General features: G+C 71.6%; 43 protein-coding genes and 2 pseudogenes (2 of these 45 running past the window's edge). 30 read left to right on the top strand and 15 right to left on the bottom strand.

The features are described 5' to 3' along the window. Positions 1 to 452, bottom strand: partial view of a TetR/AcrR family transcriptional regulator gene (locus tag ACFY12_RS10540; protein WP_390715373.1) — the 5' portion only. The gene continues 274 nt to the left of window position 1, outside the view; the window shows 452 of its 726 coding nt (coding positions 1–452); the start codon lies at positions 450 to 452; the stop codon falls past the left edge of the window. 152 nt (positions 453 to 604) lie between these two features. Between ACFY12_RS10540 and ACFY12_RS10545 the strand changes: the two genes are divergently transcribed. Both ACFY12_RS10545 and ACFY12_RS10550 read left to right on the top strand, forming a co-directional pair. After that, positions 605 to 2,059: a serine hydrolase domain-containing protein gene (locus ACFY12_RS10545; protein WP_390715374.1), complete on the top strand. Its 1,455-nt coding sequence runs from the start codon at positions 605 to 607 to the stop codon at positions 2,057 to 2,059. 71 nt (positions 2,060 to 2,130) lie between these two features. After that, positions 2,131 to 2,313: pseudogene (locus ACFY12_RS10550) on the top strand (transposase); the annotation flags it as partial. A 194-nt stretch (positions 2,314 to 2,507) separates the two neighbouring features. Here ACFY12_RS10550 and ACFY12_RS10555 read toward each other — a convergent pair. Continuing rightward, entirely contained in the window at positions 2,508 to 3,227 is a 720-nt protein-coding gene (locus tag ACFY12_RS10555) for an SDR family oxidoreductase (RefSeq protein WP_390715375.1), read from the bottom strand. Between the two features lie 132 nt (positions 3,228 to 3,359). On the opposite strand from ACFY12_RS10555, the gene ACFY12_RS10560 reads away from it, so the two are divergent. Beyond that, the gene (locus ACFY12_RS10560; RefSeq protein ID WP_390715376.1) at positions 3,360 to 4,223 is read left to right on the top strand and encodes a LysR family transcriptional regulator; all 864 of its coding nucleotides are present in this window, start codon (positions 3,360 to 3,362) and stop codon (positions 4,221 to 4,223) included. Positions 4,224 to 4,396: 173 nt separating this feature from the next. On the opposite strand, the gene ACFY12_RS10565 is transcribed toward ACFY12_RS10560, so the two are convergent. Then, positions 4,397 to 4,576 carry a hypothetical protein gene (locus tag ACFY12_RS10565; protein WP_390715377.1) on the bottom strand — a complete coding sequence of 60 codons (180 nt, stop codon included), beginning with the start codon at positions 4,574 to 4,576 and terminating at the stop codon, positions 4,397 to 4,399. A 139-nt stretch (positions 4,577 to 4,715) separates the two neighbouring features. Here ACFY12_RS10565 and ACFY12_RS10570 point away from each other — a divergent pair, with 139 nt between their 5' ends. The 10 genes from ACFY12_RS10570 (at position 4,716) to ACFY12_RS10615 (ending at position 27,344) form a co-directional block, all read left to right on the top strand. After that, positions 4,716 to 12,371, top strand: a complete 7,656-nt coding sequence (locus ACFY12_RS10570; protein WP_390715378.1) for an amino acid adenylation domain-containing protein — start codon at positions 4,716 to 4,718, stop codon at positions 12,369 to 12,371. Continuing rightward, positions 12,368 to 18,022 (top strand): amino acid adenylation domain-containing protein, encoded by a 5,655-nt coding sequence (locus ACFY12_RS10575; protein ID WP_390715379.1) that lies wholly within the window; start codon positions 12,368 to 12,370, stop codon positions 18,020 to 18,022. The genes ACFY12_RS10570 and ACFY12_RS10575 overlap by 4 nt, the downstream gene beginning before the upstream one ends. Next, entirely contained in the window at positions 18,019 to 19,161 is a 1,143-nt protein-coding gene (locus ACFY12_RS10580; protein ID WP_390715380.1) for a saccharopine dehydrogenase NADP-binding domain-containing protein, read from the top strand. Before ACFY12_RS10575 ends, ACFY12_RS10580 begins: the two co-directional genes overlap by 4 nt. Next, positions 19,158 to 20,195 carry a Gfo/Idh/MocA family oxidoreductase gene (locus ACFY12_RS10585; RefSeq protein ID WP_390715381.1) on the top strand — a complete coding sequence of 346 codons (1,038 nt, stop codon included), beginning with the start codon at positions 19,158 to 19,160 and terminating at the stop codon, positions 20,193 to 20,195. The genes ACFY12_RS10580 and ACFY12_RS10585 overlap by 4 nt, the downstream gene beginning before the upstream one ends. Then, entirely contained in the window at positions 20,192 to 20,974 is a 783-nt protein-coding gene (locus ACFY12_RS10590) for a thioesterase II family protein (RefSeq protein ID WP_390715382.1), read from the top strand. Before ACFY12_RS10585 ends, ACFY12_RS10590 begins: the two co-directional genes overlap by 4 nt. After that, a complete protein-coding gene (locus ACFY12_RS10595; protein WP_390715383.1) occupies positions 20,971 to 22,731 on the top strand; it encodes an ABC transporter ATP-binding protein in 1,761 nt (586 codons plus the stop codon). The genes ACFY12_RS10590 and ACFY12_RS10595 overlap by 4 nt, the downstream gene beginning before the upstream one ends. Continuing rightward, entirely contained in the window at positions 22,728 to 24,539 is a 1,812-nt protein-coding gene (locus ACFY12_RS10600; RefSeq protein WP_390715384.1) for an ABC transporter ATP-binding protein, read from the top strand. The genes ACFY12_RS10595 and ACFY12_RS10600 overlap by 4 nt, the downstream gene beginning before the upstream one ends. A gap of 85 nt (positions 24,540 to 24,624) precedes the next feature. Next, entirely contained in the window at positions 24,625 to 25,203 is a 579-nt protein-coding gene (locus tag ACFY12_RS10605) for an MptD family putative ECF transporter S component (protein WP_390715385.1), read from the top strand. Then, the gene (locus ACFY12_RS10610) at positions 25,196 to 25,891 is read left to right on the top strand and encodes an energy-coupling factor transporter transmembrane component T (RefSeq protein WP_390715386.1); all 696 of its coding nucleotides are present in this window, start codon (positions 25,196 to 25,198) and stop codon (positions 25,889 to 25,891) included. Before ACFY12_RS10605 ends, ACFY12_RS10610 begins: the two co-directional genes overlap by 8 nt. A 55-nt stretch (positions 25,892 to 25,946) precedes the next feature. Beyond that, positions 25,947 to 27,344 (top strand): ABC transporter ATP-binding protein, encoded by a 1,398-nt coding sequence (locus ACFY12_RS10615; protein WP_390715387.1) that lies wholly within the window; start codon positions 25,947 to 25,949, stop codon positions 27,342 to 27,344. A 290-nt stretch (positions 27,345 to 27,634) separates the two neighbouring features. Here ACFY12_RS10615 and ACFY12_RS10620 read toward each other — a convergent pair. Continuing rightward, positions 27,635 to 27,784, bottom strand: a pseudogene (locus tag ACFY12_RS10620) (IS5/IS1182 family transposase); the annotation flags it as partial. Between the two features lie 66 nt (positions 27,785 to 27,850). Between ACFY12_RS10620 and ACFY12_RS10625 the strand changes: the two are divergent. The 6 genes from ACFY12_RS10625 (at position 27,851) to ACFY12_RS10650 (ending at position 33,056) form a co-directional block, all read left to right on the top strand. Then, positions 27,851 to 28,480 carry a TetR/AcrR family transcriptional regulator gene (locus tag ACFY12_RS10625; RefSeq protein WP_390715388.1) on the top strand — a complete coding sequence of 210 codons (630 nt, stop codon included), beginning with the start codon at positions 27,851 to 27,853 and terminating at the stop codon, positions 28,478 to 28,480. Further along, positions 28,477 to 29,187, top strand: a complete 711-nt coding sequence (locus tag ACFY12_RS10630) for a VC0807 family protein (protein WP_390715389.1) — start codon at positions 28,477 to 28,479, stop codon at positions 29,185 to 29,187. Before ACFY12_RS10625 ends, ACFY12_RS10630 begins: the two co-directional genes overlap by 4 nt. A gap of 654 nt (positions 29,188 to 29,841) precedes the next feature. Then, positions 29,842 to 30,051 carry an SDR family oxidoreductase gene (locus ACFY12_RS10635; RefSeq protein ID WP_390715390.1) on the top strand — a complete coding sequence of 70 codons (210 nt, stop codon included), beginning with the start codon at positions 29,842 to 29,844 and terminating at the stop codon, positions 30,049 to 30,051. A gap of 80 nt (positions 30,052 to 30,131) precedes the next feature. Next, positions 30,132 to 30,662 (top strand): DinB family protein, encoded by a 531-nt coding sequence (locus ACFY12_RS10640; protein ID WP_390715391.1) that lies wholly within the window; start codon positions 30,132 to 30,134, stop codon positions 30,660 to 30,662. Positions 30,663 to 31,066: 404 nt separating this feature from the next. Then, on the top strand, positions 31,067 to 32,500 hold the full coding sequence (locus ACFY12_RS10645) for an MBL fold metallo-hydrolase RNA specificity domain-containing protein (RefSeq protein ID WP_390715392.1): 1,434 nt from the start codon (positions 31,067 to 31,069) through the stop codon (positions 32,498 to 32,500). Between the two features lie 97 nt (positions 32,501 to 32,597). Then, a complete protein-coding gene (locus ACFY12_RS10650) occupies positions 32,598 to 33,056 on the top strand; it encodes a pyridoxamine 5'-phosphate oxidase family protein (protein WP_390715393.1) in 459 nt (152 codons plus the stop codon). Here ACFY12_RS10650 and ACFY12_RS10655 read toward each other — a convergent pair. Then, positions 33,050 to 34,795, bottom strand: coding sequence for a GAF domain-containing protein (locus ACFY12_RS10655; RefSeq protein ID WP_390715394.1), 1,746 nt, complete (start codon positions 34,793 to 34,795; stop codon positions 33,050 to 33,052). The two genes, ACFY12_RS10650 and ACFY12_RS10655, sit on opposite strands and share 7 nt — an antisense overlap. Positions 34,796 to 35,059: 264 nt before the next feature. Between ACFY12_RS10655 and ACFY12_RS10660 the strand changes: the two genes are divergently transcribed. The 11 genes from ACFY12_RS10660 to ACFY12_RS10710 all read left to right on the top strand — a co-directional run bounded on the left by ACFY12_RS10660 (position 35,060) and on the right by ACFY12_RS10710 (position 49,906). Further along, entirely contained in the window at positions 35,060 to 35,788 is a 729-nt protein-coding gene (locus ACFY12_RS10660) for a response regulator (protein WP_390715395.1), read from the top strand. Positions 35,789 to 35,892: 104 nt separating this feature from the next. After that, positions 35,893 to 37,686 (top strand): acetate--CoA ligase, encoded by a 1,794-nt coding sequence (gene acsA / locus ACFY12_RS10665; RefSeq protein ID WP_390715396.1) that lies wholly within the window; start codon positions 35,893 to 35,895, stop codon positions 37,684 to 37,686. Between the two features lie 89 nt (positions 37,687 to 37,775). Beyond that, positions 37,776 to 38,711 (top strand): pyruvate dehydrogenase (acetyl-transferring) E1 component subunit alpha, encoded by a 936-nt coding sequence (pdhA, locus tag ACFY12_RS10670; RefSeq protein WP_390715704.1) that lies wholly within the window; start codon positions 37,776 to 37,778, stop codon positions 38,709 to 38,711. A 2-nt stretch (positions 38,712 to 38,713) separates the two neighbouring features. Further along, entirely contained in the window at positions 38,714 to 39,709 is a 996-nt protein-coding gene (locus tag ACFY12_RS10675; RefSeq protein WP_390715397.1) for an alpha-ketoacid dehydrogenase subunit beta, read from the top strand. 2 nt (positions 39,710 to 39,711) lie between these two features. Beyond that, positions 39,712 to 41,067, top strand: coding sequence for a 2-oxo acid dehydrogenase subunit E2 (locus tag ACFY12_RS10680; RefSeq protein ID WP_390715398.1), 1,356 nt, complete (start codon positions 39,712 to 39,714; stop codon positions 41,065 to 41,067). Further along, positions 41,064 to 41,309: an acyl carrier protein gene (locus tag ACFY12_RS10685; RefSeq protein ID WP_390715399.1), complete on the top strand. Its 246-nt coding sequence runs from the start codon at positions 41,064 to 41,066 to the stop codon at positions 41,307 to 41,309. The genes ACFY12_RS10680 and ACFY12_RS10685 overlap by 4 nt, the downstream gene beginning before the upstream one ends. Positions 41,310 to 41,396: 87 nt before the next feature. Next, positions 41,397 to 43,082, top strand: a complete 1,686-nt coding sequence (locus ACFY12_RS10690) for an NAD(P)H-dependent oxidoreductase subunit E (protein ID WP_390715400.1) — start codon at positions 41,397 to 41,399, stop codon at positions 43,080 to 43,082. Further along, entirely contained in the window at positions 43,079 to 45,769 is a 2,691-nt protein-coding gene (gene fdhF / locus ACFY12_RS10695; protein ID WP_390715401.1) for a formate dehydrogenase subunit alpha, read from the top strand. Before ACFY12_RS10690 ends, fdhF begins: the two co-directional genes overlap by 4 nt. Beyond that, a complete protein-coding gene (locus ACFY12_RS10700) occupies positions 45,766 to 48,597 on the top strand; it encodes a cation-translocating P-type ATPase (protein WP_390715402.1) in 2,832 nt (943 codons plus the stop codon). Before fdhF ends, ACFY12_RS10700 begins: the two co-directional genes overlap by 4 nt. Further along, positions 48,594 to 49,253: a potassium channel family protein gene (locus tag ACFY12_RS10705; RefSeq protein ID WP_390715403.1), complete on the top strand. Its 660-nt coding sequence runs from the start codon at positions 48,594 to 48,596 to the stop codon at positions 49,251 to 49,253. The genes ACFY12_RS10700 and ACFY12_RS10705 overlap by 4 nt, the downstream gene beginning before the upstream one ends. Next, positions 49,250 to 49,906, top strand: a complete 657-nt coding sequence (locus ACFY12_RS10710; RefSeq protein WP_390715404.1) for a potassium channel family protein — start codon at positions 49,250 to 49,252, stop codon at positions 49,904 to 49,906. The genes ACFY12_RS10705 and ACFY12_RS10710 overlap by 4 nt, the downstream gene beginning before the upstream one ends. Before the next feature lie 33 nt (positions 49,907 to 49,939). Here the strand turns inward: ACFY12_RS10710 and ACFY12_RS10715 are convergent, their stop codons facing one another. The 10 genes from ACFY12_RS10715 to ACFY12_RS10760 all read right to left on the bottom strand — a co-directional run. Further along, positions 49,940 to 50,356: a CBS domain-containing protein gene (locus ACFY12_RS10715; RefSeq protein WP_390715405.1), complete on the bottom strand. Its 417-nt coding sequence runs from the start codon at positions 50,354 to 50,356 to the stop codon at positions 49,940 to 49,942. Between the two features lie 255 nt (positions 50,357 to 50,611). Continuing rightward, positions 50,612 to 51,487 (bottom strand): universal stress protein, encoded by an 876-nt coding sequence (locus ACFY12_RS10720; protein WP_390715406.1) that lies wholly within the window; start codon positions 51,485 to 51,487, stop codon positions 50,612 to 50,614. Positions 51,488 to 51,522: 35 nt separating this feature from the next. Next, a complete protein-coding gene (locus ACFY12_RS10725) occupies positions 51,523 to 51,903 on the bottom strand; it encodes an Hsp20/alpha crystallin family protein (RefSeq protein WP_390715407.1) in 381 nt (126 codons plus the stop codon). 141 nt (positions 51,904 to 52,044) lie between these two features. After that, positions 52,045 to 52,686 carry a V-type ATP synthase subunit D gene (locus ACFY12_RS10730; RefSeq protein ID WP_390715408.1) on the bottom strand — a complete coding sequence of 214 codons (642 nt, stop codon included), beginning with the start codon at positions 52,684 to 52,686 and terminating at the stop codon, positions 52,045 to 52,047. Then, a complete protein-coding gene (locus tag ACFY12_RS10735) occupies positions 52,683 to 54,125 on the bottom strand; it encodes a V-type ATP synthase subunit B (RefSeq protein WP_390715409.1) in 1,443 nt (480 codons plus the stop codon). Before ACFY12_RS10735 ends, ACFY12_RS10730 begins: the two co-directional genes overlap by 4 nt. A gap of 61 nt (positions 54,126 to 54,186) precedes the next feature. After that, positions 54,187 to 55,986 carry a V-type ATP synthase subunit A gene (locus ACFY12_RS10740; RefSeq protein ID WP_390715410.1) on the bottom strand — a complete coding sequence of 600 codons (1,800 nt, stop codon included), beginning with the start codon at positions 55,984 to 55,986 and terminating at the stop codon, positions 54,187 to 54,189. After that, positions 55,974 to 56,501 (bottom strand): hypothetical protein, encoded by a 528-nt coding sequence (locus ACFY12_RS10745; protein ID WP_390715411.1) that lies wholly within the window; start codon positions 56,499 to 56,501, stop codon positions 55,974 to 55,976. Before ACFY12_RS10745 ends, ACFY12_RS10740 begins: the two co-directional genes overlap by 13 nt. Further along, positions 56,498 to 56,722 (bottom strand): hypothetical protein, encoded by a 225-nt coding sequence (locus ACFY12_RS10750; protein ID WP_390715412.1) that lies wholly within the window; start codon positions 56,720 to 56,722, stop codon positions 56,498 to 56,500. Before ACFY12_RS10750 ends, ACFY12_RS10745 begins: the two co-directional genes overlap by 4 nt. Next, positions 56,719 to 57,141, bottom strand: coding sequence for an ATP synthase subunit C (locus ACFY12_RS10755; RefSeq protein ID WP_390715413.1), 423 nt, complete (start codon positions 57,139 to 57,141; stop codon positions 56,719 to 56,721). The genes ACFY12_RS10750 and ACFY12_RS10755 overlap by 4 nt, the downstream gene beginning before the upstream one ends. Further along, positions 57,138 to 57,671, bottom strand: partial view of a V-type ATPase 116kDa subunit family protein gene (locus ACFY12_RS10760; protein ID WP_390715414.1) — the final stretch only. Its footprint extends 930 nt past the window's final position; 534 of the gene's 1,464 nt are visible here — the last part of the coding sequence; its start codon lies off the right edge, out of view; it ends in the stop codon at positions 57,138 to 57,140. The genes ACFY12_RS10755 and ACFY12_RS10760 overlap by 4 nt, the downstream gene beginning before the upstream one ends.

The following is a 57,671-nucleotide window of genomic DNA, read 5'->3' on the forward strand; positions in this document are numbered from 1 at the left end:
ATCTCGTCCGCGGGGAAGCCCGCCGCCTCGAACTGCGCGAGCAGCGCCGACGACATCCGCATGGCGTTCGGGCCGATGTGGACGAGGCCGACCTGGCCCAGTTCGGGGGCGATCCATGGGTGGCGCAGGGTCATCGCCCGCAGTTCGGTGGCGGTGCGGGTGACGGCCGCGCGCCACCGGGTCCCGTCGACGGCGGTCGGTACGTCCGGTTCGCCGTAGACGTCGTCCACGACCAGCTCGATCAGTTCGTCCTTGTTGGCCACGTGCCGGTACAGGGAGGTGGCCGCCGTACCCAGGCGGGTGCCGAGCTTGCGCATGCTGAGCTCCTCGACGCCCTCCGCGTCCAGCAGGCGGATCGCTTCGGCGACGATCTGCTCGCGGGTCAGGTGTTCCCGCTGCCGGGGGCGCGGCCGGGTCCACACCGAGGCGGTCGGCTTCTCGTCGGCTGGCATGCGGCCCTCGTCTCTGCTCGTCCCACGTCCATCGTCCCCACCACGTTAGCGCACGCTGTACGCACCTTGCGTACAGCGTTACGCCATGCGTACAGTGTTCGCATCGAGAGAGCGTCGTACGCACCAGTCGTACGCAACAGATGGGGGCTGACATGTCGAAGAACGTGAGCTGGGACGCGCAGGGCAACTGGGAAGCCAAGGGCGACTGGGGGACCAGGGACTCGGCGGGCAAGAAGCTGGACCTCGTCCACTGGCAGAACCGCCTCGACGCACTGCGCGCCAAGCACCACGTCCCGGCCGCGTCCCTCGCGGTCCTTGTGGACGGGACCGTCCACGAGCTGGCCAGTGGTGTGCTGCACCGCGGGACGGGGGTGACGGCGACGACCGACTCGGTCTTCCAGATGGGCTCGATCGCCAAGGTCTACACCGCCACCCTGATCATGCGGCTCGTCGAATCGGGCCAACTCGACCTGGACGCGCCGGTCGTGGACGTACTGCCGGAGTTCTCGGTCGCCGACCCCGAGGTGACCAGGGCGATCACCACACGCCAGCTGCTCAGCCACACCAGCGGCCTCACCTGCGACTTCACCTACGACAGCGGGCGCGGCGACGACTGCCTCGCCAAGTACGTCGAGGCCGCGAAGGATGTGGCGCTCGACTGCCCGCCCGGCGAGGCGCTTTCGTACAGCGGCATCGGGTACAACGTGCTCGGCCGCATCATCGAGGTGGTGACCGGCAAGGTCTGGGACGAGGCGCTGAAGGACCTGCTCCTCACCCCGCTCGGCCTCACCCACACCATGACGCTGCCCGAGGAGGCCCTGCGCTTCCGCGCGGCGATGGGGCACCTGGGCGAGCCTGGCCAGGACCCGGACCCGGCACCGTCCTGGGACCTGATGCCGCGCTCGGCGGGCCCGTACGGCAGGGTCATCGCCACGGCCGGGGACCTCGCGCGGCTCGCGCAGATGCACCTCAACGGCGGCCTGGCGCAGGACGGCACGCGCGTGCTCGCCGAGGAGACGGTCGCGCTGATGCAGCGGCGCGTGGTCGACTGCCCCGACAAGTGGACGGTCAGCGCGGACGGCTGGGGCCTGGGCTGGACCCTGTACGAGTGGAACGGCGTCCAGGGCTACGGGCACGACGGCGCCTCGATCGGGCAGTACGGCTATCTGCGCGTGGTGCCCTCGGCGGGCGTCGCGGTCGCGCTGCTCACCAACGGCGGCGGTGCGCGCGAACTGTACGCGGCGCTCTACCGGGAACTCCTCGCCGAGTTGGCCGGGGTGACGATGCCGGAGCCCTTCGCCCCGCCGGCCCAGCCGCCCGTGGTCGACTTCGCGCCGTTCGTGGGCACGTACCGGCGCGAGGGCGTGGTCATCACGGTGACCGAGCGGGACGGTGCGGGCCACGTGGTGTACGAGTTCGTCGACGGTATGAAGGACTTCTCCGAGCCCCTGGAAATAGACCTGGTACCGGTGACGGAGACGGTCTTCGCGGGGACCGGGGTGGGCGCGGCGTTCAGCGAGGACTACATGCCCGTGGTCTTCTCCACCCTGGAGGACGGCACGGCCTGTGTCTACATCGGCATGCGCTGCGGCCCCAAGGTCGCCTAGGGCTCGTATGGAGTCGTGATCGATGTGCGGGATGTGCCTTCGCGGCGAGCCCGATCCATGGACCGTCCTGCGTGACGCGAGGGCAACTGCTGGACCAGGAGTGGGAGTTCATCGAGCCGTACCTGCCGATCGGCGAGTACGGCCCGTACCCCGAGCGGCTGCGGCAGCAGTTCGAGGGCGTGATCCGGCAGTTCCGGACGGGTGGGCGGTGGCGGGAGTTGCCGGGGGAGTTCGGTGGCTGGTCGACCGTCCACGACCCGCCGGCCGCCCCCGCACCGACCGGGCGCCGTCGCCGGGGACAAGGCGTATTCATCCCGCCGCAATCGCCCACCTGCGGAAACGTCGCATCAAGGCAGTCATCCCGGAGAAGAGGGACGGAGAAGAGGGACCAGGCCGCCAACCGCAGCAGCCTGGTTCCGCACGCTCGGCGGTTCCCCCTCCTGGCCTGTCACGCGGCCTGGCCGGTCGCGGCCAGTACCAGTTCGCGGACGGTGATCCGCTGCGGTTGCTCGTAGACCCAACGGACCGCCTCCGCGATCTCGTCGGCCGTCGGCAGTTCCACCGCATCCTTGAATGCCTGGTAATCGGCCTTGGCGGCTTCGTCGGTGGTGTGCGACAGCAGGTCCGTACGGACCGCGCCCGGGGCGATGGTCACCACCCGCACTCCGTGCGCGGCGACCTCCTCGCGCAGGCTCTCCGAGATCGCGTGCACCGCGGCTTTGGTGCCGCTGTAGACGGTGTGCTTCGGGTAGCTCTTGAGACCTGCCACCGAGCCGATGTTGATCACTGTGCCGGTTCCGCGGTCGACCATGCCGGGCAGTACCGCGGCGACGCCGTTGAGCAGGCCGCGCACGTTCACGTCCACCATCTGGTCCCACTGTTCGGCTGGTTGGGCGGCGACCTCGCCGAGCAGCATCGTCCCGGCGTTGTTCACGAGCGCGTCGGCGGGACCGAAGGCGGCCTCGGCCTCGGCGACCGCGGCGGCCACCGCGGAGCGGTCGGTGACGTCCACCGCCCGCGCCAGCGCGCGGGGCAGGCCCAGGCCGGTGAGCCGGTCGAGGCGACGGCCGAGCAGCAGGAGCGGGTGACCGCGGTCGGCGAAGGCGCGTGCGGTGGCCGCACCGATCCCTGAACCGGCGCCGGTGATGACGATGAGCGGCTGTGCCATGGCGTGCTCCATTCCTCATGACTTCTGGATACCGCCTCCGGGCGGGACCTGCGGAGGTGACGTCATCAACCCTGCTCGTGCGGCGACTCCCGAACAATGCCGAACCCCGCAACGATCGATAACCTGAGGGTTATGGAAAGCCGTGAGATCGAGATCTTCCTGACGCTCGCCGAGGAACTGCACTTCGCGCGCACCGCCGAGCGGTTGCTCGTCTCGCAGGCCCGGGTCAGCCAGACCATCAAGAAGCTGGAGCGCCGGTTCGGCACCGCGCTGTTCGAGCGGACCAGTCGGCGGGTCGCCCTCACCCCGGTGGGCCGCCGCCTACGGGACGACATCGGCCCGGCGTTCCTGCGTATCCAGGAAGGCATCGCGCGTGCGACCGAGGCCGGCCGGGGTGTTGCCGGACCGCTGCATGTGGGCTTCTCCGGGGCGCTTCAGGGTGACTTGGTGCTCTCCGTCCAGGCCGCCTTGCGCGCCGGCCACCCCGAGTGCGAGGTGCGACTCCATGAGGTCCCCGAAGGGGATCCGTACGGGCCGCTCCGGTCCGGCGAGGCCGACCTGGCGATCGTCCGATTCCCCGTCAGCGAACCGGATTTGACGGCCGGGCCGGTGCTGATATCCGACGCCGTGATGCTCGCCGTTCCCGTCCGTCACCGGCTGGCCGGCCGCGACGCGGTCGGCGAAGGCGACCTCGCCGGCGAGAGTGTGCTGCCGGCCGGCTCGCTCCAGGAGACGCTGGCCCGGGTCGGCGCAGGCCATGGCGTCCATCCCGTCCCGAGCCAGACAGCGGTGTACCAGACCCGCCCGACGATCGCCTTCGTCCCCTATCCGGACGCGCCACCCGCCGAGTTCGGTGCGGTATGGCGGACAGCGGCGGACAACGCCCGGATCCGCGCCTTCGTCGTCGCCGCCGCTGCCCTGGTGCGTACGGAAGGCGGCCCCGCCCAGGTCTGTGGAGCCTGCCGGGCCGACGCCATCAGCCCCGCGCCTCGGTGAACGCGCGGCGGATCGTCCGGCGTCCACGGACGCGGACACTGAACGAGTGCTTCGTCCGCTGATCGAAGAAGGCCGACATCAAGGCCGGCCTCATCCTCACGCTGTTGGTGACTCTCCCAGAGGCGATGGGGGCGACCAGGCCCCGGCATGGGGCGGCGCCGGCCGTCTGCCGGCTACGCAGCGGTGAGTAGCTGCTCGACGACCGGGGGCAGGGAATGCGGCGGCCCCTGCCCGGCGGACCGGCAGGCGTCGGCGCGCTGCCGGACGTCGTCGGCGATACGTACGTCGATCCGCTTGTGGTCCACGCCCGCGCGGACGTACTCCGGGCATTCGTCGAGCGTGTCGGCGCTCATCAGCGGCACCCGCAGCTTGGCAGCGCCGGGTGCCGTGGAAGGTGCGTCCGCCGGAGTCGGGCGCCCGTCACCGATCGGCTCCTCTCGAAGCGATGTGGGCGAGTTGCATCAGGTTTTAAAAATGAATATCGTTTTCAACATGATGAGAGGCGACAGCGGGGGGCAACTGCCGGCGACGGCGGTGCAGAGTGCATATATCGCCGGGCGTGATCCGGGGCTGCCGCTGGGGGGCCTCGACTGTGTCGCGTACCTGGAGTTCAGCGGCAGGGTCATCGACGTCGGGCGGCTCGGTGATGCCGTCGCCGCTCTGACGGCCAATCCGTATCTTCGGCTGCGGTTCGCCGACGCGGAGACCTTGGAAGAGGCGGAGGTCGTGCCGCCGCGGCTGCACCGGCACGACCTGCGGGAGCCGGCGGCCGGGGGCGTGGCGCAGGCGCTGGCAGGGACGCGGCGCCGGATGCTGACGGAGTCGGTGGATCCGGTCGAGGGGCGGACGTGGGCCGTAGAGGTCAGCCTGTTGCCCGACGGGACGTCCACGGTGCATCTGGCGATCTCCCTGGCGATCGCGGACATCGCCGCGATCGGTGTGCTGGCCGCGCAGCTGGCCGCGGCACTGGGTAGGGACGTCCTCCCGGAGTACCAGGAGTTGGGGGATATACGGGAGCGGATGCGCCGGGCGCAGCGGCCACGGCCGGCGGTGGCGCAGGAAGTCGTCGACGCCCGGCCGGTTGAGCTGTTCGCGCCGCCTCAGCTGCCGCGGCGTACCGCTGCGGCCGGACAGGCCGACGGGCCTGATGGCGGGGCGGAGGCGGACCTGGCTGCCCATCCGCTCGTGGAGCGGCTGACCACCCGGTTCGGTAACGCCGACTGGAGTCGGCTGGAGGAGCGGGCGCGGGAACTGGGCTGCACGACGGCGGCGTTGGTGCTCGCGCTCTACGAGCGGGCGCTGCGCCGGTTCTCGTCCAGCGCTGAGTTCCTGGTGACGGTGACCGGGGTCGACACCACCGGCACCGAGAACGAGGTGGTGGACCGCACGGTCACCTATGCGCACCGCGCACGTCCCGATGCCATGGACACGTTCGCCGAGGCCGTGCGCGAGGCCGGTGACGAGCTCAGGTTCCGGATCTCGCGCGGTGTCGAGGCGACAACGGAGCTGCGCGAGGCGCTCAAGGCCGGAAGCGGGCATCCCGGCCTGTCTCCTTACGTGTTCACCTTTGCGGCGAAGCGGCCGGTCTTCGGCGACGATGCGGTGGCCGTGCTCGGAGAGCCCGAGTTCTTTTCGACGACACCTCAAGTGATCATCGACTGCCGGGTCTTCCGGCTGACGAGCGCGGGTGTGGAGGTCGCGTTCGACGTGCGCCGCGGTGTGCTGCCCGACGGGATGGCGCGCGAGATGTACGAGCTGTTCGTGCAATCGCTTCGCGAGGTCATCGGACACGGTGCTCCGCAGTTGGAGCTGTGCCGTCGCACGGTCGATGAGCGGCTCGCGGTCAATTCGACCGCGCCCGCCCGCACGGCCGGCCTGCTGTACGAGGACTTCCGCCGGCGGGTGAGCGAGCAGCCGCACGCCGAGGCCGTGCTCTGGGACCCGCGGCAGTACCGCGAGAGCGGTGACCCTGTCGGGAGTGGGGATTCCGGGCGGCTGAGCTATGCCGAACTGGACGACAGGGCACTGCGGCTGGCTGCCGCGATCAACGCGCGGGTCGCCCCCGGCACGGTCGTCGCGATCCGGCTGCCGAAGGGGCCGTCACAGGTCGTGGCGGTGCTCGGGGTGCTGTACGCGGGATGCACGTATCTGCCGATCGGCGTCGATATGCCGGACTCGCGTGCGGAGGCCATCGCCGGGGCGGCCGGGGCAGGACTGATGCTCACCGCGGACGACCTCGCCGCCGGTGCCGCCGGTCACGATCCGCTGCCCGAGCCGGTGCCGGCGGCGGCCGACGGGCTCGCGTACATCATCTACACCTCCGGCTCGACCGGCGCACCCAAGGGTGTGGCGATCGCCCACGGTGCGGCGCTGAACACGGTGGCCGACGTCAACGCCCGGAACTCGGTCGGCCGCGACGACCGGGTGCTAGCGGTGTCCGCGCTGGACTTCGATCTGAGCGTGTACGACATCTTCGGTCCGCTGTCCTGCGGCGGGGCGGTCGTCACCATCCCCGAGGATTCCCGGCGGGACGCCTTCGTATGGGGCGAGCTGGTCCGCCGCTTCGGGGTGACCGTGTGGAACACCGTTCCCGGCCTGGTCGAGATGCTGCTCGCCGCCAACGACGAACTGGACACGCTGCACACCCTGCGTACGGTGATGTGCTCCGGGGACTGGATCGACCCGGGGCTGTTCCGCAGGCTGCGGGCGGCCGCGCCGAAGGCGGTGCTGGTGGCGATGGGGGGCGCCACCGAGGCGTCCATCTGGTCCAACGAGTACGTGATCCGTTCGCAGGACGACATCGCCCCGGAGTGGCGAGCGATTCCGTACGGCGTGCCGCTGTCCGGGCAGAAGTACCGCGTCGTCGACGATGCGGGACGGGACTGTCCCAATGGGGTCGCCGGCGAACTGTGGATCGGCGGCGCGGGGGTGGCCGCCGGGTACCACCGTGCGCCGGAGCTCACCGCCCAGCGGTTCGTCACCGACGGGCAGGGGGAGAGGTGGTACCGCACGGGCGACCTCGGGTTCTGGCGGGAAGGGCCGCTGCTGTTCATCCTCGGCAGGCTGGACACGCAGGTGAAGGTCCGGGGCCATCGCGTCGAATGCGGCGAGATCGAGCACGCGATCCGGCGAACCGGGTACGTTTCGGCGGCCGTGGTGACGCCGATCCGGAACCGGACGGCGCTGGGTGCGCTGGTTGTCCCGGATGCGCTTGTCGTCCCGGATGCGCTTGTCGTCCCGGATGCGCTTGTCGTCCCGGACACACCGGATGCAGCGGACGCACCGGATGCACTGGATGCAGCGGATGCACCGGATGCACCGGACGCATCCGCGCCGGTGGCCTTTGACGCCGGGGCGCTCCGTGAACGGCTCGCCCGCGAACTGCCGCACTACATGGTGCCAACGGTGATCGTCGAGGCCGCGGAGCTGCGGTTCACCGCGAACGGCAAGGTGGACCGGAAGTGGGCTGCCGCACGGCTGGAGTCGGACGGGTCCGAGGCGTCCCCGGGGCCCGGCGGCGCGGACAGTGACGGAGAGGTCGCCGCGGAGTGGCGACGCGTGCTCGGTGTGGAGCGACTCGCCCCCGACGACAACTTCTTCGCCCTCGGCGGGGACAGCCTCGCCGCGACCCGGGTCTGTGCGGGGCTGCGGGAGCGGGGCATCGAGGCCGGGGTGGACCAGCTGTTCGCCAACCCGACGCTGCGGGCGTTCGCAGCGGTCTGCGCCGCCGCGCGGACGACGTCGGCACCGGGCCTGCCGGGTCTGCCGGGCGAGCCGGATGCGCCGGTCCTCCGGGACGCGGCCGCCGAGAAGGCCGCGCGGGAATTCCCGCTGACCCCGCTGCAGCGTGCGTACGCGCTCGGCGCGGACGGGATCAGCGGGGTCGTCCGTACGGCACCGCGGTACTCGGTCGTGATCAGCTCCGCCGGGCCGGTCGACTTCGACGCCTGGTCGAAGGCGATCGACGCCGTGTGCGCCCGCCTCGACGGACTGCGGTGCATACGCCACGGGGACGCGGCACAGCGTGTACTGCCGCCCCATGAACTCCCCGAACACCCTCCGCTCACCTGGCTCGACGCAGGCGACCCCGCCCGGGCAGCGGACCGCTTGCGCGCCTGCCTGGCTGCGCTGGACGACGAGACCGAACCGTCGGCCGTGCTGACCGCTGTGGCGGTACGGGGGCACGAACGGGAGATCGGGCTCAGCCTCAACTACCTCGGCCTCGACGCCCGCAGCCTCATGGCCGTACTCAACACGCTGATATCCGAGGCGTGCGGGACCGAGCCGGCGGAACCGATCGCCGCTTCCCTGGCGGAGTTCGGCCGGTATGCGGCACGGGTCGCCGCCGGGGAAGCCAGGGAAGCCAGGGAAGTCAGGGAGTCCGAGGAAGCAGAGGAGGCGGAGGAGGCGGAGGAAGCACGCTTCCGGGCCGGCGCCTCCGATGACACGGCGGGCGGACTGCGGCCACCGGAGCTGCCGGTACGGCGGATTCCCGGTGAGCCGGTCGCCGTCCACTCGTGCGGGGTGCGCCTCGGTGCCGACGAGACCGGCGCACTGACCCGCATCGCCAGGGATCGGCAGGTCACCACATCGTCACTGCTCCTGGCCGAGTTCGGGCAGTCCCTCGCGGAGACCCTCGGCGCGGACGCCGTGGATATCAGCGTGCCGATGTCCCGCCGGCCCACGGACGTCTCCTCGGAGGTGCTGGGCAATTTCACCGAACTCGCGCTGTGCCGCTGCGGTCCGGAAATCGGCGCCCCGGAGGTGCACCGCGCGCTGGGGCGGGCCGTTGCCGGGTACGCGCCCGGCGTGCGGGATATCGCACGGGCGGGCCGTGCGGCCTTCCCCGTCGTCTTCACCAGCACCCTCGGTCTGTCGTCGGCGCAGCGCCTGTTCCGCGGCGAGGTCAAGGCGGTCTGGTCGCACACCAGGACTCCCGGCGTACTGATCGACTGCCAGGTGGTGCCGCGCGACGAGGAGATCGAACTGCGCTGGGACTGTCCGGACGACGTCTTCGAACCGGGCTTCCTGGAGCGGGCGTTCTCCCGTTTCGTCGGCCGGGTCCGGCGCCTCACCGGGAGCGGGGAAGCACCGGCTGCTGCCGGCCCTGCGGCTCCGTCCGCGGCGGTGTGTGCGGCGGTGTGTGCGCCGGACCACGACGAGCTGGCGGCGACGCTGCGCCGCTGTGTACAGCGCGTGGACCCGCAGCAGGTCAGGCCCGCGCTGGCGCCCGTGTTCGACCGGTGGCGCACCGCGCTCGCCGACCTGGAGGCGGCGGGCGAACCGCATGCCGCCGACGCCGAGTTCCTCGCGCGGTGCCTCACCGGTGAGGTGCGGGTCACGCGGCTGCTGGAGCACGAACGCCTCGCGCCGGAAGCGCTGTTGACCCAATCCCTGGAGAGTGGCGGCCTGCTGACGCAGGTGTGCGGTGAGCTGCGTCGTGCGGCGGAGGCCGCGGGCCGCAGACTGCGGGTGGCCCACCTCGGTGCCGGGACCGGGCTGCTGCACAGCGTGCTCGCCGGACACCTGGCGGGGACGGAGGGGACAGAGGGGACGGACATCCAGTGGGTCCCGATCGAGTGCTCTCCGCTGCTGCGCGACCTCGGTGAGGACCGGGGCCTGGAGTCCCTCGCCGCGCTGCCGGACACACCAGTGGACGTCGTCCTCGCGCTGGGCGCCCTGCACCGGGACACCGGCCTGGCCGCCATGCTCACCGACCTCCCCGTCACACCCGGAGCCGTGTTCCTGCTGACCGAGGTGACCGAGCCCGGCCCGGCCTCCCTGGTGACCGCGCTGCTCGACCCCCGCATCACCGACCCGGCGACCACGCCGCTGTGGCCGGTGCCCACCTGGTGGAACTGGCTGGCGGAACGGGGCTGGCGTCCCTTCTCGGTCAGCGTGCCCACCCGGCAACTCGCCCTCGTACAGGCCCGGTATGAAGAGGATGAAGGGTACGAGCGGTATGAACGGTACGAGCGGTATGAGGGTGGTGACGGGGATGGCGCTGCCGCTGCCGCTGCCGCTGCCGCTGTCGCTCCCGCTCCCGCGCGTACGGCCGCGCCGGTGCTCCAGCCTCCGCCTCCGCCTTCGCCGGACATCCCGGCAGGCCGGAAGGAGCGGGAAGCACGCCGGAAGGAACGGGAAGAGGCCCCCCGCACCGGCATCGAAGAACTCCTCACCGACCTGTGGCGGCGGTATCTGCCGGAGGCCGCGCGCCCGCCCCGGCTGGACGACGACTTCTTCGTGCTGGGCGGCGACTCGCTCGCGGCCACCCGGGTCCTCGCCGCGCTGCACACCCATGGTTTCACCGGCGTGCGGCTGGCCGACCTGTTCAACATGCGGGTGCTCGCCGAACTGGCGCAGCACATCGCTCGGTCGGTGCGCGATGACGAGCCTGCGGCCCCGGTGTCCGCGGCGGTTGTCTCCGACGCTGACACCCGTACCGCTGACACCCGTACCGCTGACACCCGTACCGCTGACACCCGTACCGCTGACACCCGTACCGCTGACACCCGTACCGCTGACACCCGTACCGCAGACACTCATACCGCGGACACCCTTGCCTTCCCCCTGACCAAGGTGCAGCAGGCATACCTGACCGGCCGCAGCGAGCAGCAGCTGCTCGGCGGCGTCGCCTCGCACTGCTACTTCGAGTTCGACGCGCCGCAGCTCGACACCGAGCGCTTCGCCGCCGCCGTCGAGGCCGTGGTGCTCCGCCATCCCGCCCTGCGCACCACGGCCATCGTCGACGAGGACGGGGTCATGACCGGCCGCGTCGGGGGCCAGCCGGTGCACCCGCCCATCGAATCCGCCGATGACCCGCGGGAGCGCACCGCCGCAGAGATCCCGGACCCGGCCCGGCGCGGCCCGCTCACGGTGCGCATCGGGCGCCCGGGCGGCCCGGGTGCGTCCGGGACCAGAATCGGGATCGGGATGGACAACCTGATGCTCGACGGTGCCTCGATGTGGCGGGTGCTGCGGGAGATCGGCGCGCTCTACGCCGGGGCAACGGCGGTGGAACTCGACCCGTTGCACGCCTCCTTCGCCGAGTACGTCTCCCAGCGGCCGTGGCTTTACACCGCGGCACCCACGGAGCGGGACTCCGCGTACTGGGCCGCCAACCCCGTGCCCGAAGCGCCCGCACTCGTCAGCGCGGCGCAGATCGTCGCACTGACCGAACGGCCCCTCTTCGACCGCGTGGGTACCGGCCTGCACCGCACGGAGTGGAACGCGGTCCGCGCCGCGGCGGCGGACGCGGGCCTCACGCCCGCCGCGCTGATCTTCGCCGCGTACTCCGCCGAACTCGCGGAGCACAGCGGCCAGGAACGGTTCGGGGTCAACGTCACCACCTTCGACCGCGACCTGGCCGTACCGGGCATCGAGACCGTGGTGGGCGACTTCACCTCGCTGACACTGGTCGGCGCGCACGTGGCCGACGGCGACGACCTCGCCCCCATCGGGCGGAGCGCCCAGCTGCAACTGGCCGCGGCGCGGGACCACCGCACCATCACCGCCATCGATCAGCAGCGCAACCTCGTTCAGGAGACGGGGGATCCGGTGCGCGGCATGTATCCCGTGGTGTTCACCTGCGGGCTCGGAATGCAGGATCCCGCGCTGAGCTCCGACGACTTCGGATTCGGGCAGCTGGTGTTCAGCTGCTCGCAGACCCCGCAGACGGTCCTGGACCTCCAGGTCCATGACGACCGCCGGGGGCTGCACATCACGGCCGACCACGTCACACAGCTCATCGGCTCCCGAGGGGCCCAGGCTGTGGTGGACGGGGTCGCGCGCCGGCTGCGGGACTTCTCCGGGGCCGTACGCGCACGGCAGGACGCCGAGGAGCCGGATACCGGGCAGTCCGGTGCCGGGCGGCTCGACGCGCTCATCCGGCAGGCGTGGGAGCACGCGCTCGGCACGGAACTGCCCCGGGACGGGGCGAACTTCTTCCGCGCCGGGGGCGATTCACTGCGGGCCACACGCTGCGTCCGCACCCTCCAGGAGCAGGTCGACCCGCGGATCACGCTGCGAACACTCCTGTCCCATCCGGACCTTGAAGCATTCACCGCTGCGGTGGCGGAGCTCGCGACCAGCACGGAAGACGACAACGACAACGACAACGACGACGACTACGAAGCAGGTGAGCTATGACCTCCGCCCAGCAGCTGGTCGACCAGATCGAGATGCGGGGTGTCGATCTGTGGCTGGAAGACGGGAAACTCCGCTTCAAGGCCCCGACCGGCGCCTTCGGGCCCGAGCTGCGCGAGCAGGTCGCGGCACGGCGCGACGAGGTCATCGCGGTGCTCTCCGCCCGCGAGGCCGCGGTGCGGGACCCGGACAACGCCGACCGGCCCTTTCCGCTCACCGATGTGCAGGCCGCCTACCTCGTCGGCCGGACGGACGCCTACGAGGACGGCGGCGTCGGCTGCCACGGCTACGCCGAGTTCCTCGTCCCCGATGACCTGACCGGCCCGGCCGGGTGGCTGCGGCAGGCATGGCAGCGGGTCGTCGACTGCCACGAGATGCTGCGCGTGACGGTCTCCCCGGACGGATGGCAGCGGATCGATCCCGGCATGGACGTACCGCTCCTCGTCCACGACTGCCCGACCCCCGAGGCATTCGACGAGACCCACCGGGCCGTGCGGTCGCAGCTCCAGCACCGCAGTCACGAGCTCGGCGGCGGCCCCATGATCGACGCAGTGGTGACGCGCGGCCCGGACGAGTCGGTGCTGCACCTGTCGGTGGATCTGATCCTCACCGACTTCCGTGGCCTCGAAGTGATCCTGCAGGACTTCGAAACGGCCCTCGACGACCCGGAGAAGCCCCTGGCGAAACCGTCCCTCACCTTCCGCGACTACATCCTGACGATGCGCAGGAGGGCCGGTACGGCACGGGCGCGCGCAGCCCGGGCCCGTGACGAGGAGTACTGGCAGGAGCGCAGCGAACAGCTCCCGCCGGCCATGCAGTTCCCGCCCGCCCTCCGGGACCAGGACCAGGACCGGGACCAGGACCAGGGCCAGGACCAGGGCCAGGGCCAGGGCCAGGGCCAGGGCCGGGGCCGGGACCGGATACGCGGGCCGGTCCGCTACACGCGGCGCAGCCACCTCGTCGAGCCGGAGCGCTGGGCGACCCTGACCGCCGCGGCACAGTCGCGCGGGGTGACACCGTCCGCGCTGCTGCTCGCGGTGCTCGGGCGGGTGGCCCGGCGCTACACCGACGCCGACCGTTCCCTGGTGACCGCGACGGTCCTGGACCGCAGCCCGGTCACTGAGGACGTGGACCGGATCGTCGGGGACTTCACCTCGACCGCTCTGGCCGAGGCACCCGGACAGCCCGATGTGCCCTTCGCCGACCTGGCGCGCCGGGCGCAGGACTCCCTGTTCGAGGCGATGGACCACGGCGCGGTCAGCGGTGTCGAGGTGGGCCGGATGCTGGCACGTCGGCAGTCGGGGCACAGCCGTACCCCGCAGGTGGTGCTCACCTCGACCGTGGGCGCCGGTACGGGATCGGGCACGGGCATCGGCCGCCGGCTTCGGCCCGTCGTGGCGGCCGGGCTCAGCCAGACCCCGCAGGTTCTGCTCGACGTACAGGCCGCCCCGCACGGCGACGGGGCCTCGCTGGTCTGGGACAGCAGGGACGGCGGGATCGACGCGAGCGTGCTGGACGCCGCGTTCGGGGATTTCGTGGGCGCCGTCGAACTGCTGGCGGCGGACGAGTCGGCCTGGGACCGCGACCTCCTCGATCGCCGCGCGCTGCCGGCGGTGGCGCGGGTGCAGCGGCCTCCCAGGGGTGCATTGCACACTCGAATACGGGAGCACGCCCGCACCGACCCCGACGCCGTCGCGGTCGTACACTCCGGCACCGGCACCACGGTGAGCCGGGGAGAGCTCGCCGAGCGGGCATCCGCGGTCACCCGGACGCTCGCCGGCGCCGGAGTGCGGCCGGGTAGTCCGGTGGTGGTGGCGCTGCCACCGGGGCCGGACCAGATCGCGGCGGAGATCGGAGTGCTCGCCGCGGGCTGCTACTTCGTGCCCGTCGACCCGGAGTGGCCCGCCGCCCGCCGGGAGCACATCATCGCCACGCTCAGCGAAGACGGCACCGAAAGCGGCACCGACGCCGGTGTGTTCGTGATCGACCCGGACACCGTCCTCCTGCCCGCCGGGGACGCGGCCACGGATACGGACACGGCCATGGACACCGGCACCGTGGATCCCGGACAGCTCGCGTACGTCATCTTCACGTCGGGCTCCACCGGGGCACCGAAGGGAGTCGCGCTCACCCACGACCAGGTCGCGACCACGCTCGACGCGATGGAGGACCTCCTCCAACTCACCGCGGACGACGCGGTGCTGGCGATCTCACGGCACTCCTTCGACCTGTCGGTGTTCAACGTCTTCGGCATGCTCGCCGCGGGCGGGCGCGTGGTCCTGCTGTCCTCGGGCGTCGCCGCCGACCCGCAGACCTGGGCCCGTGCGGCGACGGAGCACGGCGTTACGGTCTGGAACTCGGTGCCCGAACAACTCCAGCTCCTGCTGGACCACTTGGACGACGAGGGCGCTCCGGCGGACCGACTGTCGGGCATCCGCGCGGTGCTCGTCTCCGGGGACTGGGTCCCGGTACGGCAGCCCGGGCACCTGTGGCGCTATGCGCGCGACGCCCGCTTCCTCGCGCTGGGTGGCGCGACAGAGGCCGCGATCTGGTCCAACCTGCACGAGGTGACCGGGCCGCTGCCGCCGGACACCCGGTCCGTTCCGTACGGAAGGGCACTGCCCAACCAGGGCATCTGGGTGCTCAACGCCGACGGAGAGCCCGCCGTCACCGGACAGCCGGGCGAGATCCACATCGGCGGCGACGGCGTCGGCGCCGGATACCTCGGCACCGGCATCGACACCAGCACCGGCATCGACACCAGCACCAGCACCGGTTCCGCCGCCTCGACCGCCTTCTACCGCCACCCGGCCAACGGTGAGCGCTGCTACCGCACCGGCGACCGCGGCAGGTTGCTGCCGAACGGGGAGATCGAGTTCCTCGGACGCCTCGACGGCCAGGTGAAGATCCGCGGGCACCGCATCGAGCTCGCCGAGGTCGAATCCGCACTGTGCTCCGCGGACGGGATAGCGGCCGCCGTCGCGGCGACCGCCGACACCGGGCGGGGCAAGTCGCTCGTCGCGGGCGTGGTCCCCGAGCGCGGGCCGGACCGGCGCGCCGAGGGTGTGCGGGCCGCGGAACGGGTCGAGCAGGCCGCCGCGGCCGAACACGCCGCGTTTGTCGCGCAGTTGGACGGCGATGCCTTCACCGAGCTGCTCTCCCGGATGAACGCGGTGGCCCTCGATGCGATGGGCAGCAAGGTCGCCGAGAAGTGCGCGCGGGGAATCACCGGCGTCGACGACCTCGTCGCCGCGCTCGGTGGCAGCACCCATCGGCCGCTGGTACGGCGCTGGATCCGTACGCTGCAGGACGAGCGCAGGCTCACGGTGTCGGAGGACGGAAACGTGACCGTCGCGCCGGAGCCGCACGAGGAGACCGAGCTGCTGCGGCGATGGTCCGAGGTGCGCGAGCTCGGCCGCGCACTGGACTACGGCGACGAGCAGCTCGCCTACGTCGAGCGCTGCCTCGCCGGGCTGTCCGCCCTGCTGTCCGGCGAAGCCGACCCCCTGGCCCTGCTGTTCCCCGAGGGCAGCACGCATGTCGCCCGGGCCGCCTATGCCGAGAACCTCACCAGCCGGTACCTCAACGGCCTGGTCCGCGCGGGCATCAGGGAGCGGGCTGTGCAGCGCAACGCCGCAGGTCAGCCGCTCCGCATCCTGGAGATCGGCGCCGGTGTCGGCGGCACCACCGCCCCGGTGCTCGCCGCCCTCGAAGGGTGCCGTGCCGAGTACACGTTCACGGACGTCTCGCGGTTCTTTCTCGACGAAGCGGCTCAGCGGTGGCCCGAGGTGAACGTCGCGCTCTTCGACCTCAACGAGGATCCGCAGGAGCAGGGCATGGCACCGGGCTCCTTCGACGTCGTCCTGTGCGCCAACGTGCTCCACAACGCCCGGGACATTCCCGCGGCCCTCGACCGCCTGCATGGGCTGCTCGCCCCCGGCGGCACCCTGGCCGCCATCGACTCCACGAAGGTCAACGCGCCGCTGCTGGTGTCGATGGAGTTCAAGGAGGGACTGGCCGGTTTCACCGACGAACGGGCGGCGACCGGTGATGCGTTCTTCTCCCTGGAGCAGTGGAACGCCGCGCTGGAGGCGTCGCCGTTCGAGCGGAGTGTGCACTTCCCCACCGAGGACAGCGTGCTGCGCCCGACAGCGCAGTCCGTGTTCTTCGCCAGTGCGCGGCTGGACGAGGAGCCCCTCACCCCCGCGCAGGTCCTGGAAGCCGGCGCACGGCGCCTGCCCCGCTACATGCTGCCGTCGCGCGTGGTGGTGCTGCCCTCGCTACCGCTGACCGCGAACGGCAAGGTCGACCGGGCGGCCGTCGCGCGGCTGGCCGGGCGGACGGGCACCGGCCCGCAGCACCCGACCGGCGCAGGCGGACCGGCCCGGCTGGACGCCGAGCACCGGCCGGTGGCCGGGATCTGGCGCGAGGTGCTGGGCCTCGGCCCGGACCATCCGATCGCGGCCGGCGACAACTTCTTCGAGCTCGGCGGCGACTCCCTGCTGATCGCCCGTTGCGTGGGCAGGCTGCGGCGGGAGATCCCCGGGGCCGCGGCGATTCCGTGGGACCGGCTGCTGCGGGAGATCGTCGCCGACCCCACGGTGGTCGGGTGTGTACGGGCGCTCTCCGACGGCGGCACGGCGGACCCCACCGCGACGACGGAGACCGGGAAGGGAACCGCCGACGGCAAGGGGGCCGCTGAGGCGCAACGGCCGCTGGTCCAGGTGCTCGACGGCAGCGGCAGCCGGTGGCAGCGCGATGCCGTGGTCTTCGTCCACGACGGCTCCGGCGGGCTCGGCCCGTACCGCGATCTCCTGGCCCGGCTGGAGACGCAGACCGAGCGGCCGGCCGTGTTCGGCGTGCGGCGCACCCCCGGCGACGGCGGTATCGACATCGCGCCGGAGGAGTTGTTCGGCACCCTCGCCGAACGCTATGTCCGCGCGCTCACCGACAGCGGACTCGACCGCACCCACGACCGGATCCATCTGGTCGGCTACTGCATGGGCGGCCTGATCGCCGCGAGCATGGCCGAGCGGCTCGCCGAGCGCGGGACCCCGGCCGGATCGCTGACCGTGGTCAGCTCGTACCGCATCCCGTTCGTCATCGAGGACGGGCTGCTGCTCGACTACTCCTTCGCCAGGCTGATGTACCGCGACCCCGCCGAGGCCGGTCTCGACTTCGACGAGCACGAACTCGGCGACCTGCTGAACGAGGCGCGCGCCCGCTACGGCGACCGCGTGCCCGAGGGCGCGGTGGCCCAACTCGCCCGCAATTATCCGAGGTTGGGACATGCGATCGCGGCGGCGCCCGGCAGTGTACGGGCCCGGCTGGACCGGCTCGCCGCCTCCGACCCGGCCGGAGCCTGGACACCGGAGACGCTGCGCGAGCTCCGCGAGTCGTACGCGGCGAGCCTGAAGGCGGTCGCCTCCTTCCGGAGCCCCGGCTACCTCGGCGACATCACCTTCCTGCGGCAGCGCGGTGACCTGCACTTCCTGCCCACCTTGAAGGAGGACATGACGGCCTTCTGGGAGGAGTACTGCCTCGGTGAACTCACCGTGACCGACGTGGACGGAACCCATTTCGACTGTCTCACCGGTGATGCGGCGGCCGCCGTGGCGGACGTTCTCCAGCAGCTGTGGGGGAGGGACGCGTGAAGTACCTGGTGCTGGGCGCCTCCGGCGCGGTGGGGCGGGCCTGTGTGCGCACCCTGCTCGGCCGGGCGGACACCCATGTCGTTGCCGCGGGGCGTGATCTGCCCCGGCTGGAACGGGAGTTGCGGGCGTACGGGATGAGCAGCCCGGACACCGTCCGGGTGGACCTCGACGAGCCGGAATCCGTGGCCGCCGCCCTGGCGGGGCGGGCCGGTCCGGCGGATGTCGTCGTCAACTGCGCCGGACCGTCCTACCGTTACTCCGCGCCGACCGCGCAGGCAGTGCTGCGGCACGGAGCCCACTACGTCGACGCCGGCGGCGACCAGGCCCTGATCGACGCGACGGCGGCAGCGGCCGAGAAGCACGGCGCTCTCGCCGTGTTCGGCGCGGGCGTGCAGCCCGGGCTGGCCGGTGTGGCCGTGCGCGCGGTCGCCGCCCGGCTGGGGGATCCCGCGACGACGGAGATCGACGCCCACTGCGGCGGGGTGCAGCCGCTCAGCCGCGCAGGGCTCGACGAGTACCTGCACGCCGTGCGGGCCCGCACCGGTCATCCCGGAAAGATCTACCAGCGGGGCGCCCTGCACACACTGCCACCGGACACCGGCCTCGCCGTCCCCGCGGCGTTCCCCGGCACCGCGAGCGCCCATGTGAGCCTGGACGAGGAATGCCGGGCCGCGGCCGAGGAGCTGGGCCTCGCCTCCCTGCGGTGGTGCAACATCACCGGCTCGGCGCAGATCGAACAGGCCCTGTCCAGGGCGCTCGGCCAGCAGCGCACCCACGCCGAGACGCTCCGGGCGATCGACGCCGCGGTCTCCGGGGCCCGGCCGTACTTCCGGATCAGCCTGCAGGGCACCTCGGGACACGGCACCTCGCGACAGGCCACCGTCCGCACCGTCCTGCACTGCACCGACAGCTACGCCCTCACCGGGGCCGTGGCCGCGCTCGCCGCCCTCGAAGACCCGCGCGGCAGGACCGGTGCAGCCTGGATGTCGGAGTACGTCGATGCCCGGCGCTTCTGGGACCGCATGGCCACGGACGTACCTGGCGTATCGCTCGTCCTGGACGCCGTCCCCGGTACCGGCCTGCCCGAGACCTCCGAACCGGCCGAGGAGTCCGGTGAGTTCGAGGAGGGCGAGCTGTGAGCAGGGGCAGCAGGCCACGCGCGGTGGTGGTCGGCGCGACCTTCGGCGCGCACTATGCGCGGGCGCTCGCCGGCCCGCGCTCACCCGTGGAACTCGTCGGCGTGGCCGGCACCGGCGGGCAGACCGGGCGCGATCTCGCGGCGGAACTCGGGGTGCGCTACCTGGCCGGGACGGACGAGATCGACGGTGCCGAGCTGGCCGTCGTCGCGGTCCGCTCCGCGATCGTCGGCGGCCAGGGCGACGAGATCTGCCGTGACCTGCTGCGGCGCGGCATCTCCGTGCTCCAGGAGCTTCCGGTGCACTCCGCGGACGTCGTGCGCTCCGTCCGTGCCGCAAAACGGTCCGGAGCGGCCTTCGCGGTGACCGGCTTCTACGAGCACCTGGAACCGGTCCGCCGGTTCATCGCCGCGGCACGAGCCCTGGACGCCGTCTCCCCGATCACCAGCGTCGAACTCCGCACCAGCGTCCAGGTCCTGCACTCCAGCCTGCGCGTGCTCTCCCGGATCCTCACCGCCCCACCGGGCGGCGACATCGCGGTGCACCCGGCAGCCGCGACGGCCAAGTCCCTGGTCAGCACCGACTGGGCAGACGTCGCGGTGGATGTACTGGTACGCAACGCCTACGACGCGCGCACGCCCGACGACGACTGCCAGCCCCTCATGGGCTTCGTCCTCGGCACACCGGACGGCGAACTGTCGCTGTCGCACGTCCACGGCCCGACCCGGTGGGAGCCCCGGTTGCACGAGGACGCCCCGGGCCGGCTGCGCCACCCGCAACAGCGCCTGTCCCACGCCCTCGGACCGGACGACTGGACCGGAGACACCGTGTTCACCGGCCTGTGGGCGCAGGGAATCACCCGGGCGGTCAGCGGCTTCGTCGAGGCACTGACCACCGGGCGGCAGCCGGTCGGACAGCGGGACCTCGCCGTGCTGCGCCACTGGGAGGCGGTGTCGGCCCGGCTCGGCAGACCCGCCGACCTGCCCTCTTCACCCCCGAAATTCATCAACATCCGTGACCTGGAGGTGTGTTCGTGAACGCAGTGGCACCGCTGAGCGATGCCGAGACGAGCAGGGGAGGCGGCGTCCCCGTCGTCCTCTTCCCGCACGCCGGGGGGAGTCCACGCTTCTTTCTGCACTGGACCGGCGTGATACCGGAGGCCCGGCTGTTCGGCGTCACCTATCCCGGACGGGACACGCGCCTGCACGAGCGGCACCGCGACAACCCGCACGGCGACAGCCTCGTCGGCCTCGCCCGCTCGGTCGCGGACGACCTCGCGGCGGCCGGCCTCGCCGAGGCGGCTCCCGTGCTCGTCGGGCATTCGATGGGTGCGCTGGTGGCATACGAGACCGCGGCGGCGCTGGCGGCCCGTGGCGCCCGGGGCATGCGAGTCGTGGTGTCGGGACAGAACCCGCCGTCCCACGGCGTGGGCACCGCACTGCACCGGGACACCGACGAGACGCTGATCGCCGACATCGTCCGGCAGAATCCGGCGAGCGCGGACCTGTGGCAGGTGCCCGAACTCCGCGACATGTTCCTCCCGGTGGTACGGGAGGACTACCGGCTGCTGGAGACGTACGCGTGCACCGGCGCCGTGGTCCCGGACATCCATGTGGTCTTCGGTGACCGCGACGACGAGGTCGACCCCGTACGCATCGGCGAGTGGAACAGCTTCTCCGCCGAGCGGCGTGCCCCGGTCCGGTGCGCGGGCGGGCACTTCTATCCGCAGGCGCCCGACACTCAGCTCCCGGAGCTGATCAGGACCATCTGTGCCGGTGCCGATGCCTGTGCCGCCCACGGGGGTGTTCGCCGATGACCGACCGGCACACCACGCAGCAGCCGGGGCTGTCGGAGAAGATCACGGGCGGCCCGTTGTTCCGGATCCTGCGGCCGGTGCTCGCCCCGACCGCGGTCGCGGTCGCGATACAGGCCGCCGGGGCGCTGTGCTCGGTGATCCCGTTCTTCGCCCTGCTGGATCTCGCCGAGGGGCTGACCCGCCATCAGGACGTGAGCGGGCCGCTGTTCTGGTTCATCGCCGGACTCGGCATCCAGTCGACGTGCGGTTTCCTCGCCCTGCTGATCACGCACTTCGCCGATGTCGAACTCCAGGCGACGCTGCGCCGCACGCTGAGCGCCAAGCTGGGACGGCTGCCACTGGGCTGGTTCGGAGAGCACTCCTCGGGGCGGGTCCGGCAGATCGTGCAGAACGACGTCGACTCGCTGCACCAGCTCGTCGCACACACTCTCGTCGAGTCCGTCGCCGGCGTGCTCACCCCGGCCGCCGGACTGCTCTTCTGCTTCACCGTCGACTGGCGGCTCGGGCTTGCGGTGATCGCTCCGATGGTCCTGTACTTCACCGTGTTCTCGGCGCTGTCCAAGACCGGAAACCGGGACATCATGGCGCGCGTCTCCGCCGAACTCGCGGCCGTCAGCGCGGCGATCACGGACTACTTCCGCGGGGTCGTCGTGCTGAAGGTGTTCGGCAAGGCGGGCGAGAAATACGGGCGCTTCACCGCGGTCTCCGAGCGGTTCCGCGAGGAGTTCACCGGCCTCGTCCGGCCCGCGATGCGCGCCCAGGCCGTCGCGAGCGTGTTCCTCACCGCATCGGTGATGGCCTGCTCGGTGTTCGCAGTGGGCATCTGGAGCGTGCAGCAGGGCTGGACGCGGGCCGCTTCGCTGCTCGTGGTGTCGGCCGTGGCCATGATGCTCCCGGCGGCCATCCTCACGGTCGCGACGAGCGCCCAGGCCCGGGCCGAAGCGGCCGAGGCCGCGGGACGTATCGTCTGCCTGCTCGACGAGCCGGAGCTCCCGGTCACCGACCGGGAGGCGGAGCTGCGTGACGCGACGGTCGAGGTGCGCGACGTCGCCTTCGGATACCGCGCGGAGGAGCCCGTACTGCACGACGTCACGCTCACCTTCCCCGCCCGCACCACGACCGCCCTCGTCGGGCCGTCCGGCGCGGGAAAGTCGACGCTGACGGCGCTGCTGGCACGGTTCCACGATGTCGACCGGGGACAGATCCGCATCGGCGGAGTGGATGTCCGCGACATCCCGACCCGGCAGCTGTACCGCACCGTCGGGGTGCTGCTTCAGCAACCGCAGCTGCCCGCCGTCTCGGTGGCCGACAACATCGCCCTCGGCCGCCCGGACGCCACCCGCGCCGACATCGAACGCGCGGCCCGCGACGCGCTGATCCACGACCGGATCCTCACGCTGCCGAACGGATACGACTCGGTGGTCGGCACGGACGCCCGCCTGTCCGGCGGGGAAGCCCAGCGCATCGCCATCGCCCGCCTGCTGCTGGCGGACACCCCGGTGCTGGTGCTCGACGAGGCGACCTCCGCGGTCGACCCGGACGCAGCGGCGCTGCTGCACGCCGCCCTCCGGCGCCTGACCGCGGACCGCACCGTCATCGTGATCACGCACCGGCTCGACAGCACGAAGGAGGCGGACAACACCGTGGTGCTGGAGCACGGACGCGTCGCGGAGCAGGGCACCCACGCCCAACTGCTGGAGCACGGCGGCGTCTACGCCCGCATGTGGAACGACGATCTCTGCGAGGTGACCCGGTGATATCTGCCCTCATAGCCATCGGCGGCACCACCACCCGCCGTGCCTTCCGCGGCTTCCTGACCCTCGCCACGCTCGTCGGGGTTCTCCAGGGAATCGCGCTGGCGACGCTGGTGCCGGTGCTGCTGTCGCTCTACCGCAACGATGCCGGGGCGGCCTGGTACTGGCTGGCCGTGCTCGGCCTGCTCGCGGCGGCCGGCGGCACGCTGCTGGCGCGGGTGACGATGTGGGGCTTCCACCTCGCGATGGACGTCATCGTCGCCATGCACCGCCGCATCGGCCAGCGGCTCGTCGAGCTGCCGATCGGCTGGTTCACCCCCGCGACCACGGGACGCACCTCGCACGTCGCGGTGCGGGGCACGATGTTCGTCGCGCAGACGGCGATGGACATCCTGGTACCGCTGACGCTCCATATCGTCACGCCGCTCACGGTCGCGGTCGCGACCTGCTTCTACGACTGGCGGATGGGGCTGGCCCTGCTGGCCGCCGCCCCCGTCATCTGGCTGTCGGCAACCATCGCAGGGCGCCGCAACGGCGCGGCCGAACGGCGGATCCACGATGCCGCGGCGGCCACCAACACCCGACTCCTCGAATTCGCGGAGAAACAGCTCACGCTGCGCGCCGCCGGCATCGAAGGAACCGCGTACACACCGCTCGACGACGCGATCGACGAACAGCGCAGGGCCGGACGGCGGGCCCTGTGGTCCTCGGTGCTCGGCCTCGTCCTGCAGGGCCTCGTCGTCCAGACCGCGTTCGGCGCCGCCGTGGCGCTGGGCGTCTATCTGACGGTGCACGGCGCCGCCGACCCGGTCCACGTGGTCGCGCTGATCGGGCTGTGCGCACAGTTCACCGGTCCGCTGAAGATCCTGGCCGAACTCGGTACGGCGCTGCGCCGTTCGGCCGTGGAGGTCGGTGCCGTCCGCGACCTCGTCGAGCTCGACGGACTCCCGGAACCGGCGACGCCGAGCCCGGTGCCGCCACGGCACGACATCGAGTTCCACGACGTCACCTTCGGCTACGGACACGGACACGGACACGGGAACGGGGCTGGGGCCGGTGCTGGGGCCGGGCACGAGCAGCGTGGCGCCGCCCCCGTCCTCAGCGGGCTGTCGCTGACCGTGCCGCACGGCTCGATGGTGGCGCTGGTCGGCCCGTCCGGGAGCGGCAAGACCACCCTCACGCGACTGATCGCCCGCTTCTGGGACGTACAGGACGGGGCGGTCACCCTCGGCGGCACCGATGTCCGCGAGTTGGCCACCGACGACCTGATGGCTCAGCTGTCTCTCGTCTTCCAGGATGTCTACCTCTTCGACGACACCCTGGAAGCCAACATCCGCCTGGGCAATCCCGAAGCAACCGAGGAACAGGTGCGGCAAGCCGCGGAGTTCGCGGCGGTGACCGAGATCGCCGAACGCCTTCCCGACGGCTGGCAGAGCACCGTCGGCGAAGGGGGCCGGGCGCTGTCCGGCGGCGAGCGGCAGCGGGTGTCCATCGCACGGGCCCTGGTGAAGAACGCCCCGGTGGTGCTGTTCGACGAAGCCACCGCCGCCCTCGACCCGACCACCGAAGCCGTGGTGGCCGAATCCATCCGGCTGCTCGCCGGACGCGCCACGGTCCTGGTCATCGCACACAGCCTGACCACGGTGGCGCAAGCCGACTCGATCGCCTTCCTCGACGGCGGCGCGGTGGTCGAACACGGCACGCACGAGGACCTCCTCGAACGGAACGGCAGGTACGCGCAGTTCTGGCGTTCACGCGAGGGCGAAACCCCACTGCGCGCACCCGTGCACACACCGGCCGCCGAATCCTGAGCATCCGGAGACCCGGAGACCCCGGAGCGCCCAGAGCGCCCGGAGAGGCCGGAACGAGAAATAGGAAACCTGGAGAACGACAACCGTGAATTTCAAGGCCAAAGACCTGGTGTCGCTCGGCGTCTTCAGCGCCGTATACCTGGTCCTCTACTTCGCCATCAACATGCTCGCTTCACTCACCCCCCTGCTGCAGCCCCTCACCTCATTCCTCACCATCGTGATCTGCGGCATCGTCTTCATGCTGTTCCGGTCCCGAGTGCGCTCGACCGGAATGGTCGCGCTGATGGCCCTGTTGCTCGGCCTCCTCACACTGCTGCTCGGCCACCACGTGGTCACGATGGCGACCGCCCTCGTCGCCGGCGTCGCCGCGGAGGTCGTGATCGCCGCCAACCGCGCGTCATCCAAGGTCTCCGACGTGCTCGGCTATGCGTTCTTCAGCCTGTGGTCGGCAGGCGCCGTCCTGCCGCTGCTCTTCCTGCGCGAGGACACGATCGCTCAGGTGCGCGCGCAGATGGGCAGCTCTTACGCTGACACCTACGCCGGCCTGATGACGCCGGGTGTGGTCCTCGCGATGGTGGCGAGCTACTTCGTCGCGGGCCTGCTCGGCGGGCTGCTCGGCCGCAAGATGCTGGCAAAGCACTTCGTGAAGGCCGGTCTTGCCTAGCCGGCGATGGTTCGACGTCCGGACCAGGCTGATCGCCGTCATCTCCGTCGACGCGCTCCTGCTGTCGTCGGGCACCCGGTTCATCCAGGTCCCGGCCCTCCTGGTGCTGGCCGTACTGCTGCTGTCGGAGCGGGCGGTACGCGGCGCCGTGTGGTTCACCGGGGCCTGGGCAGCCGTCATGGCGCTCAGCCGGTGGGTGCTGCCGCAGGTGCCGGGCGGCGTGGTGATCACGACAGCGCTGCTGTACACGGTCCCGTACGTCATCGCGGCGGGGTACGGGTACTACTTCGTCCGCTCGACGACTCCGAGCGAGCTGTCCGGCGGACTGAACCGTATGCGGGTACCCCGCTTCGTGATCACCCCGCTCGCGGTCATGCTGCGGTTCACCGCGACCGTGCGCGAGGACGCCGCGGCGATCACCGATGCGATGCGGCTGCGCGGCCTGTTCGGCCTCGCGGCCGCGGTCCGCCACCCCCTGCGGACCGTCGAGTACTTGATAGTTCCGCTGCTGGCAGCAGCGGTACGTTCCGGCGAGGACCTGGCCGCCTCGGCGATGTGCCGCGGGCTCGGCGCCCCGGTCCGGCCGACGACGACCGCCCGACTGGGATTCGGTATCCGCGACGCGGCCCTGGCACTCACCGTGCTGGCCCTGGCCGCCCTAGCGACGTTCTGGAAAGTGACGGAGTGACGGAGATACGGAGTGACGGAGATACGGAGAGACGGAGAGACGGAGTGACGCGGTAATGGCTGGCGTGAAGGCGATCGCCCTCGACAAGGTCACCGTGCGGTACCCGGCGGGCGGTGAACCGGCCCTGCATGACGTCTCGTTCGAGGTGCCGGAAGGGGAGTGCATCCTGCTCACCGGCGGGAGCGGCTGCGGCAAATCGACCGTGATCCGGCTGCTCAACGGCCTCATTCCACACGTCTACGAGGCCGAAGTCTCGGGCGGCGTAAAGGTCTTCGGGAGCAATCCGGGGGACCGGCCGCTGCACGAGACGGGAAGCGCGGTGTCGACCGTCTTCCAGAACCCCAGAACCCAGTTCTTCTGCACCGACCCGCTGTCCGAGATGGCCTTCGGCAGCGAGAACGCGGGCGTGGACCCGGAGGAGATCCGTGCCCGCGTGGTGCGGGTCGCCGACCGGATGGGCGTCTCCCGCCTCGCCGGCCGCAGCATGTTCGGGCTCTCCGGCGGCGAGAGACAACGCGTGGCGCTGGCGTCGGCGGTCTGCGACCAGCCGCAGATCTACCTCCTCGATGAGCCGACCTCGAATCTGGACGACGGCGCGGTGGAGGAACTCCGAGCATCCCTGACGCAGCTCCGCGCATCCGGCGCGACCCTCGTCATCGCCGAACACCGACTGCACTACCTGCGCGGTCTGGTCGACCGTGTGGTGCGGATGGACGGCGGCCGGATCGCGGAGACCTACCGGCCCGAGGACTTCTGGGGCATGCCCGAGCAGACACGCCGCGAACTGGGCCTGCGCAGTCTGCACCCCCCGGAGGACGAGCTCAGCCACCAGGCGGCCGACAACCAACCGGGTCTGGTCTGCCACCACCCGCGCTTCGGCGAACTACGCTTCCCCCGCGCGACGGTGACCGCGCTGGTCGGACCGAACGGCGTCGGAAAGACGCACACCGCGCGCCTCCTCTCCGGCCTTGAGAAGTCGTCGGCGCAAGTGGAACTCGATGGCCGGCCGTTGACGCGCCGGGAGCGGGCCCGCCGCGTCTTCCTGGCCATGCAGGACGTCAACCGGCAGCTGTTCGGCCCGTCGGTCCGCGAAGAACTCACGCTGGGGCGTCCGGGCGTGCCGTCGTCCGCCGTCGACGACGCCCTGCGACGGCTGGGCATCGGCCATCTCGCCGACCGGCATCCGCTCTCGCTCTCCGGCGGCCAGCAGCAGCGGCTGGCCATCGCATCGGCGCTCGTCGAGGGCCGCGAGGTGTACGTATTCGACGAGCCCTCCTCCGGCCTCGACTACCGCGCCATGCGGTCCGTCTCCGAGGTGCTGACGGAACTCGCCGGCACGGGCGCAGCCGTGGTACTGATCACCCACGACCACGAACTCGCCGACGAGTGCGCGACAGACCACGTGTCCTTGTCCGCTCCTGTCCCGCCCCGGCCTGCGGAGAGCCTCCGGTGAGCAGGCGCGGGCAAGGAACGCCCGTATCCAGGCGCTGAGTTGCGCTTCACCATCCCTCGATGGGACGCGCCTGATCTGCTCAGGAGGTTCTCCGCCGCCGTCCAGTTCATCACCACCGGACACCGCCGCTGCCTCCGCCTCACCCCATTCGGGAGCCGCGGAGCCCGGCGCCCATGCGACACGACAGCGGGTCCACAGCACGCCTACCGACAGCTCAACACCTCGAGAAGCGGCCTGGACAGGGACGGTCATGGTCGAGGGTTCGGGTGTTCGTCCCAGCGGTGAGTCGTTCATGCCCGTCGGATCAGACTGCGCACGGGGATGATCGTGTCGGCGAGGTCGAAGAATGCGTCGACGACGGTGGTGCGCTGCTCGTAGCAGCGGGCGAGCCGGTGGAAGGCGTTCTGCCAGTCATGGGTGCGCTCGACATGATCGGAACCTGCCGGCCTGTTGCCAAGAGCGCAGTCGCAGCTCGTGCGTCAGACCGTCTGGTCTAATATCTGACCATGCGGTCTGACGATGCAGCAGGACGAACCTTCATCGAGGCGGCACGGCGCCGCCAGTTCATTGACAGTGCGATCGAAACGCTCGACGAGCTCGGCTTCTCCGGTGCATCCGCGGCGGAGGTGGCCCGCCGTACCTCCATCGCCAAAAGCGCGCTCTTCTACCACTTCAAGAACAAGGACGAGCTGCTGCATGCCGTCGTCGACGACCTCTACGCCCTCGCGGCCCAGGAGATCGTGAAGGAGATGGCCACGGTGGACGGGCCGCGGCAGGCGCTCATCCGGTACATCCGCACCTGCATCCTGTTCGCCTCCGCTCACCCCCGCTGGATTCGCGCCGCCATGGAGGTCATCCAGAACTTGCGTACCCCGGACGGAGCCCTGGTCTTCGGGCAAGCAACGAACCAACCGAACATCGACGCCATTGACCAGATGCTCCGCGAGGGCCAACGCGACGGAGTGTTCAGGGACTTCGCCACCCTGCCGATGGCGGTGTCCATCCGAGCGGCCGTCGATGCCGCTCCGGCCTGCTTCGCCCACCACCCCGACCTGGACCCTGGCGCGTACGCCGATGAAGTGGCGGCACTCTTCGACATGGCCACACGCCGGCTCGACGCCAAGGAGGCGACATGACCCAGTTCCCCAACGGCACCGGAATACCTCACTCCGAGCCGGAGCCTGCGCGCACAGGGACGTCCTGGCCCAAGACGGCCTGGGCGTTGGCCGGAGACGTGGTGATGCCGCTGGTGGCCTTCTACGGTCTGCGGGGCGTGGGAGTGAACCAGTGGTTAGCCCTCCTGCTTGCCTCGCTCGCCCCGGCCGCCACCATCGCCGTGACCTGGGTACATCAGCGCCGGTTGGATCCCATGGGGACCTTCGTGATCGCGGCGATGACACTGTCGCTGGCCATCGCGCTCGTGACCGGTGACCCGCGCACACTCCTGGCGCGCGAAAGCTGGATCACCGGCCTGTTCGGTCTCTGGATCATCTGCTCGCTGGCCACATCCCGCCCCTTCCTCCTGGACATCGCCATCAAGCTCAGCACGCCGGAGCTGGCGGACCGCCTTGCCCGCCTGTGGCAGCACAGCGCCGTATTCCACCGATGGATACGCACCACAAGCCTCGCCTGGGGCACGGCATTCCTCGTCGATGCCGGTGCCCGCATCCTCATGGCCTACACGCTCCCGGTCGACACCGTTCCGCTGCTCAGCGTCATCCTCCTCATCGCCGCACTCGCCCTCGCGCAAGGCAGCTGCCTGATCCTCGGACGACGCAGCGGTGCGCTCAGGCTACTCAAGCCCGGCACGAGTTCAGCACCCCAGGCCGAGGGTGCCCGCTGACAGCATGGATCGGCTGCCGGTCACGATACTGACCGGCCAACACACATCGCCGACTCCCCGACGCGGACCTCGCCTCGGCAGTCGGGGTCAGGAAGGCGAGCATCCACTACTACTTCCCCTCCAAGGCAAGGTGCTGCCGGCGGGGAGCTGCGACCCGGGACCGACCCGGATCGAGCGGCGCGCGGGGTCCTGTCCTGCCTGCAAGGCGCCTTGATCGTCGCCCGGTCGGTCCACGACATCGCCATGTTCGACGAGGCCGTAGCGGCTGTACTGGACGGACTGCGGGCATAGCAGCGGGGCCTTGTGCCCCTGGGACCGTCCAGTCGTAGGCCCGTCACCTATCAACTGGTAGATAGGAAGAGGAATGACGAGTCAGGACTTCACCGGCAGGAAACTGATCGTGATCGGCGGCACCAGCGGCATGGGGCTGAAAACCGCCCGCCGGGTCCTCCAGGCGGGCGGGCAGTGCGGTACTCGTAGGCCGCAACCCCGAGCGAGCCGCCGCCGTCGCCGAAGAACTGGGCAAGCTCGGCACCGTGCAGTGCCTGACCGCGGACCTCGGCTCCCCGGACGAGGTCCGCGAACTGCAAAGCCACCTGAGCGCGGTGCACGCAGACGCGAACCTCCATCCGCGTCAACGCCGTCGCGCCCGCCGTGGTGCGCACCCCCATCTACGAAGCCTTCATCGCCCAGGACCAGATGGATGAAGTCCTGGACTCCTTCAACGCCTTCCACCCCGTCGGCCGGACCGGAACACCTGAGGACGTCGCCAAAACCGTCTGCTTCCTCCTCTCCCACCGAGCGGACTGGGTCACCGGCGCCATCTGGGACGTCGACGGAGGCGTCATGGCCGGACGCAACTGAACCCCCACAGGGAACTGCCCAACCATCGATGAATGTCCAGCACCACGATTTGTCAGCAGTCATAGCTACCCTCTCGAGGCATGATGCGCAGAATCGAATCCCCACCGGAACCAGCGGTGACCCTCAACAGCCCCATGCAGCTTCTGACGGAGTACCTCGACTTCTACCGAGACGCCGTACTTCGAAAGTTGGCGGGCCTGTCCGAGGAAGAGCTGCGGCACAGCCCACTCCCTTCGGGCTGGGCGCCTCTGGCTCTCCTTAAGCATCTGGCCTACGTGGAGCTGCGATGGCTTCAGTGGGGATTCGCCGGCGAACACATCGAAACGCCATGGGGTGACCAGGAGTCTCGTGGCGAGCCCTGGCACCTCGAAGCAAGCGACACGCTGGCGAACGTCACGGCGTTCTTCCAGCAGCAGTGCGCGCGATCCCGCGAGATCGTGGCAGCGGCACGTCCGGAGGACCGCGCCGCCACGCTAGGGGGCCGTATCCCCGCAGACGAAGACCGCCCGACCCTCATCTGGATCTTGTTCCACCTGCTGCAGGAGTACGCGCGCCACGTCGGGCACCTCGACATCGCGCGTGAGCTGCTCGACAACACCGTTGGCGAGTAGGCCGGTGTGACATACCGCGCACGAAGCGGCTGCCCCCGTGCGGATGAAGGGGCGGATGAAGGGTCTGCGGGAGGAAGCCGGAGGCCGACGTCGACTTCAAGGGCGTCAGCGTAAGAACTGTGAGCGGAATGAATTCAGGCGTCACCAGCAGATAAGTGTGTGCATCCGGGGGTGAGGAATGCTTCGTGGATGTCGTCGCGTATCTCCCAGCGGATGCGCAGGCCACGAACCGGATGCCCTGGAGCACAACCGGTCCGGATGCGGCTTGTGCCCCGTGTGCGGCGCGAACGCCCGGCACAGGGGCCGCTTGGTCCCGACGCGGGTCAGATCGGCCCCATCTGCCCGGACACCTCGGATGTCACCGTACGAGGAGAGGCCCAGGCAGCATGTCAGGAGGCTCTGCCATGAACACCTCCGGCCAGCGCTCCGTGGCCCACGGAGCCCGGCCCCGGCCGGCTCTGCTGACGTTCCTCGGTGGGGTCGGCACGGTCACCGGCAGCAAGTTCCTCATCGAGAGCGACCACGCGCGGGTGCTGGTCGACTGTGGCCTCTTCCAAGGCGTTGCCGACTTGCGGCGTCGCAATTGGCGCCGGTTGCCGTGCGACGCGGACAGCGTCCACGCCGTGGTTCTGACCCACGCCCACCTCGACCACTGCGGCTATCTCCCGCGGCTGGTCCGGGGCGGCTTCCACGGCCCGATCCTGACAACCGAGAACACGGCACGGCTCGCGGCGATCGTGCTGCGCGACAGCGCGCGTCTCCAGGAGGAGCAGGCGGCCCATGCCAACGAACACGGATGGTCCAAGCACCGCCCCGCCCACCCGCTCTACACCACCGAGGACGCCGGGCGCGCCGTGAGCATGTTCGACCCCGTGCCCTTCGACGACCAGGTCGAGATCGAAGCGGGCACCACGCTCAGTTTCCACCGGGCCGGCCACATTCTCGGATCGGCGTGGGCCCACCTCACTCTGGAAGACGGGCATACCCTCGCCACCAGTGGAGACCTCGGACGGCCGGGACACGCACTACTGAGGCCGCCGCAGCCGTTCTCCGGTGCGGACGTCCTCCTCATGGAGTCCACATACGGCAACCGCCGCCACCAAGGGGAAGCGGACCGTGAGACATTCGCCCGCGTTCTGGAACGCACCATCGAGCGGGGCGGTTCCGCGGTCATCCCGGCGTTCGCGGTCGACCGCACGGAAGTGGTCCTCCATGAGCTCGCGGCACTGCGCGAGAGCGGGCGGCTGCCCGCCGCCGTACCCGTGTTCGTGGACAGCCCGATGGCGCTGGCCGCGCTGGACGTGTACTCGGACGCGATCCGGGAGGGCTCGCCCGAGCTGCGGCCCGAAGTCCGAACGGCCGGCGGAGCGGCGCTCAGCCCCGAACCGTTCCTCGCCGCACGTTCGGTGCAGGAGTCGATCGACATCAACCACACCCGCGGCCCTGCCGTCATCGTCTCCGCGTCCGGCATGGCCACCGGCGGACGCGTGCTGCACCACCTCCGCAGGCTGCTGCCCGATCCGCGCAACACCGTCGTGGTGGTGGGCTTCGCCGTGCAGGGCACCCGCGCCCGCGACCTGGTGGACGGCGCTCGCGTTCTCAAGATGTTCGGTGAGTACGTGCCGGTGCGGGCCGAGGTAGCCGACATACCGTACTTCTCCGCGCATGCCGATCAGGCACAGGTCCTGGACTGGCTGCGTGCCGCACCGGCACCACACGTCACCTACCTCGTGCACGGGGAGCCCGAGGCGTCGGCCGCCCTCAGGGACCGGATCGACCACACGCTGGGGTGGACCGCGGTCGTGCCCCGTCCCGGAGAGCACGTGCTGGTGCGCTGACCCGCCGCCCGCGGTGACGCACCACTGCCCGAACCGCCCATACGGTCAGGGACCACCGGCCCTACCTCCGGGAAGGCGCCGCGCGCACGGTGAGGGCATGGACCGATACGACGGCTTCCGGGAGCTGGATCGGCAGGAGTGCCTCCGCCTGCTGTCGCTGGTGCCCATTGGGCGCATTGTGTACACGGACGACGCCCTGCCCGCCGTTCTGCCGGTCGACTTCTTCCTGGACCGTGACCATTCCGTGGTCGTGCGCACCTCGGCCGGCTCGCGCATGGCACACGCCGTCGACGGCGCCGTCGTGGCGTTCCAGGCGGACCGGTTCGACGACGCCGCGCACACCGGCTGGAGCGTGATCGTGACAGGCCGGGCCACGCTCGTCACCGACGCGCGGGACAAGGAACAGCTGCACGCTGCCGGGCTTCGCGCCTGGGCGGCCGTGCCGGAAGACGTCTTCATCCGGATCTCTCTGGAGCTGGTGACCGGGTGCGTCCTGCGGGGACACCGGCAAGGCGGAGGTGAGCGGGGCACTCCACCCCTGGCCGGCGTTCAGTGAGGCGTGCTGTCCCGGCCGGCCGGGTTGGGGCGGGGGAGGGGAACGTGCCAGGTCAGGGTCGTCCCACCGGTGAGTGGGCAGGACAGCTCCAGTGCGCCGCCCAGTTGCTCGGCCCGTTCGGAGAGGTTGCTCAGGCCGCTGCGCCGGCTGTCGGGCGGGATGCCCACTCCGTCGTCGCTGACGGTCAGCACGACATCCTCCCCGGCGGTCTTGAGGACCACGTCCGCACGTGTGGCCTCAGCATGCCGGGCGATGTTCGTCAGCGCCTCCGACAGCACCGCCACCACATGGTCGGCGATCTCCCGGGGCACCTGGGTGTCCAGCAGACCTTCCATCCGCAGGCCGGGAGCGAAGCCGAGCGCCGCGGTCGCTTCCCCGGCCGTCTGGACGACGCGGGTCCGCAGGCCGTGCCCCTCGTCGTGTTCGTGGAGGCGCAGGCCGAAGATCGTCGAGCGGATGATCTTGATGGTCTCGTCCAGTTGGCCGACCGTGCGAAGTACCCGTTCCGACGCGTCGGGGTGTTCGATGATCCGGGCCGCGCTCTGCAGCGTCATGCCCATGGCGAAGAGCCGCTGAATCGCCAGGTCGTGAAGGTCGCGGGCGATGCGGTCGTGGTCCTCCAGCGTCGCGATCTGCTCGGCATCCCGCCGCCGGTCCGCCAGTTCCATCGCCACCGCCGCCTGCCCGGCGAAGCCCGTCAGCTGCTCGGCCTCCACCCCGGTGAAGCCCGTCCCGCCGGATGCCCGGGCCAGCAGCAGCACGCCGCGTACCCCGGCACCGGTGCCGATGGGCACCGCCACCGCGGGCCCCAGCCCGGCGAAGCGCTCCGGGGCGGCCGTCTCCCGCACATCGTGGCGGACATCCGTGCTGGTCAACGGGGCGGCGGCCGAGAAGGCCGCGCCGATCAGGCTGCCCTCGACCGGCAGCACCAGGCCACGGTGCGCCTCCGCTCCCTCCCCGAGGGCGAGCTCGACCACCAGCGTGGACGTGTCCGGCATCGGCAGGGCCACCACCGCCAGCTCGGCGTCGGCGATGTCCTTGGCCGACCCGGCGATCAGACCGATCACCTCGCTCTGGGGACTCCCGGACAGCAGGCTGGCCGTGATCGCCCCGCCGGCCCGCTGCCACCGCTCGCGGCGCCGCGCCTCCTCGTACAGACGGGCGTTGTCGATCGCCATACCGGCCGCCACGGCCAGGGTGGACAGCACCGACTCGTCCTCGGCGTCGAACTCGGCGCCGCCGCGCTTCTCCGTCAGATAGAGATTGCCGAAGACCTGGTCGCGGACCCGGATCGGGACGCCGAGGAAGGTGTGCATCGGGGGGTGGTGCGCCGGAAAGCCGTACGAGGACGGATGCTGGGAGATCTTCGACAGCCGCAGCGGCTCCGGATGCCGGATCAGCTCGCCCAGGATGCCGTGGCCCGACGGGTACGGCCCGATGGCGGTGATCTGCTTCTCGGTCATCCCCACCGGCAGGAAGTGCACGATCACCCGTCCGTCCGGGCCGAGGACGCCCAGGGCGCCGTACTCGGCATCGACCAGCGCGACCGCCGTCTCGGTGACCCGCCGCAGCACCTGCTCCAGATCCAGCTCCCGGCCCACCGACAGCACGGCTTCCAGCAGGCTGTGCACCCGGTCCCGCGTGCCGCGTGCCGCGTCCAGCCGGGCCTGCAGCTCGTCGAGCAGCTCGTCGAGCCTCAGCTGGGGCAGCCGCACACGGTCTCTCTCGGCGCTTGCCAACGTCGTCTCCTCCAAGGCCGCCAGGCGGGAGCGGCCGACGGACACCCACGGGTGCTTCTCAGTATCCGCCCGCCCTGGAGGGACGGCATGAGCTGCGGCGATCCGCCGTGGTCTCCGGAAGCTGCCGACCGGGGGACTCGGTGGCACCCTGTGAAGCGGGGACCGAAGGGCCCGTGTCCTGCGGCTCGGGAAGCCGAAACCACTGAGCAGCACCGGCTTCCCGGCCGACGGGCGGCATGGCCTGGGACATGACAGGAGCGGCTGATGGCCGACACTACGCGGCCCTCCCCGGAGGCGCCGATCACGGTCTTCCTGCTCGACGACCACGAGGTCGTACGACGCGGGGTGCACGACCTGCTGGAGGACGAGCCGGACATCACCGTGGTCGGTGAAGCGGCCACGGCCGAGCAGGCCCGCGTGCGGATTCCCGCGCTACGGCCGCGGGTCGCGGTGCTGGACGTGCGACTGCCCGACGGCGACGGTGTGAGCCTGTGCCGTGAGCTGCGCTCCCGCATGCCCGATCTGGCCTGCCTGATGCTCACCTCCTTCGACGACGAGGACGCGCTGCTGGATTCGATTCTGGCCGGGGCCGCCGGTTATGTGCTCAAGCAGATCCAGGGAGCGGATCTGGTGTCGGCCGTGCGCACCGTCGCCTCGGGCCAGTCGATGCTCGACCCCGGGGCCACCACGATGCTCATGGCCCGGCTGCGCGGCGCGCAAGCGGCGGAAGAGCAGCCGGAGGCGCTGTCGGGCCTGACTCCCCGCGAGCGGGAGATCCTGGTGCTGATCGGCGACGGGTTGACGAACCGTCAGATCGGCCGGCGGCTCTACCTCTCCGAGAAGACGGTCAAGAACCACATCTCGCGCCTGCTGGCCAAGCTCGGGGTGGAGCGACGGATCCAGGCGGCCGTCATCGCGACCCAGGCCGACAGTGCCGGGCAGCGGCCGCGGGGCCCCGACGACACGCGCCGCCACTACGAAGGCTCGCGCTGACGGTACGGCCCGCCCGGCCTCGGTCCCAGGCCCCTTCGGCCCATGCGCGCAGGACACGGGGTCCATGACCCTGGAAGCAGAATCAGGCGGCGGAAGGTGTCGCGATGGCGTGGGAAACGATCCGCAAGGACGACACACCGGACGTGCCGCCGAATCTCGTCGACTACGCACGGGCCCGCTCCGATTTCACCTGGTCACGGGCGCGTGACGAGCTGGACGGGCTGCCCGGCGACCGCGGGCTGAACATGGCGTACGAGGCCGTCGACCGGCACGTGGCAGCGGACCGTGGCGGCAGGGTCGCGCTGCGGTGCATCGGTCGCGACGACTCCGTCGAGACGGTCACCTACGCCGAGCTGGCGCGCCGTACGGACCGCTTCGCGAACGCCCTGCGCTCGCTCGGTGTCGGTCGTGGCGATGTGGTGTTCACGTTGCTCGGCCGGTGCCCCGAGCTCTACACGGCCGTGCTCGGCACCCTGAAGAACACCAGCGTGCTGTGCCCGCTCTTCTCCGCGTTCGGACCCGACTCGGTCGAGCAGCGCCTGCGGCTCGGTGACGCCCGCGTGCTGGTCACCACCGAGGCTCTCTATCGGCGCAAGGTCGCGGACCGCAGAGCGTCGCTTCCCGGGCTCGCGCACGTCCTCATCGTCGGCCCCGGTGCGGAGGAAGTGCCCGGCACGCTCTCGTTCGATGCGCTGACGGCCGCCGCCCCCGACCGGTTCACCGTCCCGCCGACCTCACCCGAGGACAGGGCTCTGCTCCACTTCACCAGCGGAACCACCGGTGCCCCCAAGGGCGCGATCCACGTCCACGAAGCGGTCGTCGCCCACTACGCCACGGCCGCCTACGCGCTCGATCTGCACCCCGAGGACGTGTACTGGTGCACCGCGGACCCCGGCTGGGTCACCGGCATGTCGTACGGCATCATCGCCCCGCTCGTCCATGGGGTGACGCTCGTGGCCGACGAGGGGGACTTCGACTCCCGGCGCTGGTACCGGATCCTTGCCGAGCACCGGGTCAGTGTCTGGTACACCGCGCCGACGGCGCTGCGCATGCTCATGCGTACCACCCCGCGGCACGGGACCCACAACCTGCCCGCAGCGCACGACCTGTCGGCACTGCGCTTCGTCGCGTCGGTCGGCGAGCCGCTCAACCCCGAGGCCGTGGTGTGGGGCCAGGAGGTGCTGGGCCTGCCCGTCCACGACAACTGGTGGCAGACCGAGACCGGTTGCATCATGATCGCGAACTTCGCCGCCTGCGAGATCCGGCCCGGCTCGATGGGGCGGCCGCTGCCGGGCGTCGAGGCGACGGTGCTCGAACGCGGAGAGGACGGCCGGGCGCTGGTCACCGACGGCCGGGTGACGGAGGTGGAAACCCCGGGCGTCGAGGGCGAGTTGGCGCTGCGCCCGGGCTGGCCCTCCATGTTCCGGGGCTATCTGCACGACGAGGAACGCTACCAGGCGGCTTTCGCCGGCGGCTGGTACCTGACCGGAGACCTGGCCAGGCGGGACGAGGACGGCTGGTACTGGTTCGTCGGGCGGGCCGACGACGTCATCAAGTCGGCGGGCCACCTGGTCGGCCCGTTCGAGGTGGAGAGCGCGCTGATGGAACACCCGGCGGTCGCCGAGGCCGGGGTGATCGGACGGCCCGACCCGGTCGCCGGGAACGTCGTCAAGGCGTTCGTCTCGCTGCGGCCCGGTGCCGAGCCGACGGCCGCACTGGAGCGCGAGCTGCTGGCCTTCGGCCGCCGACGGCTGGGCTCCGCCGTCGCGCCCCGGGAGATCGCCTTCGACCAGAACCTGCCCAGGACCCGCAGCGGCAAGGTGATGCGCCGGCTGCTGCGGGCCCGTGAACTCGGCCTGCCCACCGGCGACCTGTCCACGTTGGAGGGATCCGCATGAGCCCGGCACGGAGCACCCGGAAGCGCAGGACCGCAACCGGCGCGGACGAGGCGGCCCGGAACGGTCACCGCGGCGAGCTGCTGCGCGCCATGCTGCGCATCCGGCGCTTCGAGGAACGCTGCGTGGAACTCTACAGCGCCGCGAAGATCCGCGGGTTCGTTCACCTCTACATCGGTGAGGAGGCCGTCGCCGTCGGGGCCAACGAAGCCCTGACCGCCGAGGACGCGGTGGTCGCCACGTACCGGGAGCACGGCCACGCGCTGGCCCGCGGCATCACCGCCGAGGCCGTGATGGCCGAGATGTACGGCAAGGCGACCGGCTGCAGCGGGGGCCGCGGCGGATCCATGCACCTCTTCGACGCCGGCCGCCGCTTCTACGGTGGCAACGCGATCGTCGCCGGCGGACTGCCGCTGGCCGCGGGGCTCGCGCTCGCCGACCGTCTGCGCGGGCAATCCCGCGTCACCTGCTGCTTCTTCGGTGACGGTGCCTACGCCGAGGGCGAGTTCCACGAGACGGCGAATCTGGCCGCCCTGTGGGGGCTGCCGCTGCTGTTCGTCTGCGAGAACAACCTGTACGCCATGGGCACGGCCATCGAACGGCACGAGGCGCAGACCGACCTGGCGCTGCGCGCCGCCTCCTACGGCATGGCGGCATGGGCGGTGGACGGCATGGACGTGGAAGCCGTGGAGCGTGCCGCCCGCCGGGCCGCCGAGAGCATCCGGGGCGGCGGCGGACCGCACTTCCTCGAAATGCGCACCTACCGCTTCCGCGCCCACTCGATGTACGACCCGGACCGCTACCGCGACAAGGCGGAGATCGAGCAGTGGAAGGCCCGGGACCCGATCACCCGGCTCATGGAGCGAATGCGCGAGGACGGCGAGCCGGTCGAGAAGCAGCTCACCGCGATCGAACGCCGGATCGCCGAAGAGATCGAGGCCGCCGTCGAGGCGGCCGAGCGGGCCCCCGAGGAGCCGGTGGAAAACCTGCTGCGGTACGTCACCAGCGCTCCCATGGGGGTGACTTGACGATGGCTGCCGACCGGCCGGAAGAGCGGAAGACGACGTACCGGGATGCGATGCGTGAGGCGCTCCGCGAGGCGCTGCGCGCCGACGACCGGGTCTTTCTCATGGGCGAGGACGTGGGTCGGTACGGCGGCTGCTTCGGGGTGAGTCTCGGCCTGCTGGAGGAGTTCGGACCGGAGCGGATCCGGGACACCCCGCTGTCGGAGTCCGCGTTCGTGGGTGCGGGGATCGGCGCGGCGCTGTCCGGGCTGCGGCCGATCGTCGAGATCATGACCGTCAACTTCAGCCTGCTGGCCCTCGATCAGATCCTCAACAACGCCGCCACCCTGCTGCACATGTCGGGCGGCCAACTGCCCGTCCCTCTCGTGATCCGGATGACGACGGGCGCGGGCCGGCAGCTCGCCGCACAGCACTCGCACAGCCTCGAAGGGTGGTACGCACACATCCCGGGTATCCGGGTGCTCGCTCCGGCGACCATCGAGGACGCCCGCTACATGCTGGCCCCGGCACTCGCCGACCCCGACCCGGTACTGATCTTCGAGCACGGAAGCCTCTACAACGCCACTGGTGAACTGCCGCCACCCGCCACTCCGGTGGACCTGGACCACGCCGCGGTACGGAAAGCGGGCACGGACATCTCCCTGATCACCTACGGCGGTTCGCTTCCCAAGGCGCTCGCGGCGGCGGACGAGCTGGCGGCCGACGGCATCAGCGCCGAAGTCGTCGACCTGCGTACGCTGCGGCCCCTCGACGACGAGGCCATCGCCGCCTCCGTGGCCCGTACGCACCGCGCGGTGGTCGTCGACGAAGCGTGGCGCACCGGCAGCATCGCCGCGGAGATCTCGGCGCGGATCGCCGAACGCTCGCTGTACGAACTGGACGCGCCGGTCGAGCGGGTGTGCAGCGCGGAGGTCCCCATCCCGTACGCCCGCCTGCTGGAGCAGGCGGCGCTGCCCCAGACCGCCGGCATCGTCGCGGCGGCGCACCGGGCGGTGGACTGACCATGGCCGAATTCACGATGCCGTCGCTGGGCTCCGACATGGACGAGGGGATGCTCCAGGAGTGGCTGGTGCGGCCCGGTGACCGGGTCCGCAAGGGGGATCCGGTCGCGGTCGTCGAGACCGCGAAGTCCGCCATCGAGGTGGAGTCCTTCGAGACGGGCACGGTGGGGCAACTGCTCGTGGACCCGGGCACGACGGTGCCGGTGGGCACACCGCTCGCGGTGATCGAGCCGGCGGCGGAGCCCGGAGCGCCCGAGCAGCCGGAACCGGGGGAGAGGGCGAAGAAGCCGGCGAAGTCCGTGACTCCCGAGAAACGCCGGAAGGCGGAGACGGCACGGCCGGTCCACGAACGTGTCCACGAACGTGCACACGGCGACGAAGGTCCGCTGATCCGGCATCTCGCGGAGCGGGCCGGAGTCGACCTGGACACCCTCCACGGTACCGGGCACGGCGGGCGTGTCACCCGTGCCGATGTCGACCGGGCCGCCGCGGCACCCCGGTCGCCGGCCCGCGTCACTCCCTTCGCCCGACGGCTCGCCCGCGAACTGGGCGTCGATCTCTCCGGAGTAGCAGGTACCGGCAAGGACGGCTCGGTCCGTGCCGCGGACGTCCGGGAGGCGGCCCCCGGCCCGACGGTTCCCGTCGAGCCGAAGGGCGGCAGCGAGGTCCCGGTCCGTCCTCCCCAGGACCGCCGACCGGCGGGCATGCGCGAGGCCATCGCGGGGCTGATGGCACGCGCCAACCGGGAGATCCCGCACTACTACCTGTCCACGACGGTCGATATGGCCGCCGCGGTGGACTGGATGCATGAGCGCAACCGCCGCAGCCCGGTCGGCGAACGGCTGCTCCCCGCGGCACTGTTGCTCAAGGCCGCGGCTCGGGCGGCCCACGAAGTACCCGAGCTCAACGGCTACTGGGCCGACGGCCATTTCGCCCCCGGCGACGGGGTACGCCTGGGCGTGGCCGTGTCCCTGCGCGGCGGCGGGCTGGTAGCCCCCGTGCTGCGGAACGCCGACGCTCTCGAACTCCCGCAGCTGATGGCAGACCTGAAGGACCTGGTCGCCCGCGCCCGTACGGGCAGGCTGCGCGGCTCCGAGGTGTCCGACCCCACCATCACGGTCACCAACCTGGGGGACCAGGGGGTGGAAGCCGTGTTCGGCGTGATCTACCCGCCGCAGGTGGCCTTGGTGGGTTTCGGCCGGGTCGTCGAACGGCCGTGGGCGGTCGACGGCCTGCTCGGCGTACGGCCCGTGGTCACGGCCACCCTGTCGGCGGACCACCGAGCCACCGACGGAGCGGTCGGGGCCCGCTATCTCACCGCGGTCGACCGTCTCCTGCAGAATCCGGAGGAGCTATGAAGCGCGACGAAGCACTGGACGTGGTGAAGGAGTCGCTGGCCGAGATCGTTCCGGATGCCGACTTCGCCGCACTGGGCCCCGACGACAAGTTCCGCGACGCGCTGGAGCTGGACTCACTCGACTTCCTGAGCTTCATCGAAATCCTCGGCAGACGCACCGGGATCCGGATCGACGACGAAGACACCCCGAACCTCACCACGCTGTCGGACAGCGCCGACTTCCTCGTCGCCCGTACGGAGTGAAGGGACACGGGTGAACGCGCCGGGACACGTTGCGGCGGGTGCCGGTTCCCGGATGCGGCCGCCCGGGGCCGCCGTGACGATGAGGGCATGGCTCCCGTCCCTCCCGCCGACCGTTTCGACGCCTTCCGGGCTCTCGCCGACCGGCGGGGGAGGCCCGGAGGCCGGTTGATGGAGAGCTTGGCCCGGACCCGGGCAGGCACGGCGGACAGCCCCGAGACCTGGGCGCCGGCTGTCGCGGCCGGAGTCGGCCTGCCGGCCGCCGCCGCGCTCGGGCCGGCCGGTTACTACGCGGACCTCGCCGCCCCGCACGGCCGCCGTCACGTCCGGGTGTGCGCCGCCACGGCGTGCTTCGCCGCGAGCGCCGGCCGGCATGTCGAGCAGGTGGAGCGGGAGCTGGGTGTCGGCGTCGGCGGCGCCGCTGTCGACGGGTCGGTCTCGTTGCAGGCCGTGCGCTGCCTCGGGTACTGCTACGCCGGGCCGGCCGCCCTCGACGGCGACACGCCGTGCACCGGAGTGACGCTGACCGCTCAGCTCGCGGGGCGGGAGGCGCCGACGGCGCCGGACATCCCGGCCTTCGACAGCACCGGTGACCCCGTACTGCTCGGTGGTGTCCTGGCCGGGGAGTCCGCCTGGCAGGTGTGGCCGCGGACGGTGACCGCACGCACTCCCGACGAGGTGCGGGCAGAGGCCGCGGCATCCGGGCTGCGGGGGCGCGGCGGCGCCGGCTTCCGGGTGGCGGCGAAATGGTCCGCGACGGGCCGGTCACCCGACACCGTGGTCGTCGCCAACGGGGACGAGGGCGATCCGGGCTCGTACGCCGACCGCCTGCTGATGGAGTGCGATCCCGACCGGGTGCTGGAGGGCCTGGCGCTGGCCTGCTTCGCCTGCGGCGCCCGGCGGGCCGTGGTGCTGGTGCGTTCGGAGTACCCCCGCGCGCTGGTCCGGATGCGGGACGCGGTCGACCGGGCGTACGAGGACGGGCACTTCGGAGCGGCGGTGCACGGCAGCGCGGTGCATCTGGACGTCGAGGTCGCCGAGGGTGCGGGTTCGTATGTCGCGGGCGAGGAGACGGCGCTGATCGCGGGCCTGGAGGGCGGCCGTGGCTGCGCCCGTCCACGCCCTCCGTACCCCACCGACCGTGGCCTGTGGGATGCGCCGACGGTGGTCAACAACGTGGAGACGCTGGCGGCCGTCCCATGGATCATCGCGCACGGCGGCGCCGCCTATGCCCGGCGCGGGGTGCCCGGCGAGACCGGAACGAAGCTGGTCTGTCTGTCCGAGCGGTTCGCCCGTCCGGGCTGTTACGAGGTGGAACTCGGTACGCCGGTCGAACGGATCGTCACGGAGCTGGGTGGCGGTCTGCGGGGCGGCGCCGATCTGGCGGTCCTCCAGGTCGGCGGACCGCTCGGCGGTTTCCTCGCCGCCGGACGGCTGGACGTACCGCTGACGCAGGCCGGGCTGGCGCACGGCGGCGCCGCCCTCGGGCACGCGGGCCTGGTGGCCTTCGACCGGAGTGTGGAGCCGCGGGAAGTACTCCGCCATGTATGGGAGTTCGCCGCCGCGGAGAGCTGCGGCGCCTGCTCGCCCTGCCGCGTCGGCTCCCGCCGGGGGCTGGAGCTCGTGGGCGCCGGCCGGCAGCCCGGAGAGGAGTACGGGCGGTTGCTGCGGGTGTTGTCCGAAGCCAGCCTGTGCGCGTTCGGACGGCGGATTCCGGAGGCGGTGCGCAGCCTGGCCCGTGCGTACGGCGACCGGCTCGCGGGGTGGGACCGGTGAGGGTCGAGGTGGACGGCATCGGGGTGGAGGTGCCGGAGGGGGCCTCGTTGCTCACGGCGGCCCGCGCGGCCGGGGCCGAGCTGCCCACCCTCTGCCACGATGACCGGATCGGGCCGGCGGGCTCGTGCCGGGCCTGCCTGGTGTGGGCCGACGGGAGCATCGCCGCGGCCTGTGTCGCCCCGGCCGTCGCCGGGGCGAGAATCGAGACGGCCACCGACCATGTGCGGGAGCTGCGGCGCGATGCCGTGGAGCTCATCGCCTCCGCACTGCCGCCCCGCGCCCTGGCCGCCGACGACAGCGAACTGGCGGAAGTGTGCCGGTCGTTGGGGATCGGCCCCGGGGCGGCCCGAGGCGCCGGCGGCCGGGGCGAGGACACCTCCCACCCCTACGTCCACCTCGACCGGGACCTGTGCATCGCCTGTGGCCGCTGCGTACGGATGTGCTCCGAGGTCCAGGGCACCTTCGCCCTCACCCTGGTCGGCCGGGGCGCCGACACCGTCGTGGCACCCGGGACCGGCGGCCCCTGGGCCGAGTCCGACTGCGTCGCCTGCGGCGGCTGCGTCGACACCTGCCCCACCGGGGCGATCACCGAGCCGGGCCCGGGGAGCGGGCTCACCTCCGCGCACCACGCGGCGGCGGCCCGTACGACCCGGACCACCTGTGGCTACTGCGCCGTCGGCTGTTCCCTTGACGTCGTCACCCAGGACGGCGACGTCACGGCGGTGCTGCCCGCCCGGGACGGCCCGGTCAACCGCGGGCACGCCTGCGTGAAGGGCCGCTTCGCCCACGGCTTCCTGACCTCCCCCGAACGGCTCACCCGGCCGTTGCTGCGCCGCGACGGCCGCCTGGAACCGGTCGGCTGGGACGAGGCGCTGAGCCGTATCGCCGAGGGACTGGGACAGGCCGTCGCCGCCGGCGGGCCCGATGCCGTGGCGGCGATCTCCTCGGCCCGCGCGACCAATGAGGAGAACTACCTCGTCCAGAAGTTCCTGCGGACCGTGATCGGCACCAACAACGTCGACAACTGCTCGCGGCTGTGCCACGCCCCGTCCGCCGCCGGCCTGACCGCCTCCTTCGGGCTGGCCGGCGGCACCGATTCCTTCGACGACGTCGAGCGTGCCGACTGCTTTCTGGTGGTGGGGGCCAACCCGGTCGAGGCCCACCCGGTCGTCGGCGCCCGACTGCTCCAACGCACCCTGCGCGGGGCCCGGTTGCTCGTCGCGGACCCCCGTACCGTCGGTCTGGCCACGGACGCCGACGTCCATCTGCGACCCCGCCCCGGCACCAATGTCGCCCTGTTCCACGGGCTCGCCCACGTCCTGCTCACCGAAGGACTGGTGGACGAGGACTTCCTGCGCGAACGGGCCGCCGGGCTGCCGGAACTCACCGAGCTGCTGGCCGACTACCCGCCCGACCGGGTCGCGGACCTCACCGGCGTCCCCGCCCCGGACCTGATCGCGGCAGCCCGCCTCTACGGACGCGCCGAACGCCCCGCCATCGTCTACGGCCTCGGCGTCACCGAGCATCTGCACGGCACCGACGGCGTACGGGCCCTGGCCAACCTGGCGATCCTCCGCGGGGCGGTCGGCACCGGCCGCGGTTACGGCGTCAACCCGCTGCGCGGCCAGAACAACGTCCAGGGCGCCTCCGACATGGGCGCGCTGCCCGACACCCTGCCCGGCTACGGGAAGGTGACCGACCCCGTGGCCCGGTCGCGGGCCGAGGAGGTGTGGGAGGTACGGGTCCCGGCCGGACCCGGACTGCGGATCCCGCAGATGTTCGCGGCGGCGCGGGCCGGGGATCTGCGCGCGCTGTGGGTCATCGGGGAGGACGTCTGCGCAACCGACCCCGACACGAACCGGGTGGCCGATGCCTTGCGCGCCTGCCCGCTGGTCATCTGCAACGAACTGTTCCTCTCCGAGACCGCCCGCCACGCGGACGTCGTCCTGCCGGCCGCCTCCTGGCTGGAGAAGGACGGCACCTTCGTCAACTTCGACCGCCGGTTCCAGCGGGTCCGGGCGGCCGTCGCGCCGCCGGGGGAGGCCCGCACCGACTTCGAGGCCGTACACGCGGTGGCCGCCGCCATGGGCGTCGACCTCGGATGCCCGACCCCGTCCGCCGCGCTGGACGAGTGCGGACGGCTCGCCCCCGTCTTCGCCGGGCTCTCCCACGAGAGGCTGGACCGCGAGGGCGCGATTCCATGGCCGTGCCCGGACGCCGACCGGCCGGGCGAGGCCACGCTGTACACGGGACGGTTCGCCACCGCTGACGGGCGCGCCCACCTCGCGTCCTGCCCCTATCTGCCGCCGGGTGAGCAGGCCGACGACGACTACCCCCTGATCATGGTCACCGGGCGCCGGCTGGCCCACTACAACACCGGCAGCATGACCCGGCGTACGGCCAACCTCCTGCTGGAATCCACCGACTGGCTGGACCTCCACCCCGACGACGCGGACCGGTACGGCCTGCGGGAGGGCGAGCCGGTCACGGTCGAGAGCCGCCACGGCGAGGCCCGGCTCCTCACCCGGATCAGCCGTGCGGTGAGTCCCGGACAGGTCTTCTGCGCGTTCCACTTCCCGGCGAGCGGAGTGAACCGGCTGACCTCCGACCACGCGGACACGGTCACCTCCTGCCCCGAGTACAAGGTCACCGCCGTGCGGGTGACCCCACTCCGGCACCCGGCATGACGCAGTTGCTGACACCCGGCGGCGGCAGTCGGAAACCGGCGGCCGCCGCCGGAGTGGTCGGCCCGCCGGTGCAGGCCGTGCCACCGGGGGACGTCTTCGCCGCGCTGGACACCTCTCCGCGGGGGCTCACCGCGGCGGACGTCGTTGCGCGGCGGGCGCGATACGGCCTCAACGAGCTGCCGCGGGCCGGCCGCCGTGGCTGGTGGCGACAGCTGGCGGCGCAGTTCACGGACCTGTTCGCGATCGTCCTCCTCGTCGCCTCGGCGATCACCTTTCTCGTCCACGACCTGCAACAGCCCCGCGACCCGGGCACGTTCCGGCTGGCCGTGGCCATCCTCGCCGTGGTGGTGCTGAACGCGGCCATCGGGTTCGCCCAGGAGTACTCCGCCGAGCGGACCGCGCAGTCCCTCCAGGCGATGGTGCCGCACACCTGCCGGGTGCTGCGGGACGGGGAGCGGCGGGAACTTCCGGTGCGCGAACTGGTACCGGGCGATGTCGTGGTGCTGGCGGCCGGGGACGCGGTGCCGGCGGACTGCCGTCTGGTCGAGGCGCACGACGTCTCGGTGAACAACGCCGCGCTGACGGGGGAGAGCGACGCGATCGGCAGCACCGCCGACGCGGTGGCGACGGGACCGCTGCTGGAGGCGCGCAACTGCGTGTTCATGGGCACGGACGCCGTCGCCGGGGCCGGGAAGGCCGTGGTGTTCGCCACCGGCGCGGCCACCGAGTTCGGACGGATCTTCCGGCTCGCCGCGGCGGCGCCGCGGCAGAAGACCCCGTTGCAGCGTCAGGTGGCCTCGATGGCCCGCCGGGTGGCGGGGGTGGCCCTGGCCATCGGCGCGGCCCTGTTCGCGGTGCGGGTGCCCACCGGGCAGCCGTTCGTGGAAACGTTCGTGTTCGCGCTCGGAGTGATGGTCGCTCTGGTGCCGGAGGGGCTGCCGGCGACGCTGTCCGTGTCGCTGGCGATCGGCGTACGGCGCATGGCCCGCCGGCACGCGCTCGTCAAACAACTGCTGGCGGTGGAGGCCCTGGGTTCCACCACAGTCGTGTGCACGGACAAGACCGGAACATTGACGCAGGCGGAGATGACCGTCGCGCAGGTGTGGGCCGGCGGCGCACTGCATCCGGTTTCGGGTGTGGGGTACGCGCCGGTCGGCGAGGTCGTCGATCCGGCGCCTGTGCGCGAGCTGCTCAGGGCAGCGGCGCTGTGCTGCAATGCCCGGCTCGTCCCTCCCTCCGGACGCGGCGGCTGGCGGGTGCTCGGCGACACCACCGAGGGAGCGCTGCTGGTCGCAGCGGCGAAGGCCGGCATCGACGTGGCCGCCGAGGAGGCCCGTGCACCACGCGTGGCGGAGTACCCGTTCGACTCGATCCGCAAGCTGATGAGCACCGTCCACCGGGCCGCGGACGGCGACACCCACCGTGCCTACGTCAAAGGCGCCCCACAAGAGATCCTTGCCCGCTGCACCGACATCGACTGGAACGGCGAGCGGCGGCCACTGACGGACGAGCTGCGAGCCGAAGCCATCGCGACCAACGACCAACTGGCCTCCCAGGGACTGCGGGTGCTGGCGGCGGCGTGGCGACCGGTGACCGGCCCTCGCACCGCTCAGGACGAGACCGAGTCGGGGCTCACCCTGCTCGGTCTGGTCGGCATGCTCGATCCGCCCCGGCCCGAGGTCAGCGACGCGGTGGACGCCTGCCGGCACGCCGGCGTCCGTATCGTCATGGTCACCGGCGACCACCCGCTGACCGCGGAGGCCGTCGCCCGCCGCGTGGGCATCGTGCGGCAGACCGCCCCCACCGTGGTGACGGGCGCACGTCTCGACACCATGGACGACGAGGCCCTGGACGGTCTGCTCGCCAAGCCTTCGGAACTGCTGCTGTGCCGGGTCAGCCCCGAGCACAAGATGCGGGTGGTCACCGCCCTTCGCCGGCGCGGCGAGGTGGTCGCGGTGACCGGCGACGGCGCCAATGACGCACCCGCTCTCAAGCACGCGGACATCGGCGTGGCGATGGGAGCCTCGGGGACGGATGTCGCCCGGGAGGCCGCGACCATGGTCCTGTTGGACGACTCGTTCGCCTCCATCGCCACCGCCGTGCGGCTGGGCCGTTCGGTCTACCAGAACATCCGCAAGTTCCTGGTCTACCTCTTCAGCCACAACATCGCCGAGCTCGTGCCGATCCTGGCCGCGACCTTCGCCGGCTTCCCGCTCGTCCCGATCACCGCCGTACAGATCCTCGCGATCGACCTCGGCTCCGACGTCCTGCCCGCCCTCGCACTGGGCGCCGAGCCGCCCGAACCCGACGTCATGGACCGCCCGCCGCGCTCGCGCCGGCAGCCGCTGTTCTCGGCCGGCGTCATGGGACGCGTCCTGTTCCTGGGCGGCATCCAGGCACTCGGTGTGTGCGTCGTCTTCTTCTGGCACATCCATGCCTCCGGGATCCCGTACTCCCACTTCACCGAGGACGACACCGTCTACCGGGAGGCGATCACCATGGTCCAGGCCGGGATCGTGGTCAGCCAGTTCTTCAACGCGCTGGCGGTGCGCACCGACCGGCAGAGCGTCTTCCGGATCGGCCTGTTGTCCAATCCGTGGCTGCTGGCCGCGGGGTGTTTCGGCATCGGCCTGATGGCGGCGATCAGTTATCTGCCCGCGCTGCAAGCCGTCTTCCACACCGCCCCGCTGGCCGCCTCCGACTGGGCGGTCCTGGCGGCGTTCGGCGTACTGCTGCTGGCCGCCGAGGAAACCCGCAAGTGGTGGGTGCGGCGCCACCGGCCCGTGGGCGGGAAGGGCCTCGGAGGCGGAAGGGAAGGAGAGCGATGAGAGTGATCGTCGTCGGCTGCGGGCGGGTGGGATCCACGCTCGCCGCCCGGCTCGCCACCGAAGGCCACGACGTACGTGTCGTCGACCGCGTGCCCAAGACCCGCAGGCTGTTGCCTGTCGGTTTTCCCGGCCGGTTCCACGAAGGAAACGGCTTCAGCCGTACGGTACTTGAGGCCGCCGGCATCCAGCACGCCGACGCGTTCGTCGCCGCTACCGCCAGCGACAGCAGCAACATCGTCAGTGCGCGGACCGCCAAGGAGACGTACCGGGTCCCGATCGTTCTCGCCCGGGTCTACGATCCCGGCCGCGCCGACCTCTACCGCGAACTCGGCATCCCCGCCATCTCCAGCGTCCGCTGGACGGTGCATCAGATCCACCAGATGCTGCTGCACCGCCACCTCACCCCGGAACTCTCCTTCGGCAACGGCGAAACCCTGCTGATCCGCTCCGAACTGCCCGCCTACCTCACGGGTCGGCGGCTGGCCGAGTTCGACGTCGACGGCGAGATCCGCGTCGTGGAGGTCACTCGCGCGGGCCGCTCACTCGTGCCCGCGCACAGCACCCCCGCCGAACCCGGCGACCTGGTCACCTTCGCCGTCGCCGCCACCGCCCTCGGCCGCCTGCGCGGTTTTCTCGACAAGGAGCTGGGGACGTGAAATCCCTCATCGTCGGTGCCGGCCGACTGGGCACCCAGATCGCCCAGGTGCTCGCCGCCGCCCAGAACGACGTCACCCTCGTCGACCACGACGAAGACCGGATCGCCGAACTCGAAGGACGTCTCGCAGTGCGCCTCGCGGCAGGAGACGCTTGCGAGCCCGCCTTCCTCGAGCACACCGGTGCCCTCACCACCGACCTCCTCATCGCCGCCACCGGCAACGACGAGGACAACCTCGTCATCAGCCTGCTCGCCAAGCGCCGCTTCGACGTCCCGCGCGTCGCCGCGCGCGTCAACGACGCGGAGAACACCTGGCTGTTCGACCACCGCTGGGGCGTCGACGTTCCCGTACCCGCCGCCACCCCGCTGATCTCCCTCATCGAGGAGGCCACCGGCGCCACCGACACCGTCGCACTGCTCCGCCTCAGCAAGGCAGGCGTCAACGTCATCGAAACCGCGATCACCACGCGGTCCCGTGCGGCCGGCCGGGCCCTCGCCGAGATCGTGCTCCCTGCCGGCACGGTCATCGCCACCGTCATCCGGGACGGCCAGCCCACCGTCCCCACCCCAGAGGTGCGGCTCCTGCCCGGCGACGAACTTCTCCTCGTCTCCCACACCGCGACCGAGCAGGAGATCCACGCCGCCTTTCAATGACAGCCGGCTCCTCACGGACCTCCGGCCGGGAAGTCAGGCGGCGCAGACGATCTCCACGAAGTGGCCGACCTGCTCTTCCGTCAGGTGACGAGCGAGATCCGCTTCACTGATCATGCCCACCAGGCGATGGTCGGAGATGACAGGAAGCCGCCGGATCCGGTGTTCCTCCATGGCCCGGAGGACCTGGTCCGCGTCGGCTTCGGCATCGATGGTGACGGGTTTGCCCTGTTCGAGTACGCCCGCGGTCATGGTCTTCGGGTCCTTGCCCTTGGCGACACACTTCACGACGATGTCGCGGTCGGTGATGATCCCGTGCAGCCGGTCGTCCGGCCCGCAGATCGGGAGGGAGCCGATGCCCAGCTCGCTCATCCGTCGCGCAGCGCTCTCCAGGGTTTCGTTCTCCTGCACGCAGGTGGCGCCGGCGTGCATGATCTCTCGTGCCGTGGTCATGTCCACTCCTCCTGCTTCCCCAAAGCCGGCCCGACTCGGCCGGATATCCAGGAAATCCGCGTACACAAAGGCGAGGAGGACTACCCACTTCTCGCGGGTCCCGATTGCGCGGTGCGCGGTCTCGCTCCGCTGCTCCGCGTCTTCGATGTCCTCCTCGTCACTTTCAGTAAAGGTCGCCTTGCCCGGCTCGGCATAGGGCCCAATGGGCATTCCCCTGGACCGAGCGGCCCAGCCCCGGTGCGGCGGGCACTACGACTATCGCGGGAAGACAGCCACCGGGCAGTGGGCGTGGTGCAGCACGGCGTGCGTGACCCGGCCCAGCGGGGCTCCCGGGGCGTGCGTGTGTGTGCGAGCACCCATGACGAGGAGATCGGCGTGCGCGGACGCCTCGACCAGCGCACCGGCCGGGGAGGGAACCTGCACCACATCGTCGCTGACCGTGAGACCCGGGAACTCCTCCCGGACCGCACCGACGATCCGGGTACTCGCGGTGGCCGCCGCCTCCGCGACCTCACGCACCGCCTCGATCATGGGCGCGGTGCTCTCCAGGTACTGGATGAGCGTCCAGGCGCTCAGCAACCGCAGCGACGCCTTCCGGCGCCCTGCCATCGTCGCCGCGAAGCGTACTGCCGGGAGATCCGCCTCGTCCCGTACGCCCACCAGGACGACCCCCTTGGCGGGCTGCTCGGGGCCTCGCACCACCACTACCGGTACGTGCGCACGGGCTGCCACCTTGAGTCCGACGGAACCCAGCAGCAGTGCGGCGAATCCGCCGAGCCCCCGGGAGCCGACGACGATTGTCCCGTCCTCTCCCGCGGCTTGCAGCAGGCTCTTCGCGGCGCTTTCCTGGCTGACCGCGGTGGTGACGGCCAGATCCGGCACGCGGTCGGTGGCCTGCTTCGCCGCCTCGTCCACAAGGCTTGAGGCCGAGTCGAGCAGGCGCCGAACGGCGTCGGGGACCACTGTGCCTCCCCAGCCGTCGATATCGGTGCCGTGCACGATGTGCAGGGGCTGATTCCGGGTGGCGGCCTCCTCGGCGGCCCACAACACCGCCGGTGCGGCACCGGCCGAGCCGTCCGTGCCCACGACCACGGGACCGTCCGCCAGGCCGCTGACCGGGCGCGTCGCCATGAGAGCCTCCTCGCAGATCTTTCGTCGCACGTGGTTCAGCTGGGCTTGCCGACCTCGATACGGCGGGCAGTGGTGGTGCGCTCACCCAACGGGGCCGTCACGGTGAGGATGCCCTTGTCGTAGCTCGCGGAGATGTCGTCTTCCCTGACCCCCTCGGGCAGGCTGATACTCCGCGTGAAGGAGCCGTAGCGGAATTCCGAGCGTTCCTTGGTCGTCTCCTCCTCGGAGCGTTCGGCGTGGATGGTGAGGACGCCGGTACGGTCGAGGGTGATCTCCACGTCCTTGTCGGGGTCCACCCCCGGCAGTTCCGCGCGCACGGTGTATGTGCCGCTCTCCTGGGACTCCTCGATCCGGATGAGGTGTGCCTCCGGGGAGAAGGGGCTGAAGGGGAACCTCCGGCGTTCGATGGCGTTCATGTCCAGCCTCCTGGTCTGTCCCTCTCACCATCGCGCAGGAGCGACGCACCGCGCATGGGCCGTATGACCCATGAAGGGCGTACGACCTGCCCAAGGCGCACCGAGCGGTCCCCGCAGGGACCGACCGGCAGGTGGCCGCCTTCACTCCCGAGGAGTGCCGCCCTCTCCGGCCCGCTGCCGCGCCGCCCACCGGCGTCGTACCGCGTCCTCGTGCTCGCTCTGTTCCAGGGCGAGGCCGACGCGGGCGAGGGCCTGTTCCAGGCGGGGGATCCAATGGCGTCGCAGGGCGCGGACCCGCTGACGGGTGCTCAGCAGTTCGGCGCCGACGATCCGGGTGGCCGCCCGCGCCGCGGCGTACTCGGCGGCCGCCCGCACCGCCTCACGGTAGGCGGCCTCGGCTCGCACCAGGGCTGTGTTCCCCGGGGAGGCCGAGGTGGGGGCTCGGCTCGGAATCACGCACCTGGTCCCGGAGGGATACCGCACTCCCACGGCTGACGCCTCATCGACGGTGACGTCTGCCCTGCCGACGCCCGCCGCTGCCGCGGCGAGGGCCTGCTCACCGCCCTGGAGAAGGCCCCTGAGCAACCAGGTCTCCGCCTGCCGCAGCTGTTCGTGCCATCGCTGGGCACTGGTCTCCTCGACCTGGAGGAGGAGCCGGTGGCGCGTACGCAGGATGCGCGACTTCTGTTCGAGGAGGTCGGCTCCTCGGAGGGCGACGTCCAGGCCGTGCCGCAGACGCAGACGGGTGGCACGGGAGGGAGGGGTGCGGGGCGCGGTGGTCACTCTGCCGCCCTCCGCTCGTGGTTCTCCGCCGATGCCTGCCGGGGAGTCTCCGTGAGCGTCTCCTTCGCGCCGTGTGTGTCGAGCAGTTCGGTCGGGAGCATGGAGAGCTGGCTGCGGGGCAGCGTGAGCAGCACCTGCCAGGCGCTCTCCAACGTCTCGTCCAGTGGCCGTAGTTCGTCGCTTCCTTGGTTCACGAAGTCCCGTAGAAACGCCTCGTCGAAGTCGAGGTACCGGCGGTCGGTCCGGCTGAGCCCCGACTGTCCCACCAGGTCGGCGAGTTCTCGGACCTGCCGTGCCCGGGCGAGCGCGGCGATCAGCTGTGCCGCGACGTCGAGGTGGTCGGGGCGGGTGCGGCCGGGGCCCGCGCCCTTGCGCATCAGGCGGGACAGCGAGGAGAGGGCGTCCACGGGTGGGTAGATGCCCCGGGCGTGCGTCTCGCGGGAGAGCACGATCTGGCCTTCGGTGATATAGCCGGTCAGGTCCGGGACCGGATGGGTGATATCGCCCGCGGGCATCGTCAGGACCGGAAGCACGGTGACGGATCCGGGCCGTCCACGGATCTTTCCGCAGCGTTCGTAGAGCGAGGCGAGATCGCTGTAGAGGTAGCCGGGATAGGCCCGGCGGGCCGGGACCTCGCCGCGGGCGGCGGAGACCTCGCGCAGCGCCTCGGCGTAGCTGGTCATGTCGGTCAGCACCACGAGCACATGGCGGCCGCCGGTGAACGCGAGGTGCTCGGCGACGGTCAGCGCGACGCGCGGGGTGAGGATGCGTTCGATCACCGGGTCGTCGGCGGTGTTGAGCAGCAGGACGAGCTCGCCCGCGGCGGAGCGCTCCTCCAGGGCGTCCCGTACGAAAGCGGCGTCCGGGTGGGTGAGGCCCATGCCGGCGAACACGACACTGAACGCCTCGCCGCCGCCGGCAGCGGCCTGGGCGGCGATCTGGGCAGCCAGCTCGAGATGAGGCAGTCCGGCCACGGAGAACACCGGCAGCTTCTGCCCGCGCACCAGAGTGGTCAGCGCGTCAACGGCACCCACACCCGTGAGCACCGGTTCGGACGGTGGTTCCCGCCGTACCGGGTTGATCGGGTTGCCGCTCACCGCCGCGTCGGCCTCCCCGAAGACCGGCGGACCGCCATCGATCGGCTCACCACGGCCGTTGCAGACCCGGCCCAGCCAGCCGGGACCGACCGGGACGCGCAGCGGTGCCCCGGCGAAGGCCATCCGGATGCGGTCCGGGTCCATGCCGGTGGTGTCCTCCAGTACCTGCACGACGGCGAGTTCACGGTCCACCTCCAGGACGAGGCCGTGCCGCTGCTCGCCCGAGTCCAAGGTGATCCGTACGAACTCGTCCCAGCCGACTCCCGACACCCCCTCCACGACGGCGAGCGGACCGCGCAGCTCGCGCACCGCTGTGTACTCGATCTCGCCCCACGCGGTCACTGTCGTTGCCCTCCCGCCCCGCCGAACACCCCACAGCCGCCGGGGACTTCGCCGCGCCCGCTCACCGCACCTCCCGGAGCCTGGCGAGCATGGTGTCCCGCCGTGCCGCCACCCCGGCGGCATCATGCGGGCCGACCTCCTCGCGTGTGCGGAGCAACGGCCCGAAGTCCACCTCCTCGACAGCCGCCGCGGGTACACCCGCATCGACCAGCTCCCGGCAGCGGCCGACGACGGCGAGCACGGCATCGACCAGCGCCGCGGTCTTGCCGGCACCGCAGTACGCGTCCTGGGCGGACAGCGCGCTCTGCTGGAGCACCGCCTCGCGCACCAGCCGCCCGGCGAGCACGGTGATCCGTTCCTGGGCGGGCAGCGCGGTGATGCCGATCAGGTCGACGAGGTCGGCCAGCCGGTCCGCCTCGCCCAGCAGCGCGGCGACCCGGTCGCGCCGGGTGGCCCAGGCCGGATCTCCCGCGGCCGTCCGCTGGGCGGTCAGCGCCGCCGCGTCACGGGAGAACGACCCCGACCAGGAGACGGCCGGATAGTGGCGGGCGTAGGCGAGGTCGCGGTCCAGCGACCACAGACCGCGTACACATCGCTCGGTGTGCGCGGTGACCGGCTCGGTCAGGTCGCCACCGGGCGGGGAGACCGCGCCGATCACAGTGACCGACCCCCGCTCGCCGCCCAGTGTGACCACTGCCCCGGCCCGCTCGTAGAACGCCGCGATCGCCGAGGCGAGGTCGGCGGGGTACCCCTCCTCCGCGGGCAGCGCGCCGGTACGGGAGGCGAACTCGCGCAGCGCCTCGGCCCACCGCGACGTCGAGTCGGCGATGACGACGACATCGAGCCCCATGTCCCGGAAGTACTCGGCGACCGTGGCACCCGTGTAGATGCCGGCCTCGCGCGCCATCATCGGCATGTTGGAGGTGTTGGCGACGATCACCGTCCGGTCCGCCAGCCGTCCGCCGGTGCGGGGGTCCTCCAGTGCGGAGAGCTCGGCGATGACATCGGCCATCTCGTTGCCGCGCTCCCCGCAGCCGACGTAGACGATCACGTCGGCGTCGCACCACTTCGCGATCTGCTGCAACAGCACGGTCTTGCCCGTGCCGAAACCGCCCGGCACGGCGACCGTGCTGCCCCGGGCGACCGGAAAGAGCAGATCGATCACCCGCTGCCCGGTGTTCAGTTGCGTCGGCTCGCTGCCACGCTCGCGCACCGGGCGCGGCCGCCGTACGGGCCATGAGGCGCCGATGCGCACATCGGTGCCGCCGACGACGGCCACCACCGCGTCCTGCGGAAGGTGCCCCTCGGGAACGATCCGCTCCACCACACCGCCGGAGCCCGGTGGAACCAGGACCCGCACCGGTACCGGGCCCGCTCCCGGGAGGTCGCCCAGCACCTCGCCCTCCGTGACTCGGGCCCCCGTTTCCGTACGCGGCACGAACGACCACGTCCGCGCACCGTCTCCGGCTCGCGCCGCACCGGGGAGCAGCCACTCCCCGCCGCCGGACAGCGGGCGCAACAGACCGTCGAAGACCCCGCCGAGCAAGTGCGGGCCGAGCCGCGCGGAGAGCGGACCGCCCCGAGGGCACGCGGTATCCCCGGGAGCGAGTCCGCCGGTGTACTCGTACGCCTGCACGGTGACGACGCCGCCGCTGATCGCTACCACCTCGCCGGGCAGTCCGGCCTCGCCCAGCGAGACCAGGTCGTACATCGCGGTCCCGTCGGCGTACTCCATCTCGACCAGCGGGCCGGCGACGCGCAGGACGCGGCAGGAGCGGCCCGGTTGCCGCCGCCGCGGGGACGTCTCGCCGGGCCGGGACCCCTCAGTCGCATCGTCGTCGGCGGTCCCTAGCGTTCCCACAGCGCCTCCGCCGCGGTGCCGAGCCGGTCCAGCGCGCGTGCGGCCAGGGCGTCCAGCGTGCAGTCGACGCGACATCCCGGGGCGTGTGCCACCACGCCTCCAGCGGGATGTTCGGTCACCTGCGCGTCCGGTCCGAGCAGGTGGCGGGCGCGGCAGGTCAGGCGGTCCAGCAAGGACGGGTATCCGGCCGAGTGCCGTAGTGCCCTGACCCGGTCGACGGCCCGCAGGCGCAGCTCCTCGTACGCCTCCCGGCGCGCCGTCAGCTCGCGCGCTCTGGCCGTACGGCGTGCCCGCACGAGGACGGAGCGGCCGACCGCCGCCCCCTCCGCCTCACCCTGCCGGCGCGCACTCTCCACGATCGCCAGTGCTTCGGCCCGAGCCTCCTTGAGCAGGGCCGCGGCCTCCTCATCCGCCCGGGCGAGGAGCGCCCCGGCCTCGGCGTGGGCGGCACGGAGCAGCTCGCCGCGCACCGGCTCCAGTGCCGCTGCTGTCCGATCGGATGCCGGCGTCCTCACGGCGGCATCACCACGGTCAGCGGCGGGACGCGTTCGAGCAGCGCCGGGCCCAGGACGGCGGCCGCCGCCGGAGAAAGGATCACCAGCTCCGCCCCCCGCACGTCCTGCCACGCCTCCCGGACCGTGTCCGGCTCCTCGGCCACGATGACGTCGACCCCGGCCAGCGCCAGCCCCGCCACCCGCACCTGCTCGCCGATGGCGGCCACGCTTCCCACGGTCACGCCTTGCCGATGAGGAGGATCGCGACGACCAGGCCGTAGATGGCGATGCCCTCGGCAAGGCCGACGATGACCATCGCCCGGCCGAAGAGTTCGGGTCGTTCGCTGAGCGCCGCCAGCGCCGCGGCCCCGGTGTAGGCGACGGCGATCGATGCCCCGATCGACGCTCCGGCCACCGCGATCGCGGCCCCGATCAGCGCGGCGGAGCCGGAGCCGGAGTTCTGCGCGGCCGCCGCGGTGGTGGCGGCCTGCGCGGACCCGTCACTGAACGCCACGGTCAGCAGCGCCGCCGCGCCCACGAGCAGGAGCGCATCGGCGGCGACCACCCAGCGCAGCGCCGTTCGCCCGGACCGGCGCAGCAGCGGCCGGGTGACGGCGAAGACCACCGCGACGACCGGCAGAGCGATGAGCCAGGTGATCACTGCGCCACCTCCGTGTGCTGTACGGGCAGGTGCCAGGGGCGGAACGGACGGCCCTGGCTCTCGAAGACGCGGGAGAACAGTTCGTAGAACTCGAGGCGCAGCGCCTGCACCCCGGCGATCAGCGCCTCCAGCGCGAACGCGAGGGCGTTGCCGAGGACGAAGACTGCCACCGCCGCCGGCAGCGCCACCGCCCCCATGCGAGCCAGTCCCGTGGTCCCGTCCCACACGATCGAGCCGAGCGCGGCATGAGTGAGTCCGAAGGCCGCCAGCCGGGTGAAGGAGAGGACGTTCGATCCGAGTCGCACCACCACGTCGTAGAGCTGGACACCGGTCTGGGCGACGCCGCCCGGACCACCGGCAGTGGCCCCGTACAGCCCGGCCCCCGCCAGTACGAGACCGGTGAGAGCGATCGCCGCGCCGGCGAGCGCGAAGCCGGTGCGGCCCAGAACGACGGCGCCGACTGTCACGCCGAGCCCGAGGAAGAGCACCGCCCCCGCGATGCCGGAGGCCGCGTACAGGGCGCTCGCCGC

The organism is Streptomyces sp. NPDC001339, from assembly GCF_042895955.1.
GTDB lineage: Bacteria > Actinomycetota > Actinomycetes > Streptomycetales > Streptomycetaceae > Streptomyces.

Bases quoted from the DNA above. Each gene is read 5' to 3' on its own strand.
- ACFY12_RS10545 (WP_390715374.1), top strand. From the start codon at position 605: ATGTCGAAGAACGTGAGCTGGGACGCGCAGGGCAACTGGGAAGCCAAG.
- ACFY12_RS10555 (WP_390715375.1), bottom strand. From the start codon at position 3,227: ATGGCACAGCCGCTCATCGTCATCACCGGCGCCGGTTCAGGGATCGGT.
- ACFY12_RS10560 (WP_390715376.1), top strand. From the start codon at position 3,360: ATGGAAAGCCGTGAGATCGAGATCTTCCTGACGCTCGCCGAGGAACTG.
- ACFY12_RS10565 (WP_390715377.1), bottom strand. From the start codon at position 4,576: ATGAGCGCCGACACGCTCGACGAATGCCCGGAGTACGTCCGCGCGGGC.
- ACFY12_RS10570 (WP_390715378.1), top strand. From the start codon at position 4,716: ATGATGAGAGGCGACAGCGGGGGGCAACTGCCGGCGACGGCGGTGCAG.
- ACFY12_RS10575 (WP_390715379.1), top strand. From the start codon at position 12,368: ATGACCTCCGCCCAGCAGCTGGTCGACCAGATCGAGATGCGGGGTGTC.
- ACFY12_RS10595 (WP_390715383.1), top strand. From the start codon at position 20,971: ATGACCGACCGGCACACCACGCAGCAGCCGGGGCTGTCGGAGAAGATC.
- ACFY12_RS10615 (WP_390715387.1), top strand. From the start codon at position 25,947: ATGGCTGGCGTGAAGGCGATCGCCCTCGACAAGGTCACCGTGCGGTAC.
- ACFY12_RS10625 (WP_390715388.1), top strand. From the start codon at position 27,851: ATGCGGTCTGACGATGCAGCAGGACGAACCTTCATCGAGGCGGCACGG.
- ACFY12_RS10630 (WP_390715389.1), top strand. From the start codon at position 28,477: ATGACCCAGTTCCCCAACGGCACCGGAATACCTCACTCCGAGCCGGAG.
- ACFY12_RS10640 (WP_390715391.1), top strand. From the start codon at position 30,132: ATGATGCGCAGAATCGAATCCCCACCGGAACCAGCGGTGACCCTCAAC.
- ACFY12_RS10645 (WP_390715392.1), top strand. From the start codon at position 31,067: ATGAACACCTCCGGCCAGCGCTCCGTGGCCCACGGAGCCCGGCCCCGG.
- ACFY12_RS10650 (WP_390715393.1), top strand. From the start codon at position 32,598: ATGGACCGATACGACGGCTTCCGGGAGCTGGATCGGCAGGAGTGCCTC.
- ACFY12_RS10660 (WP_390715395.1), top strand. From the start codon at position 35,060: ATGGCCGACACTACGCGGCCCTCCCCGGAGGCGCCGATCACGGTCTTC.
- acsA (WP_390715396.1), top strand. From the start codon at position 35,893: ATGGCGTGGGAAACGATCCGCAAGGACGACACACCGGACGTGCCGCCG.
- pdhA (WP_390715704.1), top strand. From the start codon at position 37,776: ATGCTGCGCATCCGGCGCTTCGAGGAACGCTGCGTGGAACTCTACAGC.
- ACFY12_RS10675 (WP_390715397.1), top strand. From the start codon at position 38,714: ATGGCTGCCGACCGGCCGGAAGAGCGGAAGACGACGTACCGGGATGCG.
- ACFY12_RS10680 (WP_390715398.1), top strand. From the start codon at position 39,712: ATGGCCGAATTCACGATGCCGTCGCTGGGCTCCGACATGGACGAGGGG.
- ACFY12_RS10685 (WP_390715399.1), top strand. From the start codon at position 41,064: ATGAAGCGCGACGAAGCACTGGACGTGGTGAAGGAGTCGCTGGCCGAG.
- ACFY12_RS10690 (WP_390715400.1), top strand. From the start codon at position 41,397: ATGGCTCCCGTCCCTCCCGCCGACCGTTTCGACGCCTTCCGGGCTCTC.
- ACFY12_RS10700 (WP_390715402.1), top strand. From the start codon at position 45,766: ATGACGCAGTTGCTGACACCCGGCGGCGGCAGTCGGAAACCGGCGGCC.
- ACFY12_RS10705 (WP_390715403.1), top strand. From the start codon at position 48,594: ATGAGAGTGATCGTCGTCGGCTGCGGGCGGGTGGGATCCACGCTCGCC.
- ACFY12_RS10715 (WP_390715405.1), bottom strand. From the start codon at position 50,356: ATGACCACGGCACGAGAGATCATGCACGCCGGCGCCACCTGCGTGCAG.
- ACFY12_RS10720 (WP_390715406.1), bottom strand. From the start codon at position 51,487: ATGGCGACGCGCCCGGTCAGCGGCCTGGCGGACGGTCCCGTGGTCGTG.
- ACFY12_RS10725 (WP_390715407.1), bottom strand. From the start codon at position 51,903: ATGAACGCCATCGAACGCCGGAGGTTCCCCTTCAGCCCCTTCTCCCCG.